Origin of the sequence: Mesorhizobium sp. M0140 (assembly GCF_040322475.1) — a bacterium.
GTDB lineage: Bacteria > Pseudomonadota > Alphaproteobacteria > Rhizobiales > Rhizobiaceae > Mesorhizobium.
In genome coordinates, this window is record NZ_JAMYTM010000020.1 from 54,716 (window position 1) to 110,905 (window position 56,190).

52 protein-coding genes and 1 tRNA gene (1 of these 53 running past the window's edge) are annotated in these 56,190 nt (G+C 63.2%); 22 read left to right on the forward strand and 31 right to left on the reverse strand.

Going from position 1 to position 56,190, the window contains the following annotated elements:
* Positions 1 to 146 precede the first annotated feature (146 nt).
* Positions 147 to 1,028: a LysR family transcriptional regulator gene (locus NKJ37_RS20245; RefSeq protein ID WP_023811107.1), complete on the forward strand. Its 882-nt coding sequence runs from the start codon at positions 147 to 149 to the stop codon at positions 1,026 to 1,028.
* On the opposite strand, the gene NKJ37_RS20250 is transcribed toward NKJ37_RS20245, so the two are convergent.
* The 6 genes from NKJ37_RS20250 to argH all read right to left on the reverse strand — a co-directional run bounded on the left by NKJ37_RS20250 (position 1,007) and on the right by argH (position 8,351).
* A complete protein-coding gene (locus NKJ37_RS20250; protein WP_352441730.1) occupies positions 1,007 to 1,378 on the reverse strand; it encodes a glyoxalase superfamily protein in 372 nt (123 codons plus the stop codon). The two genes, NKJ37_RS20245 and NKJ37_RS20250, sit on opposite strands and share 22 nt — an antisense overlap.
* 109 nt (positions 1,379 to 1,487) lie before the next feature.
* On the reverse strand, positions 1,488 to 4,076 hold the full coding sequence (locus NKJ37_RS20255) for a TIGR02302 family protein (RefSeq protein ID WP_128304652.1): 2,589 nt from the start codon (positions 4,074 to 4,076) through the stop codon (positions 1,488 to 1,490).
* A 235-nt stretch (positions 4,077 to 4,311) separates the two neighbouring features.
* The gene (locus tag NKJ37_RS20260; protein WP_352774804.1) at positions 4,312 to 5,253 is read right to left on the reverse strand and encodes a threonine/serine dehydratase; all 942 of its coding nucleotides are present in this window, start codon (positions 5,251 to 5,253) and stop codon (positions 4,312 to 4,314) included.
* Between the two features lie 39 nt (positions 5,254 to 5,292).
* Positions 5,293 to 6,561 carry a diaminopimelate decarboxylase gene (gene lysA / locus NKJ37_RS20265; RefSeq protein WP_128304650.1) on the reverse strand — a complete coding sequence of 423 codons (1,269 nt, stop codon included), beginning with the start codon at positions 6,559 to 6,561 and terminating at the stop codon, positions 5,293 to 5,295.
* Between the two features lie 64 nt (positions 6,562 to 6,625).
* A complete protein-coding gene (gene lptM / locus NKJ37_RS20270) occupies positions 6,626 to 6,832 on the reverse strand; it encodes an LPS translocon maturation chaperone LptM (RefSeq protein WP_023811112.1) in 207 nt (68 codons plus the stop codon).
* A gap of 118 nt (positions 6,833 to 6,950) precedes the next feature.
* Positions 6,951 to 8,351, reverse strand: coding sequence for an argininosuccinate lyase (argH, locus tag NKJ37_RS20275; protein ID WP_352675522.1), 1,401 nt, complete (start codon positions 8,349 to 8,351; stop codon positions 6,951 to 6,953).
* A 35-nt stretch (positions 8,352 to 8,386) separates the two neighbouring features.
* On the opposite strand from argH, the gene tlpA reads away from it, so the two are divergent.
* A complete protein-coding gene (tlpA, locus tag NKJ37_RS20280) occupies positions 8,387 to 9,076 on the forward strand; it encodes a thiol:disulfide interchange protein TlpA (protein ID WP_352774806.1) in 690 nt (229 codons plus the stop codon).
* Here tlpA and NKJ37_RS20285 read toward each other — a convergent pair.
* Positions 9,073 to 11,505, reverse strand: a complete 2,433-nt coding sequence (locus NKJ37_RS20285) for a sensor domain-containing diguanylate cyclase (RefSeq protein WP_023811115.1) — start codon at positions 11,503 to 11,505, stop codon at positions 9,073 to 9,075. The genes tlpA and NKJ37_RS20285 overlap by 4 nt on opposite strands.
* Before the next feature lie 360 nt (positions 11,506 to 11,865).
* Here NKJ37_RS20285 and ugpB point away from each other — a divergent pair, with 360 nt between their 5' ends.
* From ugpB to NKJ37_RS20305, 4 genes are all read left to right on the forward strand, one after another.
* A complete protein-coding gene (gene ugpB / locus NKJ37_RS20290) occupies positions 11,866 to 13,176 on the forward strand; it encodes a sn-glycerol-3-phosphate ABC transporter substrate-binding protein UgpB (protein ID WP_023811116.1) in 1,311 nt (436 codons plus the stop codon).
* A gap of 195 nt (positions 13,177 to 13,371) precedes the next feature.
* On the forward strand, positions 13,372 to 14,256 hold the full coding sequence (gene ugpA / locus NKJ37_RS20295; protein ID WP_023811118.1) for a sn-glycerol-3-phosphate ABC transporter permease UgpA: 885 nt from the start codon (positions 13,372 to 13,374) through the stop codon (positions 14,254 to 14,256).
* Positions 14,257 to 14,265: 9 nt separating this feature from the next.
* Positions 14,266 to 15,114: a sn-glycerol-3-phosphate ABC transporter permease UgpE gene (gene ugpE, locus NKJ37_RS20300; RefSeq protein ID WP_023811119.1), complete on the forward strand. Its 849-nt coding sequence runs from the start codon at positions 14,266 to 14,268 to the stop codon at positions 15,112 to 15,114.
* A 7-nt stretch (positions 15,115 to 15,121) separates the two neighbouring features.
* Positions 15,122 to 16,189: a sn-glycerol-3-phosphate import ATP-binding protein UgpC gene (locus NKJ37_RS20305; protein WP_352612768.1), complete on the forward strand. Its 1,068-nt coding sequence runs from the start codon at positions 15,122 to 15,124 to the stop codon at positions 16,187 to 16,189.
* A 13-nt stretch (positions 16,190 to 16,202) separates the two neighbouring features.
* Here the strand turns inward: NKJ37_RS20305 and NKJ37_RS20310 are convergent, their stop codons facing one another.
* From NKJ37_RS20310 to NKJ37_RS20330, 5 genes are all read right to left on the reverse strand, one after another.
* Positions 16,203 to 17,285 carry an ABC transporter ATP-binding protein gene (locus NKJ37_RS20310; protein ID WP_023811121.1) on the reverse strand — a complete coding sequence of 361 codons (1,083 nt, stop codon included), beginning with the start codon at positions 17,283 to 17,285 and terminating at the stop codon, positions 16,203 to 16,205.
* Positions 17,282 to 18,862 carry an ABC transporter permease gene (locus tag NKJ37_RS20315; protein WP_352723327.1) on the reverse strand — a complete coding sequence of 527 codons (1,581 nt, stop codon included), beginning with the start codon at positions 18,860 to 18,862 and terminating at the stop codon, positions 17,282 to 17,284. Before NKJ37_RS20315 ends, NKJ37_RS20310 begins: the two co-directional genes overlap by 4 nt.
* Before the next feature lie 174 nt (positions 18,863 to 19,036).
* Positions 19,037 to 20,044 (reverse strand): iron ABC transporter substrate-binding protein, encoded by a 1,008-nt coding sequence (locus NKJ37_RS20320; protein WP_023811123.1) that lies wholly within the window; start codon positions 20,042 to 20,044, stop codon positions 19,037 to 19,039.
* 158 nt (positions 20,045 to 20,202) lie between these two features.
* Complete coding sequence (locus tag NKJ37_RS20325; protein ID WP_352774809.1) at positions 20,203 to 21,429, reverse strand: cytochrome P450; 1,227 nt, start codon at positions 21,427 to 21,429, stop codon at positions 20,203 to 20,205.
* Complete coding sequence (locus NKJ37_RS20330; RefSeq protein WP_210164044.1) at positions 21,426 to 22,190, reverse strand: GNAT family N-acetyltransferase; 765 nt, start codon at positions 22,188 to 22,190, stop codon at positions 21,426 to 21,428. Before NKJ37_RS20330 ends, NKJ37_RS20325 begins: the two co-directional genes overlap by 4 nt.
* Between NKJ37_RS20330 and NKJ37_RS20335 the strand changes: the two genes are divergently transcribed.
* The 4 genes from NKJ37_RS20335 (at position 22,170) to NKJ37_RS20350 (ending at position 26,709) form a co-directional block, all read left to right on the forward strand.
* Positions 22,170 to 23,189, forward strand: a complete 1,020-nt coding sequence (locus NKJ37_RS20335; protein ID WP_352774811.1) for a hypothetical protein — start codon at positions 22,170 to 22,172, stop codon at positions 23,187 to 23,189. The genes NKJ37_RS20330 and NKJ37_RS20335 overlap by 21 nt on opposite strands.
* Positions 23,190 to 23,345: 156 nt before the next feature.
* Entirely contained in the window at positions 23,346 to 23,876 is a 531-nt protein-coding gene (locus NKJ37_RS20340; protein ID WP_128304640.1) for a sigma-70 family RNA polymerase sigma factor, read from the forward strand.
* Positions 23,877 to 23,898: 22 nt separating this feature from the next.
* The gene (locus tag NKJ37_RS20345) at positions 23,899 to 24,537 is read left to right on the forward strand and encodes an NrsF family protein (RefSeq protein WP_023811127.1); all 639 of its coding nucleotides are present in this window, start codon (positions 23,899 to 23,901) and stop codon (positions 24,535 to 24,537) included.
* A gap of 210 nt (positions 24,538 to 24,747) precedes the next feature.
* Positions 24,748 to 26,709, forward strand: coding sequence for a PAS domain S-box protein (locus tag NKJ37_RS20350; RefSeq protein WP_352774814.1), 1,962 nt, complete (start codon positions 24,748 to 24,750; stop codon positions 26,707 to 26,709).
* Between the two features lie 52 nt (positions 26,710 to 26,761).
* Here NKJ37_RS20350 and NKJ37_RS20355 read toward each other — a convergent pair whose 3' ends face one another.
* The 7 genes from NKJ37_RS20355 to NKJ37_RS20385 all read right to left on the reverse strand — a co-directional run bounded on the left by NKJ37_RS20355 (position 26,762) and on the right by NKJ37_RS20385 (position 32,306).
* Positions 26,762 to 27,640 (reverse strand): 3-hydroxybutyryl-CoA dehydrogenase, encoded by an 879-nt coding sequence (locus tag NKJ37_RS20355; RefSeq protein WP_013529423.1) that lies wholly within the window; start codon positions 27,638 to 27,640, stop codon positions 26,762 to 26,764.
* 232 nt (positions 27,641 to 27,872) lie between these two features.
* Positions 27,873 to 28,802 (reverse strand): electron transfer flavoprotein subunit alpha/FixB family protein, encoded by a 930-nt coding sequence (locus tag NKJ37_RS20360; protein WP_352774816.1) that lies wholly within the window; start codon positions 28,800 to 28,802, stop codon positions 27,873 to 27,875.
* Between the two features lie 24 nt (positions 28,803 to 28,826).
* Positions 28,827 to 29,576: an electron transfer flavoprotein subunit beta/FixA family protein gene (locus tag NKJ37_RS20365; protein WP_352774818.1), complete on the reverse strand. Its 750-nt coding sequence runs from the start codon at positions 29,574 to 29,576 to the stop codon at positions 28,827 to 28,829.
* Positions 29,577 to 29,789: 213 nt separating this feature from the next.
* Positions 29,790 to 30,590 (reverse strand): rhomboid family intramembrane serine protease, encoded by an 801-nt coding sequence (locus tag NKJ37_RS20370; protein ID WP_352774820.1) that lies wholly within the window; start codon positions 30,588 to 30,590, stop codon positions 29,790 to 29,792.
* 28 nt (positions 30,591 to 30,618) lie between these two features.
* A complete protein-coding gene (locus NKJ37_RS20375; RefSeq protein WP_127270629.1) occupies positions 30,619 to 31,200 on the reverse strand; it encodes a cob(I)yrinic acid a,c-diamide adenosyltransferase in 582 nt (193 codons plus the stop codon).
* 22 nt (positions 31,201 to 31,222) lie between these two features.
* Positions 31,223 to 31,414, reverse strand: coding sequence for a twin transmembrane helix small protein (locus tag NKJ37_RS20380; RefSeq protein ID WP_013529428.1), 192 nt, complete (start codon positions 31,412 to 31,414; stop codon positions 31,223 to 31,225).
* A gap of 25 nt (positions 31,415 to 31,439) precedes the next feature.
* Positions 31,440 to 32,306 carry an SDR family oxidoreductase gene (locus NKJ37_RS20385; protein ID WP_352774822.1) on the reverse strand — a complete coding sequence of 289 codons (867 nt, stop codon included), beginning with the start codon at positions 32,304 to 32,306 and terminating at the stop codon, positions 31,440 to 31,442.
* A gap of 55 nt (positions 32,307 to 32,361) precedes the next feature.
* Here NKJ37_RS20385 and NKJ37_RS20390 point away from each other — a divergent pair, with 55 nt between their 5' ends.
* Positions 32,362 to 33,213 (forward strand): YihY/virulence factor BrkB family protein, encoded by an 852-nt coding sequence (locus NKJ37_RS20390; RefSeq protein WP_127270626.1) that lies wholly within the window; start codon positions 32,362 to 32,364, stop codon positions 33,211 to 33,213.
* Between the two features lie 110 nt (positions 33,214 to 33,323).
* Here NKJ37_RS20390 and NKJ37_RS20395 read toward each other — a convergent pair whose 3' ends face one another.
* Positions 33,324 to 34,220, reverse strand: coding sequence for a DMT family transporter (locus tag NKJ37_RS20395; protein ID WP_128290172.1), 897 nt, complete (start codon positions 34,218 to 34,220; stop codon positions 33,324 to 33,326).
* 140 nt (positions 34,221 to 34,360) lie between these two features.
* On the reverse strand, positions 34,361 to 35,236 hold the full coding sequence (gluQRS, locus tag NKJ37_RS20400; protein WP_352774861.1) for a tRNA glutamyl-Q(34) synthetase GluQRS: 876 nt from the start codon (positions 35,234 to 35,236) through the stop codon (positions 34,361 to 34,363).
* 73 nt (positions 35,237 to 35,309) lie between these two features.
* Between gluQRS and NKJ37_RS20405 the strand changes: the two genes are divergently transcribed.
* The gene (locus NKJ37_RS20405; RefSeq protein ID WP_352774824.1) at positions 35,310 to 35,951 is read left to right on the forward strand and encodes a DNA-3-methyladenine glycosylase family protein; all 642 of its coding nucleotides are present in this window, start codon (positions 35,310 to 35,312) and stop codon (positions 35,949 to 35,951) included.
* Positions 35,952 to 36,078: 127 nt separating this feature from the next.
* Positions 36,079 to 36,636: an HNH endonuclease gene (locus NKJ37_RS20410; RefSeq protein ID WP_006328497.1), complete on the forward strand. Its 558-nt coding sequence runs from the start codon at positions 36,079 to 36,081 to the stop codon at positions 36,634 to 36,636.
* A gap of 390 nt (positions 36,637 to 37,026) precedes the next feature.
* Here the strand turns inward: NKJ37_RS20410 and NKJ37_RS20415 are convergent, their stop codons facing one another.
* Positions 37,027 to 37,545 (reverse strand): disulfide bond formation protein B, encoded by a 519-nt coding sequence (locus NKJ37_RS20415; protein ID WP_352774826.1) that lies wholly within the window; start codon positions 37,543 to 37,545, stop codon positions 37,027 to 37,029.
* 34 nt (positions 37,546 to 37,579) lie between these two features.
* Positions 37,580 to 38,167, reverse strand: a complete 588-nt coding sequence (locus tag NKJ37_RS20420) for a YqaA family protein (RefSeq protein ID WP_023811139.1) — start codon at positions 38,165 to 38,167, stop codon at positions 37,580 to 37,582.
* A 276-nt stretch (positions 38,168 to 38,443) separates the two neighbouring features.
* Between NKJ37_RS20420 and NKJ37_RS20425 the strand changes: the two genes are divergently transcribed.
* Positions 38,444 to 38,528: transfer RNA gene (locus NKJ37_RS20425), tRNA-Leu, on the forward strand.
* Between the two features lie 172 nt (positions 38,529 to 38,700).
* Here NKJ37_RS20425 and NKJ37_RS20430 read toward each other — a convergent pair.
* From NKJ37_RS20430 to secA, 5 genes are all read right to left on the reverse strand, one after another.
* A complete protein-coding gene (locus NKJ37_RS20430) occupies positions 38,701 to 39,981 on the reverse strand; it encodes a glycosyltransferase family 9 protein (RefSeq protein WP_352774828.1) in 1,281 nt (426 codons plus the stop codon).
* A 195-nt stretch (positions 39,982 to 40,176) separates the two neighbouring features.
* Positions 40,177 to 41,481, reverse strand: coding sequence for a coiled-coil domain-containing protein (locus NKJ37_RS20435; protein ID WP_352774829.1), 1,305 nt, complete (start codon positions 41,479 to 41,481; stop codon positions 40,177 to 40,179).
* Positions 41,482 to 41,709: 228 nt separating this feature from the next.
* Positions 41,710 to 42,990, reverse strand: a complete 1,281-nt coding sequence (locus NKJ37_RS20440; RefSeq protein WP_352774831.1) for a GNAT family N-acetyltransferase — start codon at positions 42,988 to 42,990, stop codon at positions 41,710 to 41,712.
* Positions 42,990 to 44,390: a lipopolysaccharide biosynthesis protein gene (locus tag NKJ37_RS20445; RefSeq protein WP_352774833.1), complete on the reverse strand. Its 1,401-nt coding sequence runs from the start codon at positions 44,388 to 44,390 to the stop codon at positions 42,990 to 42,992. The genes NKJ37_RS20440 and NKJ37_RS20445 overlap by 1 nt, the downstream gene beginning before the upstream one ends.
* Positions 44,391 to 44,742: 352 nt before the next feature.
* Positions 44,743 to 47,475, reverse strand: coding sequence for a preprotein translocase subunit SecA (gene secA, locus NKJ37_RS20450; RefSeq protein WP_352774835.1), 2,733 nt, complete (start codon positions 47,473 to 47,475; stop codon positions 44,743 to 44,745).
* A 268-nt stretch (positions 47,476 to 47,743) separates the two neighbouring features.
* Here secA and NKJ37_RS20455 point away from each other — a divergent pair, with 268 nt between their 5' ends.
* The gene (locus NKJ37_RS20455; protein WP_352554403.1) at positions 47,744 to 48,661 is read left to right on the forward strand and encodes a peptidylprolyl isomerase; all 918 of its coding nucleotides are present in this window, start codon (positions 47,744 to 47,746) and stop codon (positions 48,659 to 48,661) included.
* Between the two features lie 66 nt (positions 48,662 to 48,727).
* Here NKJ37_RS20455 and NKJ37_RS20460 read toward each other — a convergent pair whose 3' ends face one another.
* Together NKJ37_RS20460 and NKJ37_RS20465 are read right to left on the reverse strand one after the other, a co-directional pair.
* Complete coding sequence (locus NKJ37_RS20460; protein ID WP_352774837.1) at positions 48,728 to 49,327, reverse strand: TetR/AcrR family transcriptional regulator; 600 nt, start codon at positions 49,325 to 49,327, stop codon at positions 48,728 to 48,730.
* Between the two features lie 303 nt (positions 49,328 to 49,630).
* Complete coding sequence (locus NKJ37_RS20465; RefSeq protein ID WP_352774839.1) at positions 49,631 to 50,860, reverse strand: caspase family protein; 1,230 nt, start codon at positions 50,858 to 50,860, stop codon at positions 49,631 to 49,633.
* Between the two features lie 175 nt (positions 50,861 to 51,035).
* Here NKJ37_RS20465 and argJ point away from each other — a divergent pair, with 175 nt between their 5' ends.
* From argJ to NKJ37_RS20490, 5 genes are all read left to right on the forward strand, one after another.
* Positions 51,036 to 52,277: a bifunctional glutamate N-acetyltransferase/amino-acid acetyltransferase ArgJ gene (argJ, locus tag NKJ37_RS20470; protein WP_352774841.1), complete on the forward strand. Its 1,242-nt coding sequence runs from the start codon at positions 51,036 to 51,038 to the stop codon at positions 52,275 to 52,277.
* Positions 52,278 to 52,306: 29 nt separating this feature from the next.
* The gene (locus tag NKJ37_RS20475) at positions 52,307 to 53,059 is read left to right on the forward strand and encodes a GNAT family N-acetyltransferase (protein ID WP_352585068.1); all 753 of its coding nucleotides are present in this window, start codon (positions 52,307 to 52,309) and stop codon (positions 53,057 to 53,059) included.
* Complete coding sequence (locus NKJ37_RS20480) at positions 53,052 to 53,474, forward strand: (deoxy)nucleoside triphosphate pyrophosphohydrolase (protein ID WP_352774843.1); 423 nt, start codon at positions 53,052 to 53,054, stop codon at positions 53,472 to 53,474. Before NKJ37_RS20475 ends, NKJ37_RS20480 begins: the two co-directional genes overlap by 8 nt.
* A gap of 128 nt (positions 53,475 to 53,602) precedes the next feature.
* Positions 53,603 to 53,917 (forward strand): hypothetical protein, encoded by a 315-nt coding sequence (locus NKJ37_RS20485; RefSeq protein ID WP_352585067.1) that lies wholly within the window; start codon positions 53,603 to 53,605, stop codon positions 53,915 to 53,917.
* 109 nt (positions 53,918 to 54,026) lie between these two features.
* Complete coding sequence (locus NKJ37_RS20490) at positions 54,027 to 54,212, forward strand: Flp family type IVb pilin (RefSeq protein ID WP_352441702.1); 186 nt, start codon at positions 54,027 to 54,029, stop codon at positions 54,210 to 54,212.
* 28 nt (positions 54,213 to 54,240) lie between these two features.
* Here the strand turns inward: NKJ37_RS20490 and NKJ37_RS20495 are convergent, their stop codons facing one another.
* Complete coding sequence (locus tag NKJ37_RS20495) at positions 54,241 to 55,116, reverse strand: class I SAM-dependent methyltransferase (protein ID WP_352585065.1); 876 nt, start codon at positions 55,114 to 55,116, stop codon at positions 54,241 to 54,243.
* A gap of 65 nt (positions 55,117 to 55,181) precedes the next feature.
* Here NKJ37_RS20495 and NKJ37_RS20500 point away from each other — a divergent pair, with 65 nt between their 5' ends.
* Complete coding sequence (locus NKJ37_RS20500) at positions 55,182 to 55,982, forward strand: ComF family protein (protein WP_023811155.1); 801 nt, start codon at positions 55,182 to 55,184, stop codon at positions 55,980 to 55,982.
* Between the two features lie 27 nt (positions 55,983 to 56,009).
* Positions 56,010 to 56,190: the 5' portion of a glutaredoxin 3 gene (grxC, locus tag NKJ37_RS20505; protein WP_023811156.1), read on the forward strand. The gene runs 89 nt beyond the window's last position; only the first 181 of its 270 coding nucleotides appear in the window; the start codon lies at positions 56,010 to 56,012; its stop codon lies off the right edge, out of view.

The window sequence follows — 56,190 nt, forward strand, 5'->3', positions numbered from 1 at the left end:
GCGGGCACGAGTGAGGACTCTTGATTGGTCCGCGGCTGATTTCGCAGCCGCATATCCAATGGGTGAGGCGACTATCGTCCGCCATTTGACATGTTGCAAACGAATTGGAATGATGCCAGCAATCAAATTCCCTTATGGCGGATTTCATGCGGCCGACCCTCGACAGCGATCTCCTGCGCACCTTCGTGGCGATTGCCGAGACCGGCAATTTCACCAAGGCGGCGGAGCAGGCCGGCCGCACCCAGTCCGCGGTGTCGATGCAGATGAAGAAGCTCGAAGAGCTGATCGGCGCCAGCCTGTTCGAGCGCGGTTCGCGCGGCGTCGCGTTGACGCGGCGCGGCGGCGAACTCATCGTCAACGCCCGCCGCATTGTCTCGCTGCTCGACGAGACGTCGGCATCGATGGCGGCAGCGCCGCTTGGCGGGCCGGTCCGCATCGGCATTCCGGAGGAATATGGCCACGCCATCCTGTCGCGCGCGCTCGGCGCTTTTTCGAAGCGTCATACGCAGGTCGAGGTCACCGTGCGCTATGCCCATTCCGGGGCGCAGATGGCGGCGCTCGCTGCCGGCGAGCTCGATCTGTGCGTGGTGTTCGAATGGCAGGATCCTGCCGGCGGCGAAGTGCTGATGCAGGACCCGACCGTGTGGGTGACGTCGACCCTGCACCATATGCATGAGGAACAGCCGGTGCCGATCGCGCTCTACAACCGGGCCGGCTGGTGCAAGGACTTTGCCATCAAATCACTGGAGCAGCGCGATCTTGCCTATCGTGTCGCCTATACCAGCGACACCACCGGCGGCCTCAAGCTCGCCGTCACCTCCGGACTGGCGATCGCGCCGATTTCGCGCAGCAACATTCCGGACGGCTGTCGTGAACTGACCACGGCAGACGGATTCGGCGCCATCGATTCCTCGAACGTGGTGATGCACCGCAACCCGAATGCGTCAGGCGAGGCGATCGACGGCATGCAGGATGCTATCCGCGAAGCCTTCGTCAACAGGCTCAGTCAGCCGGCGGCATCCTCGTAGAAATGCAGCCTGTTGCCGAACGGATCGGCGACCGATATCTCGCGGGTCTTCCAAGGCGTCTCTTCCACGCCCGGCCTGGCGAAGCGGTAGTTTTTGCCAATCAGTTCGCCATGAAGAGCCGTGATGTCCTCGACCTCGATGCGCACGGCGATGCCGGGTGCACCGTCGCCGTGATGTTCGCTGAGATGCAGAACACAGCCGTCGCGGCCTACCGCCATGTAAAGCGGCGCGTCGTCGGCGAAGCGATGTTCCCACTGCACCTCGAAGCCGAGGAAGCCGACGTAGAATTCACGTGCCTTGGCAATGTCGAAGATGCGCAGGATGGGTGTGACGGCGCCAAGTCTGGGCATGGTGGTGCAACCGTGCGAGAGGGTTTTCAGGTGGGATGGCGGACGGCAATCCCTTTGTTTTATAGCAATTCCGGACGGAAAACCGCTTCATAATTTTCGTGGAATTGCTCTATTTCAGCTCGAGCAGCCGTTCCAGATAGCTGCGTTCAATGTCAGGGCTGAGCGCATTGCCGAGCCGCTTGCGGATCGCTTCCAGTATCTGGCGGGCACGCTGCACGTCGATCTCGTCGGGCACCTTCACCGAATCGCCGAAGTCGGGACCCGTGCTGGCGCGTGGCCGGCCGAGCGGATCACGATCGGCGTTCTGCTGGCGGCCGCCTTCCTCGCCGCCGCCCTGGTCGCCTTGCATGGCCTGCATCTGCTTCATCATGTCCTTGGCGCCCTTGCGCAGCGCTTCCAGCGCCCGGCCCTGATGACCGACGGCCGCATCGCCTTCGCCCTCGCCGAGTGCCTGTTCGGCATTGCCCATGGACTTGCCGGCCTCGCCAAATCCTTCATTGGGCTCCATACCCATGCCTTCGAGGCCTTTCTTCAGCTGCTCGAGGTCGCTTTGCAGTTGGCCCTGGCCCTGCTGCAGCTGTTTCAGCGCATCGGCGAATTCCTGGGGTGTCATCGGCTTTTGCCGGGCGAGCGGATCGCGGTCTTCGCCGACGCCGGGTCTGTCCTCATCCTGGCCGCCTTCGCCGAGCTGCTCGTCACGGTTCTGCCCGCGCTGGCGCTCGCCACGCTGCATCTGATCCATGCGGAAGGTTTCGTTCATCATCTCCTGCTGACGTCGCAGGATCTCGCCCAGCTTGTCCATCTGCTGGCGCATCTCGCTGTCCTGCTGGCCGCCTTGCTGCTGACGGCCGGCTTGCAGATTGTTCATCATGTCCTGCAGTTGCGACAGCAGTTGCTGGGCCTTGTCGCGATCTCCGGACTTCGCCAGGTTTTCGATCTGGTCCATCATGCGATCGATGTCGCTCTGGCGTAGTTCCTGGCCGTTCTGCTGCATCTGCGGGGCGTTGGGATTCTGCTTGGCGCGCTCCGCGAATTCCTGCAGGAACTGGTTCATCGCCTCGCGCAGTTCCTTCATCGCCTTTTCGATTTCAGCGTCGCTGGCGCCATTCTTGATGGCGTCCTGCAGCGCCTGTTGCGCTTGGCGCAGCCGCTTTTCGGCGGCCGAAAGATTGCCTTCCTCGATGCCGAGCGCGATTTCCCAGAGATAGGAGACCTCGCTGCGCAATTGATCGTCGCTCTCGGCCATCTTCAGCCGGGTGCGGGCACTCATAATGGCGAGGTAGTGGGACATATTGTCGAACGTGTCTTCCGGCCGCAGCGTGATGGCGTCCATCAGGTCGAGCACGCGCGGCTTGGCGTTGGCGTCGAGCGCCAGCAGGCGGCGCTGTTCGATCACGGCGCGTGCCAGCGGATTGGCGAAAGGCCGCTCCGGCATCAGCAGCGTCTTGGTTTGGCTCGATGCGGTGTGCCCGGCATCGTCGGTGGCGACCAGCGTCAGCTTAATGCTGCTGCCGGCCCAGACATGCTCGGTCAGGTCCTTGGAGGTCCTGGCGGCGTTCGACTTGCCGCCGCGGCGCGGCAGCGTCAGCGGCATTTCAGGTGCACCGTACAGCGGACGCGCATTCGGCGCCTGCGGATCGGCGAGCGCGAACACCGCCTTGGCGGTGGCGGCGCCATAGTCGTCGTCGATTTGGTAGTTTAGCTCGAAGGCGCCATTGGCGGCGCGCTTGGGCTCGCCGACGAAGCGGATCTGCGGCGGCTTGTCCGATATGACCGCGAAGGCCCAGCGGCCGAGCTGTTCCTCGCCCGACGTCAGCGTCAGCGTGCCGTCGCCGGTCAGCTTGCTGGTGAACTGGCGCACCTTGGACGGCGTCGCCGGGCTTGCAGCCGGCTTGGCGGCGGTCTGCGGCGCAGCGGGGTCGATGACGCGGGCGTTGCCATTCTTGTCGGCATAGCCGAGCGTTTCCTCGCCCGAGCCGCCCGTCACGCGCAGCGAAACGTCGCTGCCTTCGGGAACCGTAAAGGTCGGGATCGCCTGGTTTGCGTCGGCGGTCAAGAAGATCGGCGGCTTGCCGGTATAGGCCGGTGGCGTCACCCATGCATCGATGCGCGGAGGCACGATATCGCGCGTCCCATGGGCATTGAAGCCGTCGCTGATCCTGCCGCCCGTCGGTCCGAAGGAGAAGGCGAAGGCGGTAACGAGCAAAAGGGCCGCCACCGCGCGCAGCCCCCAGGGGTCGCGCTCCGGCACGCGCGTGCGCGGCAGGTCGGCGCCAAGGTTGTCGAGCTTTCCGGCCATGCGCTTCTGGTGTTCACGCCACAACGCCTGCGAGAAGCTGCTTTCCCTGCCGCTGGGCCGGTCGGTCTGCACCAGCACCGGGCTGTGCAACAATTGATTGGCGGCCTCGATGCGGCGGTCGATTTCGCCGGCGCCCGGCAGGCGGAAGAAGCGCAGCGGATAGAGCGCGGCCAGTGCCGCTATGGCAAAAGCAGCGACGAGGCCGATGCGCGCCATATCCGGCAGCCGGGAGAACAGCCCGAGCCAGGAGATGCTGAGGAACAGGCTGGCGACGATGACGAGCGGAAGCAGCAACGGCCAGCCGCGCTCGACCATCATCGAGACCCGCGTCGCCAGCCGGCTCACGGCCAGCCGCCCGGCGAGGCCGCGATTGCTGCTGAAGGTGGGTCGTTGCGTCATCGGCCCTTCCTTGAGCCTATCCCGGAAACCGGGATGCGGCCCTATCCCTATGAGCATGATCTGTTCCGAAAGGGATTTCACTTTTCGGGATCATGCTGTGGAGCGGGCAGGATAGCCCGACGCCTCACGACTCAAAGAATACCAGCAAACACGGCAAAGGCGAGGCAGTTCGGAAAAACGTGAAGTGGCCGTTATCGTTCCATCCTGCATACCCTTCAGAAGTTGGTGGGCCCCTTTAGAAGGTAGCGGGGTCCGCATTCGCCCCGCAGACCAGCACGGCGACCCGTTCGCCCGCCGCCGGCGTATAGCGGCCCGACAGGACCGCGGCAAAGGCGGCCGCACCTCCCGGCTCGGAGATGATGCGGGCCCGGTTCCACAGCGCCTTCTGCGCGGCGATGATGTCGTCGTCGCTGACCAAGATCGAGCGTTCGACAAAGGCTTCGGCGATCGGGAACATCATTTCGCCGACGCGCTTTGGCGCCAGCGAATCGGCGGCGATGCCCTCGGCCGGTGCGTCGACGGGGTGTCCGGCCTCGAAGGCGCGATGAAGCGTCGGCGCCCCTTCCGGCTCGACGGCGATGATAAGAATGCGGCCGGCGAACCAGGCAGCGATGCCGCCGATCAGGCCGCCGCCGCCGACAGCGACCAGCAGCGTGTCGATCTTAGGCAAATCGCTCTCGATTTCGAGCCCGAGCGTGCCCTGGCCGACAAGCGTTTCCTCCTGGTTGAAGGCATGGATCTGCAAGGCGCCGGTCTCCTCGGCGAACCGTTCGCTGGCCGCCAGCGCCTCGGCGTAGCGGGCGCCGCCGACGATCAGTTCGGCGCCGTAGGAGCGGATTCGCTCCAGTTTGGCTGGCGGGCTCACTTCGGGAACGAAGATGGTCGCCTTGTGGCCGAGCCGCATGGCGGCATAGGCGACGGCCGCGCCATGGTTGCCGCCCGATGCCGCGACGACACCGGCGTCGGGAACCGGCCGCTCCAGGAGATTGGTGAAAGCGCCGCGCGCCTTGAACGAGCCGGAATGCTGCAGGCATTCGAGCTTCAGGTCGACGGCCAGCGGCGGCCGGTCGAAGTCGGCCATGTCGACGCGCAGCACTGGCGTGAGCCTGATATAGGGGCGGATGCGCGGTTCCATTGCGGCAATGCGCTCGCGTGTGACGGTGATGCCGTTCGTCATGATTGCTCCCTGCGACGGGTAGGTGTGTTTCCGGCGCTTCTATGCAAGCCAGTCGGGCATGGAATCCAGCCCGATCAGGTCGTCATAGGTCAGGCGTGGGCGCACGACGTGGAACCGGTCGCCGTCGACCAGCACTTCCGGAACCAGCAGACGCGTGTTGTAGGTGCCGGCCTGTACCGCGCCATAGGCGCCGGCGGTGGAGACGGCAATCAGGTCGCCGGCCTTCAGCCTGGGCAGATCGCGGTCCAGGCCGATATAGTCGCCGGTCTCGCAGACCGGGCCGACCACGTCGACCATCATGCGCGGCGTGTCGGCCGGCGGCTGCACGACCGGACGGATGTCGTGGAAGGCGTCGTAGAGCGTCGGCCGGATGAGATCGTTCATTGCGGCGTCGACGACGAGGAAGTTCTTGGCGTCGCCTTCCTTCACGAAGATCACTTCCGAGACGAGGATGCCGGCATTGCCTGATATCAGCCGGCCAGGCTCGAACATCACCTTTAGCCCGAGCTTGGTGACATGCTTCCTGACGATCTGGGCATAGGCGTCGGGCAGCGGCGGCGGGTTGTTGTCGATGCGGTAGGGAATGCCGAGCCCGCCGCCGACATCGATATGCTCGATGGCATGGCCGTCCGCCCGTAGCGCGCCGACGAGATCGACAAGCAGGGCGAAGGCATCGTCGAAGGGCTGCAGCTCGGTGATCTGGCTGCCGATATGGGTATCGATGCCGGTGATCCTGATGCCGGGAAGCTTTGCCGCGCGGGCATAAACCTGCCGCGCCCGCTGCCACGGGATGCCGAACTTGTTCTCGGCCTTGCCGGTGGAGATCTTCTTGTGGGTCTTGGCGTCGACGTCGGGATTGATGCGCAGCGAGATCGGCGCCACCTTGCCAAGGGCAGTGGCCCGCGCCGACAACAGCTCGAGTTCAGGCTCGGACTCGACGTTGAAGCAAAGGATGCCGGCGGCAAGGGCAAAGTCCATTTCGCGCGCGGTCTTGCCGACGCCCGAAAACAGAATCTTGCCGGCCGGAATGCCGGCGGCCAGCGCCCGGCGCAATTCACCTTCCGAAACCACGTCGGCGCCGGCGCCGAGCTTGGCCAGCGTCCGCAGGACGGCCTGGTTGGAATTGGCCTTCATGGCGTAGCAGACCAGCGCGTCGAGCCCGGCAAAGGACTGGGCAAACACCCGGTAGTGCCTGGTCAGGGTGGCCGTCGAATAGCAGTAGAATGGCGTGCCGATCTGTGCGGCGATATCTGGTATCGCCACGTCCTCCGCATGGAGCACGCCGTCGCGGTAGTCGAAATGGTTCACGAGAGTGGTTCCGGAAAGTTGGGGCTCGATCAGATCGGGTTGGAAGGCCCCGCTCTCGTCGGCTCTAGATCAGCGGGTCGAGGATGAATTTCTTGTCCTTGACCGGTTTTTCCGGCTCCGGCGGCACGGGCTGGTGGGCCTTCGAGGCATCCTTGCGCGCCTGCACGGCCGCCTCATAGGGCGTGTCGAGAGCGCCCCTCCTGCCGCAGGCCGAAACGGCCGCGATCGCAACCAGCAGCGTCAGCGTCACCAAAATCCTGCTTCCGGTCATCGATCCATCCGTCCGAAACGTTTGTCAGCCGCCGCTTTTAGCCGAGTTCTCGGCGCATTGCACCCCGAGATATTGCTCGTCGAAATATCCGGGATATTACTGCTCGCAATATCCGGCATTACGCCTTCGCCAGCCGCTTTTTCCAGGCGCGGATCTGCTTCCTCACTTCCGACGGCGCGGTGCCGCCGAAACTGATGCGGCTCTTGACCGAGTTCTGCACCGCCAGCACCGAAAATATGTCGGCCGTGATGCCGGAATTGATCGACTGCAAATCCTCCAGTGAAAGCCTCTCCAGCCCCACCTTCTTGTCTTCGGCCAGCGCCACCGCCCGGCCGGTGACATGATGCGCCTCGCGGAACGGCAGGCCGAGCGTGCGTACCAGCCAGTCGGCAAGGTCGGTTGCTGTGGCGTGGCCGGAGCCGGCGGCCTTCTTCATCGCAACAGCGTTGACCGTCATGTCCGAGACCATGCCGGTCATCGCCGCCAGCATCAGGTCGAGCGTCTCGGCGGCGTCGAACACCGATTCCTTGTCTTCCTGCATATCCTTGCCATAGGTCAAAGGCATGCCCTTCATCACCGTTAGCAGGCCGACCAGATGACCGGTGACGCGGCCGGTCTTGCCGCGCACCAGTTCGGCGGCATCGGGGTTCTTCTTCTGCGGCATGATCGAGGAGCCGGTGGAAAACGAGTCCGACAGCCTGACGAAGCCGAACTGCGGCGTCGACCAGATGATGATCTCTTCGGCCAGCCGTGACAGATGCGTGGCGCAGATCGCGGCAAGAGCGAGGAACTCAAGCGCGAAATCGCGATCCGAGACGCTGTCGAGCGAATTGCGCATCGGCTCCCGGAAGCCGAGCGCCTTGGCGGTCCGGTGACGGTCGATCGGGAAGCTGGTGCCGGCGAGGGCCGCGGCACCGAGCGGGCTTTCGTCCATCCGCTCGATCGCATCGCGCACACGCGACAGGTCGCGCGAAAACATCTCGACATAGGCCATGCAGTGATGGCCGAAGGTCACCGGTTGTGCCGCCTGCATATGGGTAAAGCCCGGCATCACGGTCGCGGCATGCTCCTCGGCCCGCTCCAGCAGCGCCTCGATCAGCCCTTTCAACGCCTCGGCGACGCGAAAGCACTCATCCTTGACCCACAGCCTCAAATCGACTGCGACTTGATCATTGCGCGAGCGGGCGGTGTGCAGCCGGCCGGCCGCCGGGCCGATCAGATCGGCGAGGCGCGCCTCGATGTTCATGTGGATGTCTTCGAGCCGTGTCGAAAACTCGAAGCTGCCGGCCTCGATCTCTTTCAGGATCGTGTTCAGCCCGTCAGCAATTTTTTCTTGGTCGGCCGCCGAAATAATGCCCGTTTGCGCCAGCATCTCGCTGTGGGCGATCGAGCCTTTGATGTCCTGCGCATAGAGTTTGCGGTCGAAGGAGATAGACGCGTTGATCGCTTCCATGATCGCGGCCGGACCCGAGGCAAAACGTCCGCCCCACATCTGGTTGCTGGTTTTCTTGTCGCTCATGGCTATAACCCGTGCTTCGGAGCAGTTTTGAAAAAATGGCAGACGGTAGTAGATTCTTCCCGACCCCGCGCCTGATCCTCGCCGCCTTGGTGGCGGGCGCGCTGGCGGGCGCGGTCGCGGTATATGTCAGCGAGAGCCGGTCTGGCAACAATGCACCGGCACAAGCTGCCGTGGGTGAGAGCAAGGACGATGTCGCCTGCGCGGCCAAGAGCGACCGCGCCAAGAAAGTCGCGGCGTCGGCCACCGGTGAGGTTGCGGCACTTTTGCCGGCCGATCCGCCACAATCCCTGAAGAGCCTTGCCTTCAATGGCCCGGACGGCAAGCCGATGACGCTTGCCGATCATGCCGGCAAGACGGTGCTGCTCAATCTGTGGGCGACATGGTGCGCGCCGTGCCGTGCCGAAATGCCGGCGCTCGATGCGCTGCAGAAGGAAAAAGGCAGCGACGCCTTTGAAGTGGTCGCCGTCAATGTCGATGCCGGCGACGATGTGAAGCCGAAGAAGTTCCTCAGCGATACCGGCGTCACGACGCTCGATTATTACCGGGATTCGACGATGGCGCTGTTCAACGACCTCAAGAAGCGCGGCCTGGCGCTAGGCCTTCCCGTTACCATGCTGATCGACGGCGAAGGCTGCCTGATCGCCCATATGAACGGCCCGGCCGAATGGTCGGGGCCGGACGCCAGGCGGCTGATCGAGACGGCACTCAAGCCCGAGAGTTTTTAAGCCCTATTGAGGACAGGCGCGGGTGCGAAGGCCAGAACGCTTCTGTCGCGCAAGGTGGCGGGTTTGCTGCCGACAGCGGGTGCGACGACACCGGTCAGCTCGCCGAATTCCTCGATGAGAGCTGGCCTGCCGATGTAATAGCCCTGGCCGATCTCGCAGGCTTCGGCGTCCAGGAATTTCAGTTCGCCGAGCGTCTCGACACCTTCCGCCAGAACCGGCAGGCCGAGACCGCGTCCAAGTCCCAGGACGGCGCGCACGATCGCCGCGACCTGGCCGTTCTTGTCGACGGACTTGATGAAGGAGCCATCGATCTTGATCTTGTCGAAGGGGAAGGCGCGAAGGTTGGAGAGCGAGGAATAGCCTGTACCAAAATCGTCCATGGCGACGCGCACGCCCAGCGCCTTGACCTGCCGCAAGGTGGCCAGTGCCCGCGGCATGTCCTTAACAAGCGCCGTCTCGGTGATCTCAAGCTCGAGCCTGCCGGGCGCCAGGCCGGAATTCAGCAAGGTTTCGTGGACCTTGCGGCTGAAATTCGTGTTGTGGAGCTGCACCGCCGAAACGTTGACGGCCACCGTCAGCGGATTTTCCCAGCGGGCGGCTTCCTCGCAGGCAGCCGTCAGCACCCATTCGCCAATCTGGCCAATGGCTCCGCTGTCTTCGGCCACCGGGATGAATATGCTCGGCGACACGTCGCCGCGCGTCGGATGCCGCCACCGGACCAGCGCTTCGAAACCGACCATCTTTCCGCTGCTGATCTCCTTCTGCGGCTGATAGACGAGGTAGAACTCCTGGCGCGCAACCGCCTGGCGCAGTTCGTGCTCCATCACGCGCTTGTCGCGGGCCTCGGCCCCCATCGAAGCTTCGAAATAGCGATAGGTGTCCTTGCCTTCGGTCTTGGCCCGGTAGAGTGCCGTATCGGCGTGGCTTATCAAGCTGGCCTGGTTCTCGGCATCCGATGGATAAAGCGCAATGCCGATGCTGGCCGACACCAGGCCGCCGCCGACAGAAAGCCGGTTTTCCTCGCGCATGGCGGTCAGCACCGCGTCGGCGATACGGCCGGCCTCCAACGGGTCGGTCAGGTTCGGCGCGATGATGGCGAATTCGTCGCCGCCCAGCCGCGCCACCATCTGTCCCTGGCGAAGGATGCCGGTAATGCAATGCGCAACCTTCTGCAGCATGGCGTCCCCGGCGCCATGCCCATACAGGTCGTTGACCTCCTTGAACCGGTCGAGATCGAGCAGCAGAAGCGCAAGCTGGCCGCCTTTTCTGGTGCGGCCCATCGCAGCAATTTCCGTCTCCAGCCGGCCGGAAAAGCTGCGGCGATTGGCCAGTCCGGTCAATGGATCGAAATGGGCAAGCCGCAGGATCTCCTGTTCCGCCTTCTTGCGCTCGCGAATGTCGCGGACCGCGACCACGTTGTGCGGCTTGCCACAGTAGTCGATGCTCCTGGCGATCAACTCGACAGGAATGCTCGTGCCATCGCGGCCGCTCAATTCGGCCTCCTGCGGCTGTTCGCCGAAGCCTGACATGTCGGATCCGAAGAGATCGCCAAGCTGCATTCCGTTCAGCGTCGCTGTTGCGATGCCCGTCAATGTCGCCATGCTGTCATTGGCACTGATGATGCGGTTGCCGTCGCAGACGATCAGCCCCTCCACGGCGGCATTGGCCAGGCCGTGCATGCGGTCGACCTCGAGCTTCTGGCGACGGAAGCGCAAATCGATCCACAGCGCCGATGCCGACAGGACCAGGATCACCAATGTGGCGGCGGCGGCGGCGAAAGCCTGCGAGGTCGGCTCGATCGTGTATTCGGATATGACGATCGAGGGATCGGGGAAGATCGAGACGGCACCCATGCCGATGAAATGCAGGGTGCAGATTGCCAGCGTCAGCAGCACCGCGCCGCCGGATGTCGCCTTCATGGAGGGGCGGCGCTGCACGACACGCAGCGCCAGCGCCGCGAGCGTTACGCCGGCCAGAAGGGAAACGGCGACAAGCAACAGGTTCCACTCGATGCGGCCCTGAACCTCGAACGCCGCCATACCAATGTAGTGCATGGCCGCGATACCGCCGCCCAGCACGGCGCCGCCGACGAGATGATAATCGAACTCATTCCGCAAGGTGGCGATCCACATGCCGGCTGCCGTCAGAGTGACCGAAGCAGCGAGCGAAAGCACGGAGAGTGCGGGATCGTAAGCACTGGGTATGCCCGGTGTGAATGCGAGCATGGCGATGAAGTGCGTTGCCCAGATGCCGAAGCCGGTCGAAGTGGCCGCGATCATCAGCCAGGCAAGCCGGTTCCGATCGGTGGAGCGGCTTATGTGATGAAGCAGGTTGACGGCAGAGAAACAGGAAATTCCGCAGATCAGCGCGGCAAGTGCGACCAGTCTCAGATCGTGTTCGTTGACGATACAATTGTAGACCGTCAGCATTTTATTTCACCTGATCTTTGGAAATAAACAGGGCAGCAGGATTGAGTAGCGCGTTGCCGTTGAGGGATCGATAAAGTCGCCTGCAACCTTGGCGTGTCTCTTCGGGTTGCGGCGGCTGCAATCAGGGCTGACACGCCGAAGCCAGCTTGGCAGTTCCGATGGTAGTTCCTGGCGCGCTTGTCGTCGCGCTAAGCCGGCTAACCGTGTGGCTTTCCATGTCTCCAAGCGGAGGCGAGGGTGGCGTGAGGTAAAGGGTGAAGTTCGTCGATCTGCAACAAAACCGTTGTCTGATGGTCACGAGCGACACATATTGCCTTTGCGGGAGTGCCCCTTTCGCCAATGACAAACGGGAGATGAAACATGAAGTCCTTCGGCTTCGCGGCCGGTGTTGCCGCCACCTTTATGCTGCTTTCCTCAACCTCCGCTTTTGCTGTCACGCAGATCAGTTGGTGGCACGCCATGACTGGCGCCAATGCCGAAGTTGTCGACAAGATCTCCAAAGATTTCAATGCCAGCCAGAGCGACTATGAACTCGTTCCGGTGTTCAAAGGCACGTATCCCGAGACGCTGAATGCCGGCATCGCCGCCTACCGCGCGGGCCAGGCGCCCGATATCATGCAGGTGTTCGATGTCGGCACCGGCGTGATGATGGCAGCCGAAGGCGCAATCAAGCCGGCAGCCGATGTGTTGACCAGCGCTGGAATGACCTTCGACAAGAGCCAGTATCTGCCAGGCATAGTCGGCTATTATTCGAAGCCGGACGGCACCATGCTCTCCTTCCCCTACAACTCCTCCTCGCCGATCCTTTATTACAACAAGGATATCTTCAAGAAGGCTGGTCTCGACGTCGACAGCCCACCCAAGACCTGGAATGAGGTGTGGGAAGATGCCAAGAAGATCAAGGCGAGCGGCGCAGCCGCCTGCGGCTACACCTCGACCTGGCTGACCTGGATCCATCTGGAGAATTTCGCGGCCTGGAATGACGTGTCATGGGCCACCCAGCAGAACGGTCTGGCCGGCGGCGATGTCGAGCTCAAGATCAATGCGCCGATTTTCGTCAACCATTTCCAAGCGCTCGCAGACCTCGCCAAGGACGGCACCTTCAAATATGGCGGCCGCACCTCCGAAGCCAAGCAGATCTTCCTCGCTGGCGAATGCGGGATCATGACCGAATCCTCCGGCGGCCTTGGCGATATCGTCAAGTCCGGCATGAATTACGGCATCGGCCAATTGCCCTATGACAGCGACGCCAAGGGCGCGCCGCAGAACACGACGCCGGGTGGCGCCAGCCTGTGGGTTTTCGCTGATAAATCCGACGAGGAATACAAGGGCGTCGCGGCCTTCTTCGCCTACCTGTCGAAGACCGAGGTGCAAGAATACCTGCACCAGAAGTCGGGTTATCTGCCGGTGACGCTGGCGGCTTATGAAGCGACCAAGAAGTCCGGTTTCTATGACAAGAACGTCGGTCGCGAGACCCCGATCCTGCAGATGACGGGTAAGGCACCGACCGACAATTCCAAGGGCGTACGTCTGCCGAACCTGCCGCAGGTGCGCGATATCCAGAACGAGGAGTTCGAGAAGATGCTCGCCGGCCAGCAAACCGCCCAGCAGGCGCTCGACAATGCGGTTACGCGTGGCAACGCCGCGATCAAGGAAGCGCTGGGGAATTAGAGCGAGCGCAGGTCCTTTGCTCTACGGCGCGCCCATCTGTCCTGCCAGGCATCTCCCCTCGGCGAGGGGAGTTTTGCCGTCCCTTGCGATTTCGCCAATGGTCGATGATGCCAACGCCGAAACGCTCTTCAAAGCCATCTTGGCGAAGAGGGGTGCCGCATCGTGCCGCCCGCCTCATCACCTCGGAGTGGCTCCATGACCCCTCGCGTCGTGTTTCCCAACAAGATCCTTCCCTACCTGCTGGTGGCGCCGCAACTGGCCATCACGCTCGTTTTTTTCTACTGGCCGGCCGGTCAGGCGTTCTACCAATCCATGCTCAGGCAGGACCCGTTCGGACTGAGGACCAAGTTCGTCTGGTTCGCCAATTTCAGGAAAGTGCTTGCCGATCCGGCCTACCTGAACTCGATCAAGGTCACGGTGGTGTTTTCCCTTGCGACCGCTATCGTCGCCATGTGCGTGGCGCTCCTGCTCGCGGTCATGGCAGAGAAGGTGGTGCGCGGCAAAGGTCTCTACCGCACGCTCTTGATCTGGCCCTACGCGGTGGCGCCGGCGATCGCCGGTATGTTGTGGCTGTTCCTCTTCAACCCGTCGATCGGGTCGCTGGCCTACATGCTGAGGAGTTTCGGCATCGCCTGGGATCCACTGCTCAACGGCACCCACGCCATGATCCTGCTGGTGTCCGCCGCTGCCTGGAAGCAGATCAGCTACAATTTCCTGTTCTTCGTCGCCGGCCTGCAGGCGGTGCCGAAAGCCTTGATCGAGGCGGCGGCCATGGACGGCGCCGGCGAGACCAAGCGATTCTGGACCATCGTCTTCCCGCTGCTTGCGCCGACGACCTTCTTCCTGCTGGTCGTCAACACCGTCTATGCCCTGTTCGACACGTTCGGCATCGTCCATGCCGTCACCGGAGGCGGTCCGGGCAAGACGACTGAGACGCTGGTCTACAAGGTATACAATGACGGCTTCGTCAATCTGATCCTCGGTGACTCGGCGGCGCAGTCGGTCATCCTGATGGTCATCGTCATCTCGCTCACGGCCATCCAGTTCCGCTATGTGGAACGCAAAGTCCATTACGGCTGAGGGCGAGCGATGATCGGCCAGTCACCGCTCCGCACCGTCATCGCCCACGCCGTGCTGATCCTCGGCATATTGATCGTTGCCTTCCCGATCTACTACACGTTCGTTGCCTCGACGCAGACGCTGCAAACGATCCTCAGGCCGCCGTTGCCGCTCCTGCCCGGCGATCAGTTCTGGAACAATTACACCGAGGCGCTGTTCGGCGGTGTCGGTCGCATCGGCGGCGTCAGCGTCGGTCGATTGCTGCTCAACACCACGGTCATGGCGCTCGGCATCGCGGTGGGGAAGATTTTCATCTCGATCCTGTCGGCCTATGCGATCGTGTTCTTCCGTTTTCCGCTGCGGATGGTCTTCTTCTGGCTGATCTTCATCACCCTGATGCTTCCCGTTGAGGTGCGCATCCTGCCGACCTACAAGGTGATGGTCGATCTCGGCATGATCGACACCTATGCCGGCTTGATCATCCCGCTGATCGCCTCGGCCACCGCCACATTGCTGTTTCGACAGTTTTTCATGACCATTCCAGGTGAGCTGGTGGAGGCGGCGCGTGTCGACGGTGCGGGGCCGTGGCGCTTCTTCTTCGATATCCTGTTGCCGTTGTCGCGGACAAATATCGCGGCGCTGTTCGTCATCCTCTTCATTTATGGCTGGACGCAGTATCTATGGCCGTTGCTCGTCACCAACAGCAGCAACATGAACACGATCGTCATCGCGCTCAGAAAGATGGTCTCCTTCGCCGATGCCGATACGCAATGGAACCTGGTCATGGTCACAGCGATGCTGGCCATCGTGCCGCCGATCCTGGTCGTGGTGCTGATGCAACGCTGGTTCGTTCGCGGCCTGGTCGATTCCGAAAAGTGAGAAGCTGATGGCGACCGTCGATCTGAAGGATGTGAAGAAGGTCTACCCCAGCGGTTTCGAGGCCGTGAAGGGCGTTTCAATCGCAGTTCCCGACAAGGAGCTTTGCGTGCTGGTCGGCCCATCGGGCTGCGGCAAGTCCACGCTGCTCAGAATGATCGCCGGGCTCGAAACCATCTCCTCGGGAACAGTTGCGATCGATGGCAAGATCGTAAACTCAATTGGTCCAACCGAGCGTGACATCGCCATGGTGTTCCAGAACTACGCGCTCTATCCGCATATGAAAGTCTACGACAACATGGCCTATGGGCTGCGCAACCGCGGCACGCCGAAGGACGAGATCGACAGCCGGGTTCGCGCGACGGCGAAAATACTGGAACTTTCGGCGCTGCTCGACCGCCGCCCGCGGGAGCTTTCCGGCGGCCAGCGCCAGCGTGTCGCCATGGGTCGTGCCATTGTGCGCAACCCGAGGGTTTTCCTGTTCGACGAGCCGCTCTCCAATCTCGATGCCAAATTGCGTGGCCAGATGCGGGTCGAGATAAAGAACCTGCAACGCTCGCTTGGCGTCACGTCGGTCTATGTCACGCATGACCAGCTCGAGGCGATGACGTTGGCCGACATTCTCGTCGTCATGAATGCCGGACTGGTCGAGCAAATGGGGGCGCCGCTCGACGTCTACGAAAGACCGGCCTCGACCTTCGTCGCTTCCTTCATCGGCGCGCCGCCGATGAATCTCCTGGCACTGACCGAAGGCGCCTCGGGCGCGGTGCTCGCAGACGGCACGGCGATCGCTTTCGCGCCTCGGGAGGCAAGAGCTGCGACCCTCGGTTTTCGGCCCGAGGATGCCGACGTCACCTTCAATGCGGAGGCGCCGTCCGGCGCGCTCGTCCTGCCGGCGCTGGTCGAGGCAGTCGAACCGGTAGGCGCCGAAAGTTTCCTTCACTGTGCGGCAGGCGGCAACCGCATCGTCGTGCGTGTCGCGGGTCGCGCCACCGCCACGGTTGGCAACCAATTGCGCGTGGTTGCCAAGGCAGAAAAGCTGCACTGGTTCGATCAGGCAGGAAAGCGCGTCGGTTAACCGCATACGGCGTTCAGGCGAAGACATGCGCCTTTCCCGATACGGTCAGTCGGACGATCTCGCCGACCGCCGGCGCGTCCATGCCCGGTTTGCGCAGGACCAGCGGCGTGTTGCCGATCGCTGCCGCATCGGGCGGATCGGCATTGTTCAAGAGCCGCACCGCGACCGTGCACATCGAGCCGGCGAATTCAGATTCCGTCACTTCGCCGAACAGCATGTCCGAGGTGCCGGACATGCCCTCGCGCGACGTTCTCTTCAGCGCGATCTGCTCCGGGCGAAGCATGATGCGGGCGATGTCGCGGCTGTCATTGGTGTCGACCGCGATGCGGCCGAGCGGCGAGTTGGCGAAGCCATTCGATATCTTGGCCGGCAGGATGATGGCGTCGCCCAGGAATTCGGCGATCATCCTGTCCTTCGGCTTGAGATAGAGCTCGCGCGGCGTGCCGATTTGCGAGAACTTGCCGTCGCGCATCACCGCGACCTGGCTGGCGAAGGACAGCGCCTCGGCCTGGTCGTGCGTCACCAGGATGGTGGTGATGCCGGCGGCTTCCAGCAGCTCGGCTACCGCCTTGCGCATCGAGGCGCGCAGGCCGGTATCGAGCGCCGAGAACGGCTCGTCCAGAAGCATCAGCCTGGGCTTCATCGCCATGGCGCGGGCCAATGCCACACGCTGCTGCTGGCCGCCGGAGAGTTCGTGCGGGCGGCGTTTGAGGATCGCCTTGTCGAGCCCGACGATATAGGCGAGCTCGACGATGCGCTCAGCGCGCTTGTCCTCGCCGCGGCCCATGCCGAAACCGATATTGTCGCCAATGGTCAGATGCGGAAACAGGGCACCATCCTGCGCCACCACGCCGATGCCTCGCCGATATGCCGGCACCGCAGCGCCGCCATTGGCCAATATCGTACCGTCGAGCGTGATGTGCCCCTGGTCCGGCGCCTCGAAGCCGGCAATCAGCCGCAGCAGGGTCGTCTTGCCGCAGCCGGAAGGACCGACAATCGCCGTGCGGCTGCCGCTGGCGACGTTCATGTCGACGCCGGCAAGGGCCGACACCGGGCCGTACTGCTTGTGCAGGCCGCTGATTTCGAGAAAGCTCATCGTCCGGCCATCCGTTTCGACTGGACATAGAGCAGCCAGGTCAAGGGCAGCGACATCGCCACCATGATGAAGGCGTAAGGTGCCGCGGAGGCATAATCAATCTCACCGCTGTAGGACCAGAACGCCATCGCCAGCGTGCGGGTACCGTTGGGCGCCAGCATTTGGGTGGCGGTCAGTTCGTTCATGATGCCGAGCGCCACCAGCGCCATGCCGGCCGCGGCACCAGGCGCCGATAGGCGGATCGTCGTCGACCACAACGCCTGCAGCGGCGGCCGGCCGAGGCTGGAAGCGGCGCGTTCGAGTTCCACCGGCGCCTGCGCGATCGACGCCCGCAGGCTGACCAGCGCGCGCGGCAGGAACATCAGCGCATAGGCCACCAGGATGGTGAACAGGGTCTGGTAGAGCGGCAGCGCGATGCGCACCGTGATGGTGACCAGCGCCAGTGCAATGACAACCCCCGGCAACGAGCCGACAATGTAGTTGCAGCCCTCCAGCAGGCGCTGCAACGGCCCCGGCGCGCGGATCGAGATCCAGGCCATCGGCATGGCGGCGACCGTGGCCAGCAAGGCGCCGGCGAGCGCCAGGAACAGCGTCTGCCCAAGCGCCAGGCCGATCTCGTTCAGGCGCCAGACAGCGGCGCCGCCGGCGGCAAGCCAGCCACCGATGGTGACGAACGGCACGCCGAGCGCCAAAAGCGTGGTGACGACAAGCAAGAGCAGGCTAGGGATGGTGGCGCGTCCGAGGCTCGTGCGTTGCTGATGGCGCGCCGCACCTGAGCCGACGCGGGCATAGCGCTCCTCACCGCGCACCAGCACTTCGAGGCCGAGCAGCACGAAGCAGCAACTGACCAGCACGCCGGCCAGCATGTTGGCGGCCGGTCCGTTGAAGGTCGACTGGAACTGGTCGACGATCGCCGTGGTGAAGGTGTCGAAGCGGATGAAGACATAGAGGCCGTACTCGGCCAGCAGATGCAGGCCGACCAGCAGCGAGCCGCCGCAGATGGCGAGCCGCAATTGCGGCAGCACGACCCGCCAGAACACGCGCCGGGGCCCAAGGCCGAGTGCGGCGGCGGCGTCCTCGAGGGCGGGATCGAGACGGCGCAATGCCGCCGACACCGGCAGATACAGGAACGGGAAATAGGCGATCACGGAAACCAGCACGCCGGCCCACAGGCCGTGCAGTCCCGGCACCATGGTGATCCAGGCATAGCTGTGCACGAAAGCCGGGATGGCGAGCGGCGCCACGCATAGCCAGGCCCAGAGCCGGGCGCCCGGCAGGTCGCTGCGTTCGGTCAGCCAGGCCAGCGCAACCGACAGCACGATGGTGATCGGCACGGAGAGCGCGACCAGCAGGACAGTGTTGACCAGAAGCTCGCCGACACGCGGCCGGAAGACCAGCGCCGAGACGGTTTCCCAGCCGGTCTGCACCGCGATCCAGATGATGAAGGCGAGCGGCACCAGCGCCAGCAGCGCAACGAAGATGGCGGCGAGGACCAGCCAAAGCGGTGCGCGTCGCCGGGCCCTTCGGCCTGTGCCCGAAGGCAGGCCCGAACGCGCGAGATCAACCGCGGACTGCATCAGGTCAGACGCCGTGCCGCTGCCGTCCAGCGGCAGCAATTGAAGGACCGCGATCACGGTCGGGAACACAGCGTGTCGTCATCGACGAATGCCATCTCGAAAAACAAAATCACTCCCGCGGAAGGCGAATTCCCGCGGGAGCGTGGTCGGGTGTCCTTTTAGGACGAATGGCAACTAAAGCAAGCCGGCTGCCGTCATCAGGTCGGTGACCTTCTTGGAGTTCAGCGTCGTGGCGTCGACCTTTGGTGCCTGCAGATCGACGAGCGGCACCAGCTTCGGGTTGGACTCCGCACCCTTGCCGACCGCGTATTCGAAGGAATCGCCGGTCTTCAGCACGTCCTGGCCGCCCTTGCCTGTCAGCCATTTCAGGAAGGCCTGGGCTTCCTTCGGATGCTTGCTCGAGGCCAGCACACCGCCGCCGGAGATCGAGACGAACGCGCCCGGATCCTGGTTCTTGAAATAGTGCAGCTCGACATTCTTGCTGTTTTCGCCGGTCTTGGCCTGATCGCCGAAGTAGTAATAGTGATAGATGACGCCGCCTTCGATCTCGCCGGCATTGACCGCCTTCATCACCGTGCTGTTGCCCTTATAGGCGGTGAAGTTGGTTTTCATCGCCTTCAGCCAGTCGGCGGTAGCGGCTTCGCCCTTGAGCTGGAGCAGGGCACTGACGATGGCCTGGAAATCGGCGCCTGACGGGGAGGCGGCCCAACGGCCCTTCCAGCTCGGATCGGCGAGGTCGAGCATCGACTTGGGCAACTGGTCGGCGGTCAGCTTGGTCTTGTTATAGGCAAAGACCGTGCTGCGCGCTGCGACGCCGACCCATTTGCCGCTGGCCGGCTGATAGTCCTGGGGAACCTGTGCCAACGTGTCGGCGTCGACCGGCGCGAACAGGCCGGCCGTCTCGACCAGCACCATGGCCGGCGAGTTTTCCGTCAGGAACACGTCGGCCGGCGAAGCAGTGCCCTCAGCGACGATCTGGTTGGAGAAGTCGCTGTCGCCGCCATTGCGCACGGTGACCTTGATGCCGGTCTCCTTGGTGAAGCCTTCGGCCCACGCCTTGGTCAGGCTTTCGTGCTGGGCGTTGTAGACAATGATGCCATCATCTTCCGCCATCGACGGGCTGGCGATCAGCATGATTGCCAGCGCGGTGGCGCCGGCGAGGGTGGAAAGAGCGTATTTCATGTCATTGTCCTAAAGTTCGGTTGGCACCGGCTCACCTACCGATACCTGACAGCCTTAGTCAACATTGGTGATCTGCTTCAATCGGCCGCTGAAGCACAAACGCTTGATATCGGGCTCACAATTCCAAGTGATGAAGTGACGCGAATGGCGTGCCGAATTCAACCCGATGGTTGATAGGCCGACCGGATGAATGGGGCGGCTTGCAGACCGTGGAAAAGCACCGAATGCCGCCTGACGACCCTGGGAAGATCCAAGCACCAGCCTTTGGCCTGCGTGAACAAGGCCTCCAGCAGTACAGCCATTTCTAACCGGGCGACGTGTTGACCCAGACAGGCATGCAGTCCGGTGCCAAAGGCAAGGGCCGACGAAATGCCGGAACCCAAATCCAACCGGTCGCCCGCCGGAAAAACAGAAATGTCTCGATTGGCGCTCGCCAGCACGGGTACGACGGCCTGCCCGGCTTTTATGGTTGCGCCACCAAACTGCAAATCTTCCGCGGCGATACGCGCTCCGGCATAGTGAACCGGAGCGCAAAAACGGAGCAGCTCTTCGGCTGCTGAAAACCAACTGACTTTCCCATCTTCAAGCAGCGAAAGCTGTTCTGGGAAGCGTGCAAGCGCGACCAGCGCATTGCCGAAGGTATCGACGACTGTCGCCTGCCCGGCAAAGAGCAGGAATACGATGTTTGCAATGACATCGTCTCTCAGCCAGCGGCCAGCCTCGACTTCGGCAAGCATCTGAGCTGAAATACCGTTTGGGCGCACAGCACCGTGTTCTATCACGCTGGATACCCATGCCTCCAACCGGCGGCAGGCATCGTTTGCGTCTTCGTCTACGCCTCCGGCCCTTATTTCCAGGGCGTTGGCCATAAGCTGTGCGTCGGCGCCAATCCGCCAGGGATCGTCCATGTCGATACCAAGGATCTGTTCCAGGCCTGAAAACGATAGCGGCAGGCCTATATCACGAACCGCGTCGAACTCCGGTTTTTGTACAGCTGCCTGCGTAAGTTCCGACGCTTTGGCCGCAAGCCGGTCGAACAGCCCATTGCTGGAGGAAAAGCTTAGCGAACCAGCCAATGGGCGGCGCAGGCGCATGTGCCGCGGCGGGTCGGACAGCAGCATGGAACGGGTCAACAGGTCCAGGGCCGGATTGGCGCTGATCTTTTGCCTGACCTCCTGATAGGCGCCCGGCGGTGCCTGCAGCAACAGCGGGTGTTTCAAGGCCTGGGAAACAAGCGCATGGCTGAACACGTAGAAGGCTTCACCGACCTCGGGATAAGGAGGTTTGCCCCAACTGGCGCCTCCTGAACTCCGACGACGGGCGAATTCGGGAAACGCATCGCTGCCATGGGCAATGGGGTCAAATAGATCAGCTTGATCTGTCATCGGGCAAGATCGACAGCAAAGATAACGCGAAATCCGCCGGAACTCATGTCTTCAGGTAGAAAATCGGACGCGAGATGTAGAAATTCGCACCGGAGAACACGGTTATAGAACCGCAGTAGCGGATCCCTCGTTATTGATTCCACCGAAGGCATGACACCGGTCCGGTGCCAATCGTCGATGGTCCGACGAAATTCCGGATCCGGCCGAACCTTGTCGGGCAACTCGTCCTGTGCTCCCGCGTAGGACGGGCAACGTCCGTCGCCGACCAACCAACGCGCACCGACCTGCCGGCCATAGTCAGACATTTGCGACAACAGGCGGCGTGCCATGTCGGTGCCGCGGAATTCGGGTCGCACACCAAGATTGTAAACGTAGAGTGACCGTGCAGGTTGGCTCCTGACAAGCGAAGAGTAGGCGGAGAAGGTCTTGGGGAACCTTCCCGTATCGTGCGGATCTTGGCTGGTTTCCACGAAGCAGATCGCGCCTGCAACAAGGTTCTCAACCATGGCCAGGATCATTGTATGCCCGAGCGAAAGCCGGTGGTGAATTGTTTTTTCGCTGGCACCGAGTCGTCCCCAGGCTGCGGCCTCCATCGCGGCCATGCCCGGAACGTCGTCTGCCACAAGTTGTTGAAATACGATCATCTTCATCGTCGAAAGGCCGCTCGTAATTGCGATATCGAATCGATAATTTTCTGATACCAGCTGTTGATGGGTGCATGAGTAGGGGCGGGTTGTCTCATGATCTTCTATGTTTGCCATCGCTTGCATGCCTATACCCTGGCAAGCCTGCTACTCTATTTTCGAACTGATTTGCAGGATTCTGTGCGCTTTGTCCCCTATGACGAACGGGCGCATCTGCTTGAGATTTCCAGAGGCACCGTTCTTTGGACGGATTTGGACCGACTGAGCGAAGCAGAGATTGAAGCATGCTCCAATCTCAGCCAGCGAATGAAGTCGCAGCAGCCTGATCTGTTTCAACTCAACCATCCGCGAAAAAGCCTTCAGCGTTTCGATCTATTGCGTATGCTGTTCGCGCACGGCATCAATGATTTCAATGTATACAGACCCGAAATTCTGCCGGCGGGAATGCGTTTTCCTGTCTTTCTGCGTGACGAGACGGGCGCCGCTTATAAAGTGCCGCCGCTGTTGCAATCGCCGGCGGAACTCGGCGAGGCGCTCTCGAACCTGGGTACGATGAATTTTGTTCGCCCCATGGTGGTGGAGTTTGGAGCAAAGGCTGGTGCCGATGGCAGCTACCGAAAATACTCGGCATATCGGATCGGCGAGCGCAGTTATGCGCAACACTGCTTCGCCAGCAAGGAGTGGTTCATAAAGGTACAGGGAGGCGGTATGTCGGGGCAACATCGGGTCGAGCATACCGCCTTTGTGCGCGACAATCCGCATGCGGTAGAGCTGATGCCGATTTTCGAGAAGGCGGGGATCTCATATGGCAGGATCGACTACACCATTGTCGATGGTCGCATCCAGGTTTTCGAGATCAACACCAATCCCACTGTATTGAACGACCCTCCCACACCCTTCGACAGATATGATTCGTTGCCTTACGCCAACATGCATGCAGATGCCTTGGCACAGCTGCCATATGCTAACGATCCCCTATCCACTCCGGATATCGATGAGACACATCTCCAGATCTTGGGCCGCCTGAGAAACAAGTACCGTCGCAGACGAATGAAGCTGACCGTTCGAAAGGGCTTCAGGTCTTTCCGGGATGCCATGTTCGGCGCCAAGCCTTGAGTTCAAGAACAAGAGCGCGGGGCAATATCGCACTGGCGATCGGCGCGCAGTGTGCAGCAAACTTTCGTGATTTGCCGGCAGTTTGGCTTGGACATTATTTCGCCGGCCACGTAACAAATCAGCGCCGAGACGCGAAATTCGGGGGAGTGAACTCTTGTGAGCGGCAAGGACGAGGCCGAACTTTCCCGGCTGATGCGGGCCGCCATCGCGGGAGATGAAAGGGCTTACGCCGACTTTCTGCACCGGATTGCCGCGCTGGTTCGCGGTTTTGCCAGGCGCAAGATCGTGCTGGGCGGGGTCGATCCCGAGGATGTCGTGCAGGAAACCTTGCTGGCCATTCATGTGAAACGACATACCTGGCGCCAGGATGCGCCGGTGTTGCCGTGGATCTACGCGATCGCCCGCTTCAAGCTGATCGATGCGTTCCGGCGGCGCGGACGGCGCATCGAGATCGACATCGACGATATCGCCGAGACGTTCGCCGAGCCGGAAACCGAGACCGTCAGCGAGCGAGACATCAACCGGGCATTGCACAGCCTGTCGCCGGCACAGCGCGCCGTGGTCTCGGCCGTGTCGGTGGAAGGGCGGTCCATCGGTGAGACGGCGGCGAAGTTCGGCATCAGCGAGACGGCGGTGCGTGTGTCGCTGCATCGCGGACTTGCCGCGATAGCCAAGCGATTCGGGTAGGGGCGGTTCGGGCGGGAATGACATGAGGACGGACGATCTCATCAAGGCGCTGGACGCCGATGCAAGCAGCAAGGCGATGCCGCTGCAATCTGCCTGGTGGCTGGCCGCCGGTGCGGGGGCGGTGATCGCGGCCATCGTTTTCCTGCTGACCATTGGCCCGCGCCCAGACTTCATGGCGGCCGCGCACACGATGCGCTTCCTCTCCAAATTCGTCTTCACCATCGTGCTGGCCGTCAGCGCCTTCGCCCTGATCCGTGCCTTGTCGACGCCGGGCGCCTCGACGGGCCGGGCAATGGCCTGGATGGCCGCGGCGCCAGTGCTGGTAGCCGTGGCGGTGCTTCTGGAGCTTTTTATGGTGCCGGAGGCGCTGTGGGGTACACGGATGGTCGGCAACAACATGATGCTCTGCATGGGCTTCATCCCGCTGATCGGTATTGGCCCGCTTGCCGTCTTCCTGTGGATGCTGCGCTATGGCGCGCCGACACGGCCGGTGCTTGCCGGTGCGGTGGCGGGCCTGCTCGCCGGCGGGCTGGCGGCAACCTTCTATGCCGCGCACTGCTTCGACGACTCGCCGCTTTTCGTCGCCCCCTGGTACACGATAGCGATCGCAGCGCTCGCATTGCTCGGTGCGCTCGGCGGACGGTTTTTCATACGCTGGTAGCGTTTCGTAACGATCGCGGACCCGTGCACCGATCCTTAATCATGCCGGCAATTGTTTGCCGGTTGGCGACCACGCCGGCATGCCGGACGCAACCTTTCCTTAAAAACGATCCGCCAAGGTTGATGCGAGAACATGCGTTTGCGCACGGGGGTGGCACGTATCGTGATGTGGCGAGGATTGACCAGCCGAGAATCTCTTGGGCATGCAGGGTTGGCGTTGCTCGTCGCCGGCTTGGGCGTGCTGGCGACCTCGATCCTGCTTTCGCGCCTGGACCTCGGCACCGAAGCGTTGAAGCTCTGCCTGCAGATCGCGGTGGCGATGGCGGTGGGCGCGCTGTTCCTCGCTGCCCTGTCCGTCCGCAGGATCAGCAGGGATCGCCAACAGATTGCCGAGAGCGAACTGCGCTTCCGCCGCGCCATGGAGGATTCGGCGATCGGCATCGTGGTTGTCGGTCTCGACGGTCGCATCCGCCAGACCAATCCGGCCTTCGCCGCCATGCTTGGCTACACAAGCGAAGAGATCGAGGCGCTGACTTTCTTCCAGATCACGCATCCCGACGATCTGCAGATCGGGCGGGAGACGATGGACGATCTGAAGGCGGGCACGGTCAATTCCTTCCACTTCGAGAAGCGCTATCTCAGGAAGGACGGAACGCCCGTCTGGGCCCATCTTGCCGGCTCGGTCATTCGCGATGAGACCAGCGGCCGTCCGCTCTATCTCGTCTCCCAAATCGAGAACATCGACGCGCGCAAGCAGGCCGAGGCGCGCATTGCCGAAGCGGAAACGCGTTGGAATTTTGCTCTGGCTGGTGCCGGCCAAGGCGTCTGGGACCTCGACATGCGCAAGGGCGGCACGACCTATTCCTCGACCTGGGTCAAGATGCTGGGCTATGCGGATGGCGAGCTCGATGGCGACACCGACAGCTGGCTGACGATGATTCATCCCGACGATCGCGAGACTGTCGCCGAAGCGGATCGCGCTCATCTCGAGGGCAAGACACCGTTCTTTGAGGCCGAATTCAGGATGCGCCACAAGGATGGCCACTGGATGTGGATACTCGACCGCGGCAAGGCTATCGAACGCGACGAGGATGGACGGCTGATCAGGGCCATTGGCAGCCTGACCGACATCACCCGTCGCAAGGAGGCCGAAGAGCGCCTCACTGTGTCGGCGGCAATGCTTGCCGATGAAAAGGAGCGGCTGAGGGTGACGCTGCAATCGATCGGCGATGCCGTCATCTGCACCGATGCCGCAAACCGCGTCACCTTCATGAACCCGGTCGCCGAAAAGCTGACCGGGATTGCCGGCGGCGAGGCTCTCGGCAAGATGCTTGGCCATGTCTACTGGGCGGTCGACGAGGAGACGGGGCACAGGATCGGCGTCACCCGGCCCGCGATTGGCGTTCATGCGCCCGCCGACCAGAACAGCCGCGCCGTCCTGATCCGGCGCGACGACACGCGCTGCAGCATCCGCCAGGTCGTGTCGCCGATCATCAACGAACGGAACGAATTCTGCGGGCTGGTCATCGTCTTCCAGGACTTTACCGATGCGCGCGCGCTGCAGCGCCAACTGGCGCACGCCGCGGCACACGACGCGCTGACCGGCCTTGCCAATCGCTCGAGCTTCATCCGCGCCATGGAGGGCCTGGTCGGTCAGGCCCGCAAGGACGGCACCGCCGACACGAGGAAGTCGACCGGCGACACGACAGAGTCGGTCGGAGCCAGCGGACATCAGTTCATGTTCATCGATCTCGACCACTTCAAACTGGTCAACGACACGGGCGGCCACGCGGCGGGAGACGCGCTGCTGAAGCGGGTTGCCGTGGCGATTCGTGGCGTGCTTGGTCCAGACGATATCGTCGCTCGCCTCGGCGGCGACGAATTCGCGGTCATTCTGAAATCGGGTTCAGCAGCCGGTGCCAAGATCGCGGCGCGCTCCATCATCGATGCGATCGGCGGCCTGGACTTCACCTGGGACGGCCGTCCTCACGTGATCGGCGCCAGCATCGGACTGGCTGCGATCAATGCCAATTGCGGCGAGGTCGACGAGATCATCGCGAGAGCCGATGCGGCCTGCTATGCGGCCAAGGCGGCCGGCCGTGGCTGTGTCTCCGTGGCGCCCGACGCACGGATCGTGGATGGCCGGACAGAGCCGCTGGCCGCGGCCTCCTGATCGAGCCTGTCACCGCCGGAAGGCTTGTCCCTGATTTGCGTCGACGATGCGCTCAGCGCGTCGGAACGGGATGCTCGCCGCGATAATCGTAAAAACCGCGCCCGGTTTTGCGGCCGAGCCAGCCGGCCTCGACATATTTCACCAGCAGCGGGCAAGGACGGTACTTCGAGTCCGACAGGCCGTCATGCAGCACCTGCATGATCGACAAGCAGGTATCGAGCCCGATGAAATCGGCCAACTGCAGCGGCCCCATCGGATGGTTGGCGCCGAGCCGCATGGCGGTGTCGATGGCGTCGACCGAGCCGACACCCTCATAGAGGGTGTAGATCGCCTCGTTGATCATCGGCAGCAGGATGCGGTTGACGATGAAGGCCGGAAAATCCTCCGAGACCGTAATCGTCTTGTCGAGCTGCTTCACGTAGGTCTTGGCCGCCTCGAAGGTCTGGTCCTCGGTGGCGATGCCGCGCACCAGCTCGACCAGCTTCATCAGCGGCACCGGATTCATGAAATGTATGCCGATGAACCGCTCCGGCCGGTCGGTCTGCGCGGCAAGCCGCGTGATCGAGATCGACGAGGTGTTGGTCGCCAGGATGGCTTCGGGATTGAGCTGCGGACAGAGCTGGGCGTAGATCTTGCGCTTGACCGTCTCGTCCTCGGTCGCCGCTTCGATCACCAGATCCGCGCCGGCAAGATCGGCCATCGCGGGCGCGGCCGAAATGCGGCCCATCGCGTCGTTGCGCACCTTCTCGTCGAGCTTGCCGGACCCCACCTGGCGGGCCATGTTGCCGCTGATTGTGGCGATGCCTTTCTCGATGCGGTCGGGCGAAATGTCGTAGATCAGCACCTTGTAACCCGAAAGCGCGGAGACATGGGCGATGCCGCCGCCCATCTGGCCCGCGCCGATGATGCCGATCGTCTCGATCTTGCTCATTACACCGATCCCGTCCTGAGCCCTTCCGCTTGAACTGCGAAAGCGCTCCACCTTTTTATTTTACCGCAATTCCCTAGGGAAAGCGCTACGCGCTTTTCCAGGGAAAACCGCTGCGCACTTTGCTGGAATTGCTTTTAGCCTTTGCGGCCTCTTTTTGTGCGGTGCAAACTAAAAGGGCGGGGCGACTTCGTCTACCCCACCCTCACCATTTAATACGCTTTGGCAGAAAGCGTCAAAGCGCCTTTTGCAGCTCCGGCAGGATGACGAAGAGATCGCCGACGAGACCGTAGTCGGCAACCTGGAAGATCGGTGCCTCCTCGTCCTTGTTGATGGCGACGATGACCTTCGAATCCTTCATGCCGGCAAGGTGCTGGATGGCGCCGGAGATGCCGACCGCGATGTAAAGATCGGGGGCAACCACCTTGCCGGTCTGGCCGACCTGCCAGTCGTTCGGCGCATAGCCGGCATCGACCGCGGCGCGGGAAGCCCCCACGGCTGCACCGAGCTTGTCGGCGACCGGCAGGATGACCTCCTGGAACTTCTCCGCCGAACCCAGCGCACGACCACCCGAGATGATGATCTTGGCCGAGGTCAGCTCCGGACGGTCGGTCTCGGAAAGCTTGTTCTCGACGAAGGTGGACAGGCCGGGATTGGCCGCGGCCTTGACGGTCTCGACCGCCGCCGAGCCGCCTTCGGGGGCTGCCTGGAAGGAGGCGGTGCGCACGGTGATGACCTTCGTGGCGTCGCTCGACTGCACCGTCTGGATGGCGTTGCCGGCATAGATCGGCCGCTTGAAGGTGTCGGGAGATACGACTTCGATGATCTCGGAAACCTGCGCGACATCGAGGAGCGCAGCCACGCGCGGCGCGACATTCTTGCCCGACGAGGTCGCCGGCGCGATGATGGTGTCGTAGGCGCCCGCCAGCGACACAATGAGCGCTGCCGTCGGTTCGGCGAGGCGCTCGGCAAGCTCGTCGGCTTCGGCCAGCAGCACCTTGCTCACGCCCTTCAGCTTGGCGGCAGCGTCGGCTGCCGGCTTGGCGCCCTTGCCGGCAACCAGCACATGCACGTCCGAGCCGATCTGCAGCGCCGCCGACAGCGCCTTGGCGGTCTGGTCGGAAAGCGTTGCGTTGTCGTGTTCTGCGATGAGGAGAATAGCCATTTTTCTTGTTCCTTTCCCGATCGCTTACAGCACGCCGGCTTCGTTCTTGAGCTTGTCGATCAGTTCGGCGACGCTCTTGACCTTGACGCCTGCCTTGCGGCCACTCGGCTCCTCGGTCTTGATGACCTTCAGCCGCGGCTTGACGTCGGCGCCGTAGTCGGCCGGGGTCTTCTCGTCGAGCTGCTTCTTCTTGGCCTTCATGATGTTGGGCAACGAGGCATAGCGCGGCTGGTTGAGGCGAAGGTCGGCGGTGACGATCACCGGCATCTTCAGTTCCACGGTCTGCAGGCCGCCGTCGACTTCGCGCGTCACCTTGGCCTTGTCGCCGTCGAGCACGATCTTGGAAGCGAAGGTGCCTTGCGCCCAGCCAAGCAGTGCCGCCAGCATCTGGCCGGTCTGGTTGGAGTCGTCGTCGATCGCCTGCTTGCCGAGAATGACGAGGCCGGGCTGCTCGGCGTCGACGACGCCTTTCAGCACCTTGGCGACGCCGAGCGGCTCGGTCTGTTCGTCGGTCTTGACCAGGATGGCGCGGTCGGCGCCCATGGCGAGCGCGGTGCGCAGTGTTTCCTGCGCCTGCTGCGGGCCGATCGAGACGACGATGATTTCTTCAGCCTTGCCGGCTTCCTTCAGCCGGATTGCTTCTTCCACCGCGATTTCGTCAAACGGGTTCATCGCCATCTTGACGTTGGCGAGCTCCACCGCCGAACCATCAGCCTTCACGCGAACCTTGACGTTCGCATCCACAACCCGCTTCACGGGCACAAGGATCTTCATTTGCCTGTCACCTCTTCACGCTAGTTGGGCGCGCTATAACAGCCTGCGCCCGTTCTGAGTTGTCGAAAGCCGACATTCCTGACTGAATTTTGGCCGGATGGAATTCCGGCCGGATGGAAATTCTGGTGTTTGCCCGCCTTAGGTTGCGGCGGTGACGTTTCCGTAGTTGCGGCAACCCTGCACGTCAATACGCTGCAAGCGGCTCAAATCGGTTCAGTCCGAACTGGAAGTGTTTCCTCGCCCCCAGCGCGGCGTCGCGGCGGGCGGGTCGGGGATCAGCGGTTCCGTGGCAACCGGCGGTTGGTCGGGAGCGGTGGGCGCGACGTCCTCGTCGGCGCCGGCAAACAGCGGCACGCCGCGGCTGCGCAGGACGAGCACAAGAACGGCTCCGGCAATGATGCCGCCGATATGGCAGGCCCACGAAATCTGGTCCTCGCCGCCGGCGGCAAACATCACCACCTGGAACAGCACCCACAAGATGAGCGGGATGAAGGCCGGGATGCGCAGCGGAATGCGGGCAAAGGCCAGCACCCAGACCTTCACCCTGGGATAGAGGATCAGATAGGCGACGACCACGCCGGCGATGGCGCCGGAGGCACCGATCAGCGGCGCCTGTGAATCCCAGGCGACGAGGCCCTGGAAGGCGGCGCCGGCGATCGCGCACAACAGGTAGAAGATGAGGTAGCGGATGTGGCCCAGCGCATCCTCGACATTGTCGCCGAACACCCACAGGAACAGCATGTTGCCGCCGAGGTGGAAGATGTCTGCATGGAGGAACGAATAGGTGAGGTAGCTCAGGCTTTCGGGGATGACGACAAAACGGGGATCGAGCTCGGCGGTGTCATGGACGACCGACGGGATGAAGCCCAGGCCAAGGACGGCGGCATTGGAGAAACTCTCGCCGCCGAGCGCGGTGGCGAGGTAGACCAGGGCGTTGACCACGATCAGCCCGATGGTCACATATTGCAGGCGGATGTGGCGCAGCCTGTTGGTGTCGTAAAGCGGGATGAACATGCCCCAGGCCCTCTTCCGCTTTCGACAATCAGCGGTTCTTGCCGGGAACCCATAGCACGTCGGCGTTTCCGTTGTCATTGACCGCCCGGGCGGCGACAAACAGGAAATCCGAGACCCGGTTGATGTATTTCAGACCGTCGCGGTTGACGTGCTCGTCCGGATCCTGGGCAAGGGCCACGATCAGCCTTTCGGCCCGCCGCGCCACGGTGCGGGCAAGGTGAAGTGCCGCCGCTGCCGGCGTGCCGCCATTGAGCACGAAGGATTTGAGCGGCTGAAGCTCCTTGTTGAGAAGGTCGATGTCCTTTTCGACCCGGTCGGTCTGCACGGCGACGATGCGAAGCGGCTCATAGCCGAGCGGCTTGCCGTCGTCGGGCACGGCGAGATCGGCGCCGAGGTCGAAGAGATCGTTCTGGATGCGGGAAAGCATGGCGTCGATCGCGGGATGGATCGCGGCCGTGTGGACCCGGGCGATGCCGATGCAGGCATTGGCTTCGTCGACCGTGCCGTAGGCGTCTACCCGCAGGTCGGATTTCAGCCGCCTCTCGCCGGTGCCGAGACCCGTGGTGCCATCATCGCCGGTGCGGGTGTAGATCTTGTTGAGCTTGACCATTTCGCCTCCCCGCCGACATCCCTCACTTGCGGGTGAAATACACCGCAAGCAGGATCAGCACCAGCGCCACGGCCTGCAGCATGACGCGCGCCTGCATCAGCTTGTTCGATGTGACGCCGGAGCCGCCGCGCATCATATTGATGAGGCCACGAACAAGCACGACCGCAACGGCGACCATGACCAGAATGGCGAGAATGTTGAAGACGGTTGCCATTGTTTCGTTCCAGTTGTTTTGGCGTTCAGGCGCGTTTGGCCATCAGGCGGTAAAGCATCGATGCCGGCAGGATGCGTTTGAGCACCGCACCGATTCTGGCCGGCAATGTTACCACATAGTGCGGTCGCGGGCGCCGCGACAGAAGTGCATGGCGCAGCGCCGCATGAACGACTTCCGGCCCTGGCTTCAAGGCCGATTGGCTGCCGCCGGCCCGCAGCCGTTCGAGTTGCGCCGCATAGTCCACGCGGTGCACGGAATTTTCGTGGTCGATGTTGCTGAGAAACCAAATGAGGCCATTGCTGGCGATCTTCGACTTCACCGGCCCCGGCTCGATCAGCGAAACGTGGACGCCGCTGCCGGCCAGTTCCTGGCGCTGGCAGAGCATCAAGGCCTCCAGTGCATGCTTCGACGCGGAATAGGCGCCGCGAAAGCGCACCGGGACGAGGCCAAGGATCGACGAGCAATGGACGATGCGGCCCTGACCCTGGCGACGCATCACCGGCACCAGTCGGCGGGTCAAATCATGCCAGCCGAAGAAATTCGCCTCGAACTGCTGCTTGAGCGCCGCAACGGGCAGATCCTCGACGGCGCCCGGCTGGGCATAGGCGCCGTTGTTGAACAGGGCATCGAGCCGGCCGCCGGTGCGGTCGAGCACCGCCGTCACCAGCGCGGCGATGGACTCCGGCTCGCAATAATCGAGATAGAAGGCCTCGATGCCATCGGCTTCGAGCGCGGCGATGTCCTGCGGCTTGCGCGCCGTTGCGAACACCCGCCAGCCTTCCGCCTTCAACGCGCGGGCGCAGTACGCTCCTATTCCCGAAGACGCACCGGTGATGATAATCGAGCGCAACTTCTGCGCCGGACTGTTCGTGGTTTCGCCAAGGGTTGCCATTTGCCGCAATCCCTTCCCATATTCCCGGCGTGGAGACAATTGGAGGGCGCGGTTCTTGTTGCGGAAGATCGTAGCCCTCAAGCGGGTCCTCTACGACGCGCTTGGCCATTTCAACACCGATGACGGCTGGGCGATGGCCAGTCATCTGGCGATCACATCGCTGATGGCACTGTTCCCGTTCCTGATCTTCGCGACGACCCTGGCGAGCTTCCTCGGCGCGCAGGCGTTCTCCGACACCGCCGTGCATCTGGTCTTCGACACCTGGCCCGAACAGATCGCCAAGCCGATCGCGCGCGAAGTGCTCAACGTGCTGACCGTCCGGCGCACCGACCTTTTGACCTATGGCGTGGTGCTTGCTGCCTATTTTGCGTCGAACGGCATCGAGGCGCTGCGCACGTCGCTCAACCGCGCCTATCGCGTTTCGGAAACGCGCGGCATCATCTACCGCCGGGTGCAGAGCATCATCTTCGTTCTCATCGCCACGGCCGGTTTCCTGGCGATCAGCGTGCTCCTGGTGTTCGCGCCGCTGCTGGCGCGGATCGCCGAAGCCCATATCGACTGGATCAAGCCCTATATGGGCACCATCACGCTGTGGCGTTACGTCATCGCTTCGGCGGTCATTGTCGGCGGATTGTTTGCCGTGCATTTCTGGCTGCCGGCGGGCAAGCGCCGCTTCGTCTCGCTGGTGCCGGGCATCGTCTTCACGCTGGCGGCATGGCTTATCGGTTCGACCATCTTCGCCACCTATCTCGACCACTTCTCGTCCTATGTGACGACCTATGCCGGCCTGGCCTCGATCATGATCGCCGTGGTCTTCCTCTACATGGTCTCGGCAATCTTCATCCTTGGCGGCGAGCTCAATGCCGCGATCAGCCGCTATCTGGAGGCACGTGCGCGGGTGGGATGACAGGTAGAATTGGGGAATTGAAGAACTGAAGAATTGGAGAAAAAGCGGGCCATATCCGGCACTGTCTGTGCTTCTTCCTCAATTCCTCAATTCCTCAATTCCTCAATTCCTCAATTCCTCAATTCCACAGTTCTTCCCTTCGTCTGCCGCGCCGTTGCCAGGCCAACGCCGAATGTGGTGATCGCCATGCCGACGATCTGCAGGGCGTTGAGCTGCTCGTCGAACAGGGCCCATGCGATGACCGCCGTCACCGCCGGCACCAGGTAGAACAGCGACGCCACCTTCGACATCTCCCCGTCGCGGATCATCACCATCAGCAGGAAAATGGCGCCGAGCGACAGCACCAGCACCAGCCAGGCCATGGCGAAGATCAGTTCGCCATTGATGATGACCGTGTGGGTTTCGAAGGCGAGCGAGGCGAGGAGCATCAGCGAACCACCGCCGACATATTGCCACATGGTCGCCGCGACGAGGTCGCCGCCGGAGGCGAAGCGCTTCTGCCAGATGGTGCCGGCGCTCATGCCGAGCACCGAGACCAGCGAGGCGGTCAATGTCGCCGCGGTCACGCCGCCGCCCAGCGCGCCGAGCTTCGGCCACAGCACGATGACGATACCGATGAGGCCGATGCCAAGGCCAAGCCAGTGGCGCGGCAGGATCGCCTCGCCGAGAAACTTACCGGCAAGCACCGCCGTGATCAGTGGCTGCAGGCCGACGATGAGGGCTGAAAAGCCGGCCGGCATGCCCCTGTGGATGGCCCAGAAGACGGCGCCGAGATAGACGCCATGCATCAGGATGCCGGCGCCGGTGGCATGCAGCGCCTCCTGGCGGGTGGCTCTTTTCGAGCCAAGCACAAGCATCAGGACGGCCAGCAGGATAGCAGCGAGGACGAAACGCGCGGCGAGGAAGGTGAACGGTTCCGCCCACGGCATGGCGTAGCGCGCACCGATGAAGCCGGTGGCCCACAAGACGACGAAGGTGGCGGGGATGAACCGCTTGATGCTGTGCATGTTCCGGAGGCCGCCGTACTGGGGAGAGTTGACCGTGGCGCTGCTCTAATGCGCTTCAACCCGACGCGCAAAGCGAAACCATTGATCCATACATCACTGAAATTCAACGGCCGGCGCATTTGGCAGGTGATCTCGCCTGGTCAAAGCCCGACCGTCCGTCTGATGTCATCAGGTGATGCGCCGGCATGACGCAGCGCGGCAAGACCGGTGTCACGGAGGCTCTTCGACAGCTTTCGGCCGTCGGGTCCGAGGATGAGGCGATGATGGAAATAGGCCGGTTGCGGCAGCCCCAGGAGTTGCTGCAGCAGGCGCTGCACGCCGGTGGCGGAAAACAGGTCCTGGCCGCGCACGACGTGGCTGACGCCTTGCAGCGCATCGTCCATGACGACGGCGAGGTGGTAGCTGGTCGGGATGTCACGGCGCGCCAAGATCACGTCGCCCCAGTCCTGCGGGCGGGCTTCGACGGAGCGCGTCGTGGAAAGCGTCTCGTCGGAATACTCTGTCCAAGACAGGTCCTTGCCGACACGCGCCATGGCGGCCTCGACATCCAGCCGCCAGGCGAAGGGCGCATTCTCGGTTATCCGCCGCTGGCGTTCCTTCAGCGGCAGCGCCTTGTCCACGGCGGGGTAGAGCGGCACGCCATCGGGATCGCGCGGCCAGTCGCGCCCACGCTTTTCGCTGTCGGTGATGAAGGCGCGGATCTCGCCACGGCTCATGAAGGCGGGGTAGACGAGTTCCTCCGCGATCAACCGCTCGAGCACCGCCTGGTATTCGGCGAAATGCTCGGACTGGCGGTGCACCGGCTCTTCCCAGCCAAGCCCCAGCCATTTCAGGTCGGCCAGCACGCCGGCCTCGAATTGCGGCGTGCAGCGCGTCGTGTCGATATCCTCGATGCGCAGCAGCAGGCGTCCGTCCGCCCGTGCCGCCAGCTTCTGGTTGAGCAGCGCCGAATAGGCGTGGCCGAGATGCAGGTCGCCGTTGGGGCTGGGCGCGAAGCGGAATGTCAGGAGTGTCATCTCTCCGGCGGCAATCATGTTTTGCGGCGCTTCGCCAATTGCTACCCTGTCGACGGTCGAGGAACAAGAAAGCATGCGCCGTATCGTGACATCAGACGACATTGCCCGGGGGCTCGATGCGCTTTGCGTGATCGACCCGCGCCTGGAAAAGGTGCGCGGCATGGCCGGCGAGGTGCCACTGCGGCTGTCCGAGCCGGGGTTTCGAAGCCTGGCGTCGATCGTCGTTTCGCAGCAGGTGTCCCGCGCCAGTGCCGACGCGATCTTCGGCCGGCTGACCAAGCTTGTCGATCCGCTGACGCCGCAGGCGATCCTGGCCGCCGGCGAGGACATGTTTCGCGAAGCCGGCCTGTCGCGGCCCAAACAGCGCGGCCTGATCGCTGTTGCCCAGGCCGTGGTCGACGGCCTCGACCTTCATCACCTCTGTTTGCTCGATGCCGAGGAGGCGATCACGACGATGACGGCGGTGTCCGGCATCGGCCCGTGGACGGCGGAAGTGTATCTCTTATTCGCCGCCGGGCATCCCGACATTTTCCCCGCGCGCGACGTCGCGCTGCAGAGCGCGGTCGGCCACGCGCTCGGCATCGAGCCGCGTCCGCCGGAGAAAACCCTGATCGCATTGGCCGAATCATGGAGCCCGTGGCGAGGTGTCGCATCGCGGCTTTTCTGGTCCTATTATCGCGAAACCAGAGGGCGGGACGCCGCGCCGCCGGCTTGATCCACGAAAAATCATAAAAATCATGCATTTTTGGCGCTTCAGCGACGCGACAATCCGCTTCACATCCCTGTCATGTCGGGCTTACAGTATCTGCGCCGTTCGGGTCTAGAACCAAGGAGGTGAACACGTGACGGTTGCCGTATCTCCGGATGGGCTTCCAGCACTGGTGCTGAATGCGGATTACCGTCCGCTCAGCTATTACCCCTTGTCGCTCTGGTCGTGGCAGGATGCCATCAAGGCGGTGTTCCTCGACCGGGTGAACATCGTCGCCGAATACGAGCACGCCGTCTCCTCGCCGACCTTCTCGATGAAGCTGCCGAGCGTGGTCAGCCTGAAGGCCTATGTGAAGCCGTCCAGGCACCCGGCCTTCACCCGCTTCAATGTCTTCCTGCGCGATCGCTTCCAGTGCCAGTATTGCGGCACGCCGGAGGATCTGACCTTCGATCACGTCATCCCCCGCCATCGCGGCGGCGCGACGACATGGGAGAATGTCGTTGCCGCCTGCTCGCCCTGCAATCTGAGGAAGGGCGGCATGATGCCGGCGCATGCCAAGATGTGGCCGCTGCAGAAGCCTTTCCAGCCGACGGTGCACGATCTGCACAACAATGGCCGCCTGTTCCCGCCCAACCATCTGCATGAGAGCTGGATGGATTATCTGTACTGGGATGTCGAACTCGAACCCTGAGATCGTTCGAGAATTCGGGAGGCTGGCCGTCTGGAGCAATTGTCTGCGCTTCCGATGCTCACATGCCTACCAGACCTGACACTTTCCGATATCGGGCCAGCTCGGTCGCGCTCACTTATCAGCGTTTTCGCGTTTAAGGACCGGCTTCCCCCACTCCGTCTCGGCTTCGCCGAGCCACCTCTCCCCCCTCCGGAGGGAGAGGAAGGGAGCCTCTCTCGGAGGAGCGCTGGCTACAACAGGTTCGCGCCCTTCCTCTACCCCGTCGATCGGGGGAGAGGTGGCTCGGCGAAGCCGAGACGGAGTGGGGGTCGACCTGGCTCGGACGTCGAAGCCGCGCCACCCGAGTCAGCCCGACGAATTTTTGCGCGAACCCTGCGTCGCGCTGCTCAATCAGTCGCGGGTGAGGGCGCCGCGGAAGGCTATGGCGGCGAGGATCAGGCTGGCGATGGCGTTCCAGCCGGCCAGCGACAGGCCAAGGATGCGCAAGGCGGCTTTGTCGCAGGACGGCGGCACGAATTTGTCGAGCGCGTCGAGCACGCCCTTGCCGCCGGTGTCGACCGGCCCGGCGCCTGCGGTACAATCGGTCGGGCCGGCCCACCACTGCCATTCGACGCCGGAGTGGTAGACGCCGAGATAGAGGCCGTAGAGCATCAGGATGCCGCCGACGGCCAGCAGGCCGCGCGTCAGCCAGCTGGGTGCGTGCAGCATCGATGCAATCACCGCCAGCACCATCAGCGGCACGCCGATATAATAGGGCGTGCGCTGTTCGAGGCAGAGGTGGCAGGGGATGTAGCCGCCGAGATACTGGAAGGCGAGCGCCGAGCCGACGGTGGCGGCCATGGCGACGGCGAGGAACAAGGCGGTTAGCGTCCGCTGGCGTCCGGTGTCGGCATTCATGGTCGCTGTCATTTCAATCGGTCCGTCCGGCTCGCAATGGTTCTGTTCAGAACGCGTATTTGACCAGGATATAGAGCAAAATCAGGGCAGCCGCGCCGGCGCCGGCGATGAGGCCGAGGCGCTTTTCGATGAATTCGCGGATCGGTTCGCCATAATGGCGCAGCAGCCAGGCGAGCAGCAGGAAACGGCCACCGCGGGCCACGATCGCCAGCACCACGAACAACAGCAAATTGACGCCGATGACGCCGGACAGGATCGTCACCACCTTGATCGGCGGCAGGTGGGCAGCGCCCGACGTGATCAGCATCAGGACGATGAAGCCGACGCCTGCCCCCGCGCGCAGCGCTTCGAACTCGTCGTACTTGCCGTAGAATTCGAGGATCGGCCTCGCCACGGCGTCATAGGCGTAGTGGCCGATGAACCAGCCGGCGATGCCGCCCAGCACCGAGGCGACGGTGGCGATCAGCGCATAGCGGTAGGCGCGATCCGGCCGCGACAGCGCCATCGGCAGATAGAGCACGTCGGCCGGCACCAGGAACACCGAGCTCTCGACGAAAGCGATGAAGGCCAGCCACCATTCGGCGGATTTGCGGGCCGCCAGCGACAAGGTCCAGTCGTAAAGTCCGCGAAGCATCGGCACTCCTAATGCGTGTCGTTCCATTGCGCAGGCAGGTTGGGGTGTAACGGCATGCACACAACAAAGACCCAGAGCACGCCATCCGTCCCCGCAGACGTGCCGCGCTTTGATGCGCCGCCTGTCTAGAAAGATTTTCCGCGCTGCACAATGGCAGCCCCGTCACGAAATCGAAAGGCGCAGTTTGGTCGCATCTTGAGAGCGCCGGAGAATTGGCCAGTTGACGAACAGGCCTCCAACCGTATAGTCCCGCGCCATCCAGGCCGCCCGGCCTGAGCCCCTATGGCGGAATTGGTAGACGCGCTCGACTCAAAATCGAGTTCCGCAAGGAGTGCTGGTTCGATTCCGGCTAGGGGCACCACCCTTCACTCTTCGGGCTTCGGGTGGGACAATTTAGCCTGTGTTTGTTTTGGGATCCGCTTGTGCGCGGCAGCGCCGGCGTTGCGTTTCCGGTTGGCCTTTTTCGTGTAGCGTGGTCTGCTGTTTCCCCATTGCTAACGCGTGCCGGCACTGGTTCGTCTGCAGGTGCCGCTTCAGCCTGATCGGCGCTTTTCGCTCAACAGAACTCGCAGATGCGGTAACGCTGCATGCGCCACCGCCTTGGGTGGTTGTGTGAACATGCAAGGCGGTTCCGCAGCGCCTAGAAGGCAGGTCTTTTGCCAATCCAATGTAAGGGACCAACAACCGCCGCAGACACGGGGGGCAATATTGATATTGTTCGGGTAGGCGTAATAGCCGATCGGCGTTGGACCGAAAACGACACAACACGGCGTCCCTACACAGCTTGCGATATGAACAAGCCCCCCCTCCATGTCGAAATGCATGGACGAGTTCGCAAGAACGGAGGTGATTTGCGGCTGTGTTGTCTTGGAAGAAAGGTTGTAGTCGGCCGAACTGAGGGTGCCTCCTACCACGCCGACTTGGACAACCGGAAGATCCGGCAACTGCGCCTTCACCTCCTTCACAACATCATCCAAGAACGGATAATCTCGCGTAGCTCGAGGGCGACCTGACTCCTCGTTGAAGGAATTATGGACGGTAATGTAGGGTTTATGGTCCAGACCCAAGCTTTGAACCAAGGACGCATCCTCAGGTAGCGGATATTGATGGCCGCCAAAGGGCACACCGCTGACATGGTTCAGAAAGGTGTCTCGCCTCACGTTCTGAAATTGGGCTACAAGTGCTGGATGAAAGTCCAAATGAGGATGCGCATCGATCGCATGCGAAAACATCTTCCGATACGGTGCGATGCTTTGCAGCATTGCTAAAAGCTCCGGCCACCGTTCGGCAGCGGCAGAACTCATGTGCACAAGATCTACGGTATGTGTGATCTGCAGGACAAGAATATATCGACGCGTGACCCACGTAAATACGCGTCTCGGAGCTTCAATGAAAGTTACATCCGGTAGAGGCTCGTAGAGCCAGCCCATTCCGCCCGTTACGGAATAGACGTCGATTTTTGCGTGGCCAAAATGGCTCAGCAGATCGCGAATAAACCGGACGGCCACGATATGGTCGCCCATGCCGCCTGTTACACGAATAGCAATGCTGTCTCGTCGTTCTACATTGATCGCTAGATGAAGTGCTAACGCCGCATTCTTGAAGCCGTTGCGCGTCCTGCGTGACAAGCGCGTAAGGCCTCGATCTTGCCTACTCATGGCGATTCCTAAGCTTTGACGTTGAACATTCTTCCAAGCGGTATCTACGCCGCCGCCGCTCCAGATGCTATCCAAGGGCATGGAGCGCTCGGCGACGCAATGGGTCGAGACGGGACTGATGGCGAGGAGACCTGCGGCAGCCATTTCATTTTTCATGGCTCGGAATCCTCGCTCTGGCAGGGATCAAGACGCTTGCTGAGGGCATCCACAGACAGGACACCGTTGGAATGCACTCGACGTTTCGACGGCCTCGAGTTCGGTGTGCCAGAAGGGCGGCGGCGTCATGCCGATCACCAACACGTCCGTCGGCTCGACGTGGTCACCTGCGTACCGATATGCCTCAGCAGGCGGTCAAGACGCTTTGCGCGTCGCGGTGGGATCGCCGTCATTGGCCGCGCCAAGCGCGCCAGATGCCAGCAATTCGTCGAATGTCCGTTCGAGATCGGCATTGTCACCCGCTGCCGGTCCGCTGGGCCGATCCTGGCGTGTCAGCGTTTCCAGCCTGTGGTGAAGCTGGCGGTTCTCATCGCGGCAACGGGCATGCGCGAGTTCGTCGGTCATGCCGCGCAAGCGGAGATCGGCGAGTTGAACCTTCACCGCGCCATAGTCTCGGCGCGCCGCGTCGCGCTCCTGGCGCAACGTCGCAATCTCGGCTTCCGAGGTTTGGCGCCGATGCTCGGCCACGTCCTCGGCGCGCTTTCCGACACTCGGCGTCGCGCGGACCACGCTTTGATCGGCGGCGCTGCGCTGGAGCGAGCGCAACCTCTTTTCAAGTTCGACGGCCCGTAACTGCGCGGCGGCGGCGCAATCGCCGAGAACGCCGCGCTGATGCTCGACCGTGGACAGCCGCACCTGCAGGTCCTGCTGCACCAGCATCTGCGCAGACAGTTTGCCGGTCAGTCTTTCGTTGTGGAGCTGGTAATCCGCGACCTTGGAACGAAGCAGCATGGCGGCCTGTTGCAAGCTGGCGAGCCGCGATGCGACGTCTTCACGCGCCTGCTCGGCGGCTTGCCTAGCGATGGTCTCGTCGCGGAGTTGCCCCGACATGCGCGCCAGGTTCCGTCCCAGGCGCTCGACCTCGACATTCGCCTCGAGGAACCGTGTTGCGCGCTGGCCGGCATGCCTGTCCGCCTGCGCAATGGTCTGCCGTGCCCTGTTGAGTTGGACCTCCAGGTCGGCGATGGTCTTGCTCGCGATCGATAGCTCGCGCGATTTTCGCCCAAGCTCTTTCGAGGTGCGATCCTGCAAGCGCTGCAGCTTCGCCACCTCTTCCTGCAATTCCCATTTGTCGGTATCGGGAGCGTCGGCATCGTGCGTTTGCGCATCAAGCCTGCCCACATCGTGGTCAACCAACGACCACGCCAAGTCGTCAACGGCACGTGGATCCAGCCTATCGTTGGACAAGGGCGAGGAGCCGCGCATGGCGCGGGCCTGGCTCGAGCCCGTCCGGGTCGAAGTCGAGCCGAGGGAGGCGGCCAGCGTGTCTGACTGGGCCAATCCGGTCACAGGCTCCTCTTCGAAGAGAGGCAAAGCTTGATGCGTTGCGGCTCGAATGCTTCGAATCAGTTCTTCGAAGTCTTCGTCGGCCCTTCGGACAACGGCGCTGTCCTCCGCACTGATGTGCCGGGCGCCGTTGGCCTCATGATTCAGCGACATTTCTCTCTCATCGCTACCGAATCACTAGATTATCGTGAATTAAGAACAAGAATGCGAGTAGGTCTTATCGGTTTTCACTGGAAATTTCTGCGAGAAATCTCGTTTTTTTATAAGCAGAGATCAATATTCGCGTTTGCCTGCTGGCAACCGAAGTAAATTCCCGGTCACCCACCCGTCAAATATTGCAGCGAAGATGTGCCATTCTCCAGAATCGCACCCTGCCTTTTCTCAGCGCCGCCCCAGCAAGCTCTTCATCCGGTTGCGCAGCAGGCGGGCCATGTTGCGGGTCTCGCGGTAGAGGTGCAGTTGCGAGGCGGCCTGGCGGGTGAGGCGGTCGGCGTCCGGCGCCAGGCCGATCACCAGCGTGCCCATCGGCTTGCGCTCGGCCCACAGCCGGCTCATCACCGGATGGTCGGGCACCGCGCAGGAATCGGTCATCATGATGTTGGGATCGTCGAGATGCTGCCTGGTCACCTCGATCATCAGCAGCGTGCCGGGCGAATAGCTGGCCAGCGTCTCGTCATAGGCCGTCTTCCAGGTATAGGCGACGCCGGCTTCGACGAAGACGATCAGGCAGGCGATGGTGCGGCCGTCGAGCGTCAGCGAATGGATGCGGCACATGTCCTGTTCGGCCAGCCGGTGCACGGCTTCGCGGGCGAAGGCGGCGCGGAAGCGGTCGATCGCCATGGCGGTGCGTTCGCGGCCTTTCCAGCCGGCCGCTTCCAGCGACAGGAAGCCTTCGATTGCATGGCGGATGTCTTCGGGGCCGCGCGCCACGACATGCTCAAGTTTGCCAAGGTCGCCAAGGCGCCGCTTCAGGCGGCGGAACTCGCGATAATGGTGCGAGCGCAGCGAGGCCTTCAGATAATCGTCTCCATCGAGCTTGCTCTCCAGCGCCGGGCGCTGGCTCTGGCCGGTGGTGACCAGCGTCAGGCCGCGCGCCTCGGCCACGGTGGCAAGCAGGCTCGCCACCGGGCCATCGAGCCGGACATCGGCCAGGACGAACACTTTCGGCAGTTTGAGGTGCGGGCGCGACAGCATCGAGAAGAAGTCCTCGACGACGCCGACCGGATCGTCGCGGTCGACCAGCGGCGTGCCGAGCGGACCGAACGGGCTCGACCATGTGCGCATGACCGGAACGCCGAGCGGCACCACCGGCCGTTCCACCGAGAACGGCACCAGAAGGCGCAGCCGGTTGCGGTATTCGTCGCCGTCGCGGATGACCGCCAGCCGTACCTCGCGATCCTCCAGCCGCGGCATGGCGGGTGCAAGGAAACGCGGGTTGAAGAACACGTTGGGCTCGACCGTGCGGGCGCAGAGATAATCCAGCTCCTCGACCAGGTCGAAACCTGCCGATGCCGGGTAGATGGCGAGCTTGCGCTCGGGCCGGTTGTTGGCGAGGATTTCGATATGGGCGGGGTCGGCGTCGCGGGTCAGCCCGGCAAGGCCCGACACCATGGCGCCGGCGGTGCCGCCGCTGGTTTCCTCAAGCAACGGGATGGCAGCCATCACGCGGCTCCTTTCGGGGCTAAGAAGATGAGCATGGCGATGCCGAGCTTGCGCCACACCGTGAAGGAGAGCGCGCCGGCTTCGAAGATCATGGCAAAGGCGGTGGCCATTGCCGCGCCCCACAGGCCGAACAGCGGGATCAGCACCACATTGAGGGCGATGTTGAAGGCCAGCGTCATGGCATAGACGGCAGCACAGATGTTCTGGTTGCCGCTCATCGTCAGCAGGCTTTCGCAGGGGCCGACGGCGGCCCGCGCCACGACGCCGAAGACAAGCAGGAACAGCAACGGATAGCCGCTGCTGAATTCAGGCCCGAACAGCACCAGCATCGGCTCGCCGAGCGCCAGCACCAGCAGCGCCATCAAGAGCGATGGCCAGAACGTCCACGACACCGTCTCGCGGGCAAAGGCGGCGAGCCTTTGTGGGTCGCCATGGGTGAACTGCGCATAGCGCTGGGCAACGCCGGCCTTGACGGCGAAATAGACGAAATGCACCAGCGCCAGCGTCTTCACCGTGGCGAAGTAGACGGCGACGTCGTTGGGATCCATATAGGCGCCGACCATCAGCACGTCGGCATTGGTCAGCAGGAAGAAGAAGCTCTCGACCAGGAAGATCGGCAGCGAGACGATGAACCACTGCGCGAAATGCACCTTCCTCGGCCCCGCCGGGATCTGCCGTTCCATGCGCTGGGTGACACCGACGAGTTGTCCCAGCGTTGTGGCATAGGTGGCAGCGATCGAGGCGAAGATCGCCGTTTTTGCGTCAGGGGCATAGCCCGCCAGCAGCATCAGCGCCATGAACAGCAGGATCAGCACGGGCCGCACCAGATAGGTCGGCGACAGTGCAAACAGCGCCCAGCTGTTGGCGCGTGCCAGGCCGGACAAAAGGTCGGACATGGCGATCATCGGCAGGCAGATGATGCCGAGGATGAACGGGACCACATAGTAACTTTCGATCCAGGGTGCTGCCAGCCAGACGCCGAGCGCGCCGAGCCCGGCAATCAGCGTGGAGGCGATCAGCACGAACAGACGGCTGGCCAGCACGATGCCGCGCAGCTCATCCATCAAGCCGCGCTCGCGATATTCGGGAATGTAGCGGATGACGGAGGTGTGGAAGCCCAGGCAGGCGAGGTTTCCGACGATGACCATCGTTACCCAGACGAGGACGAAGATGCCGTACTCGAACGAGCCCATCCAGCGCGCCATCAGCACCTGGCTGACGAAGGCGATGACGGCGCTGACGATGCGGATGGAGAAGGCGATGACCGACATGCGGCCGGCCTCGCCGCGCTCGTCGGCGGTGAACAGCACGGCATCGATGCGGCCAAGCAACGGCCCCATGCGCAGCGCCCAACGCTGCGGCAAGAACCGCCCGGCAGTCGTGGCCGCGGAAAAGCGCACCCCGATTTCTCTCCGTTTTCCGCTTCTTTTCAGGGTTCTGTGTAGCGGAGACACATTAAGAAAACGTGGGTGGGGAGCCCCCTTCGCCCCGTCACTATACGGGGAGAAGGTGCCGGCAGGCGGATGAGGGGCGGCGCTGGCGGTGGGAGATCGGGCTGTGCGCGACAAGACGCGCTATGCGCGACTTCGCGCGGGCAAATGGTGGGTCGAGCCGACAAGGGCGTGTTTGCGGTCGCCGGCGAAGCGGCCTTCGCCGGATTTTAGCGGCCCGCAAACGCCGGCGCCGCCCCTCATCCGGCCCTGCGGGCCACCTTCTCCCCGTGAACGGGGAGAAGGGAAGGAAGAAGCGCCCTTACGCGAACGCCCCGTGGCAGTGCTTGTACTTCTTCCCCGAACCGCAGGGGCAGGCTTCGTTGCGGCCGACTTTGCCCCAGGTGGCCTGGTTGTTGGGGTCGCGGTCTTCGGGGGCGACGATGGCGGTTGTCTCCGGGCGGACCAGGAGGGCGGTCTCGCCGCCTTCGAAGTCGTTCTCGCCGGTGGTGCCGTCGATATGGGTGCCGAACATATCGGGGGCTTCCGGAGGCGGCGCTTCGGCGGCCTGGCGGACCAGTTCGACGCGCATCAGCTGCGCGGTGACGGCCTGGCGCAGATTGCCCAGCATGGCCTGGAACAGCTCGAACGCTTCGCCCTTGTACTCCTGCAGCGGATCGCGCTGGGCGTAGCCGCGGAAGCCGACGACCGAACGCAGATGGTCGAGATTGACGATGTGCTCGCGCCACAGATGGTCGAGCGTCTGCAGCACAACCGAGCGCTCGACATAGTTCATCACCTCGGGGCCAAAACGCTCGGCGCGCTCCTTGGCGGCGGCTTCGGCGGCCTGCCCGATGCGCTCGCGGATGTCGTCCTCGGCGATGCCCTCTTCCTTGGCCCAGTCCTCGACCGGCAGGTCGAGGTTCAGGAACTCGGCGATCTCGGCCTTCAGCCCGGCAACGTTCCACTGCTCGGCATAGGCGTTTTCGGGAATGGCCTTGGCGACGATCTCGTCGATGACGCCTTCGCGCATTTCGGCGATCGTTTCGGAGAGGCCCTCGCCGTCCATCAGCTCGATGCGCTGCTCGAACACCACCTTGCGCTGGTCGTTGGAGACGTCGTCATATTTCAGAAGGTTCTTGCGGATGTCGAAGTTGCGCGCCTCGACCTTCTTCTGCGCTTTTTCCAGCGCCTTGTTGATCCACGGATGGATGATCGCCTCGTCTTCCTTGAGGCCGAGCTTCTGCAGCATGCCGTCCATGCGCTCGGAGCCGAAGATGCGCATCAGATCGTCCTGCAGCGACAGGAAGAATTTCGAGCGGCCGGGGTCGCCCTGACGGCCGGAACGGCCGCGCAACTGGTTGTCGATGCGGCGCGATTCGTGGCGTTCGGTGGCCAGCACGTAGAGGCCGCCGGCGGCCAGCGCCTTTTCCTTCAGCCGCTCGATGTCGGCAATAATTTCCTTTTCCCGCGCCTCGCGCTCGGGTCCGGTCGGCATGTCGCCGAGTTCATCCTCGATGCGCATCTCGGCATTGCCGCCGAGCTTGATGTCGGTGCCGCGGCCGGCCATGTTGGTGGCGATGGTGATGGCGCCGGGCTTGCCGGCCTGGGCGACGATCGCCGCCTCGCGCTCGTGATGGCGGGCGTTCAGCACTTCAAAATCGGTAAAACCTTCCTTGCGCAGGCGCTCGGCCAGCTGCTCGGACTTTTCGATGGAAGTGGTGCCGACCAGCGTCGGCTGGCCCTTGGCGCTGGCTTCGCGGATCTCCCTGACGATCGCCTTGTATTTCTCCTCGACCGTCCGGTAGACCTCGTCGTCCTCGTCGATGCGCACGACGGGCAGATTGGTCGGAATCTCGGTGACTTCGAGGCCGTAGATGTTGCCGAATTCCTCGGCCTCGGTCAGCGCCGTGCCGGTCATGCCGGACAGCTTCTTGTAGAGGCGGAAATAGTTCTGGAAGGTGACGGAGGCCAGCGTCTGGTTCTCCGGCTGGATCGCCACATGCTCCTTGGCTTCGAGCGCCTGGTGCAGGCCTTCCGAATAGCGGCGGCCCGGCATCATGCGGCCGGTGAACTCGTCGATGATGACGATCTCGCCATTGCGGACGATGTAGTCCTTGTCCTTCTGGAACAGCCGGTGCGCCTTCAGCGCATTGTTGACGTGGTGGACTATGGCGACGTTCTCGACGTCGTAGAGCGACTCGCCCTTGAGCAGGCCGGCGTCGCGCAAAAGGTTCTCGAGCTTCTCGGTGCCTTCCTCGGTGAAGATCGAGGTCTTCTGCTTCTCGTCGATCTCATAATCCTGCGGCTGCAGCTGGATGATGAAGGTGTCGATGGTGTTGTACATTTCCGAACGGTCCTCGAGCGGACCGGAAATGATCAGCGGCGTGCGCGCCTCGTCGACCAGGATGGAATCGACTTCGTCGACGATCGCGTAATTGTGACCGCGCTGCACCATCTGGGCGCGCTCGTATTTCATGTTGTCGCGCAGATAGTCGAAGCCGAGCTCGTTGTTGGTGGCGTAGGTGACATCGGCGGCGTAGGCGGCGCTGCGCTCCTCGTCGGAAAGGCCGTGGACGATGACGCCGACCGAGAGGCCGAGGAACTTGTAGACGCGGCCCATCCATTCGGAGTCGCGGGTGGCCAGATAGTCGTTGACGGTGACGACGTGGACGCCCTTGCCGGCGAGCGCGTTGAGGTAGACCGGCAGCGTCGCGACCAGGGTCTTGCCCTCGCCGGTGCGCATCTCGGCAATGCCGCCATTGTGCAGCACCATGCCGCCGATCAGCTGGACATCGAAGGGGCGCATGCCGAGCACGCGGCGCGCCGCCTCGCGGGCGGTGGCGAAGGCCGGCACCAACATGTCGTCGAGCGTGGCGCCATTGGCGATGTCCTGGCGGAATTTCGCGGTGCGGCCGACCAACTCCTCGTCGGAAAGCGCCCGCATCTCGTTTTCCATGGCGTTGATCGCCTCGACACGAGGCCGGGTCGATTTGACCCGACGGTCATTGGAGGAACCGAAAACCTTACGGGCGAGACCGCCGAGACTGACCATCCAATGGTCCTTTCGATAGAATTCTCAATCTTGAGATGAGCGCCGGCCGGCCCCATCAATTCCACGTGAACACTGGCAAACACATTAGTGAACACTGGCAAACACAAAAAGCGCCCGGAAAACGGTTCTGGACGCAAAGTCGTTGGACAGATAAGAGGGGGCTCAACTGATGTCAACGCCGCGCTGGCCCTGCTGGCTGCGCCAAATTCCGCCACAATCTGGCCGATCTGGAAGCCACCCCTCTTTCAATCCCCACCGGAGTTACCCCATGTCCTTGTTGTTCCGCCGCGCGTCGCTCGCCAGCCTTGGCTTGGCCGTCGGCCTGTCGGCCCTTTCGCTCTCGCCGCTGATGGCGCAGCAAACCGCTCCCGCTCCGGCGGATGCAGCAGCGCCAGCCGCGGCACCGGTCGATCCGAATAAGGTTATCGCCACGGTCAACGGCCAGCCCCTGACCGAAGCAGATCTGGTGCTTGCCGAAGGGGAATTGTCGCAGCAGTTCGCGCAATTGCCGCCCGAGCAGCGCCGTGCCGCCGCCCTTTCGGCTGCCATCGAGATCCGCGTCATGGCCGCCGAGGCGGTCACCACAGGGCTCGACAAGGATCCCGACTTCCAGCGCCGCATGGCTTTCCTGCAGCAGCGCGCGCTGCATGGCGAGATGGTCGAGAAGGGCGTCGTCGACAAGGTCACCGACGCCGAGGTCCGCGCCCGTTACGACCAGGAAATCGCCAACACGCCGCCCACCAATGAGCTGCATGCCCGTCACATCCTCGTGAAGACCAAGGAAGAGGCCGAGGCCATCATCAAGCAGCTCGATGGCGGCGCCGACTTCCAGAAGCTCGCCAACGAGCACACCAGCGATCCCTCGGGCAAGACCAGCGGCGGCGATCTCGGCTGGTTCGGACCTGGCCAGATGGTGCCGGAGTTCGACAAGGCGGCCTCCGCGCTCGAGGTCGGCAAATACACCGAGCAGCCGGTGCAAACGCAGTTCGGCTGGCATGTCATCAAGCTCGAGGACAAGCGCACCAAGCAGCCGCCGGCCTTCGACGACGTCAAGGACCAGGCCAAGCAGGCGGTCATCCGCGACAAGTATTTCGCACTGGTCAAGTCGCTGCGCGCCGGCGCCAAGATCGAGATCCCCGACGCGAACCTGAAGAAGACGGTCGATACGCTGGAAAGCGCCAAGTAAGACTGATAGCTCCTTGAAAAAGGGCGCGGCAGCCAGGGGTTGCCGCGCCCTTTTTCGCTGCCATCTTTACGGGGCGGGCGCCGCTATGCCTCGCATCAGGTAGTTGACCGCCTTGCCGATGGTCGCTTCATCCTCGTCGAGCCGGTTGGTCAACAGATGTCTCCAGGCGAAGGAGGCGATCAGGTCTGCGACAACAGCTGAATCGATGTCGGCCGGGATTTCGCCCTTTGCCTTGGCGCGTTCGATGATCTGGCCGGTATGGGACCGTCGGCCCAGCGAGTAGTCGGCAAGGGCTGCGGCAGCGGTCTCGTCGGACTGGGCCTCGGCGATCAGCGACCGGAACACGCTTCCCGACGATGTCTCGCGCCAGTGGGCGAACAGGTTTTTGAGGAAGCCGACGAGATCCTCCTCCAGCCGCCCGGTATCGGGAACATCGACGCGCTTCTGGCGCTGGTAGACCTCGAGCAGCAACGCCGCCTTGCTCGGCCACCAGCGATAGATGGTGGGTTTGCCGGCGCGGGCCCGCCGCGCCACGGCTTCGATGGAAAAACCGGCATAACCGGCTTCGACCAGCACGGCCTCGGCGGCTTGGAGAATGGCATCGGCGCTGTCGGGGTTGCGCCGCGCACCGATCGATCTGCGCGCCGGATCGGCGTCCTCGGCCATCTCTGTCTCCTCGCCAACACTATCGCCGGCAATATAGGCGACCCGACGCTCAAACGAAACGGCGCGTTTTCAAGCTTCAGGAACGGATGGTAGCGGCAGGGGTTAAGTTTATTCTCTGGAAGTCTACCGGCGTGTCGGTTGGCGAAGCTCCAAAGGCAAAAACCCGCCGGGCGGCGGGTCACTGGCGCAAATCAGCACCATAGGCAAAAATGTAGCATAGCTGCCCTCACCGAGTCAAGAAAAAATTCCTATCGCTATGAGACGCTGCCGGCTTAAATTGCCCGGCTGGCCGTGGGATCACGCCTACTGCATCGCCTGCGATGTCTCGGATTCGATACGCCAGCCGCCGCCGGCCTTGACCAGCCCAAGCGTGACGCGCGCCTTGCCGGTCAGGCGTGCCGCCGACGTGTCCTTTGGAAGATAGTCGTAGCGCATCGCAAAGACTGCCTCGGCGCGATCTTCGCCCTGCGGAGCGACTTCCAGGCTGCCGGCCTCCATGCTTAGCGACCAGGAGGCCCACTGCGCGAACCAGTCGGCCTTGACCTTGACGATGGCGTCGGCGTCGTAGCGGGTTCCGAAGATGATGGCGGATGGGCCGTAGAGCCGTTTGACGGTCTCGCTCATCGCCCTGGTGTCCGGCGTCAGATAGTCCTGGCGCAGGAATTTCTCGATCGATCCCTTGTCGTCGCCGACAGAGCGTTCAAGTGCGGCGACTTCCGTCGAAGGCGCCGGCGCCGCGGCCGGCCTTTGTGGCTCTGCGGGTTGTCCGTCCGAGACGAATTCGAAGCGTTCGAGCAGCGATCCCTGCTCCCAGGGGCGCTGGGTTTCGCGGGTTTGCGAAACCACGTCACGGCGCACCGCGATCATCATGTCGTTGATGCTCTGGCCGGGCTCGGCGATGTGGCGCAGCAGGGCGGCGGCGAAGGGCGAGTTGCGTCCGCTGCCGTCCATGGCGACAGCGCCAGGTGCCGTCGAGAAGGCGATGAACGAGCCGCGCGTCGAATCGAATTGCGCCAGCCCGGCCAGCGCCTTCGCCGAGCGCGTGGTGGCGGTGCGGCTGAGACTGCGGGCAAATGGATTGTTGCGGCAGGCATCGAGAAACACCAGGCTGACCTTGGTCTGCTGTTCCATGATGTCGAGGACTTCGTCGATCGGCACGGCCTCGAGCTGCAGCTTGACCGGTACGTCCAGCCTGGCGTCGACCGGCACGATGTAGTTGCGCCCGTCGACCTGCAGGCCGTGGCCGGCATAGTAGAAAAGCCCGACGCCGGCGCCTTCGAGCGCATCGGAGAACTCACCGATGCTGCGCTCGAGTTCGCGCTTGCCGAGATCATTGCCTTCGATGACATCGAAGCCGATGGAGCGCAGCTTGTCGGCGATGTCGAGGGCGTCGTTCACAGGATTGGCCAGCGTGCCGGCTTCGGCGTAAGTGCCGTTGCCGATGACAAGCGCTACCCGCCGTTGCGGCTGCGCATCCGCGCTCAGCAGCAAAAGTCCCAGAAATGCCCATACAAGGATCGCAAGCCTGCCCATGGGGCAGATCATAACGCCATCGGTCCCGGCGACGCCATCGGATTTGAAATGCAGGCCTAACCTAACCACGAGCGGGTTCGAGCTCCCGGGCAAGAGCGACGAAAACGCCCTTGCGCCCGCGCGGTCTATCGGGCAAACCGGCCTTCCCCTGCGATTTTTCCCGCCCGAGGCCTCCATGTCCACGACGATTTCGCCGCTCGCGCCGAAGAAATACCCCAAAATGCCGGAAATCGAAGGGGTGCGCATCGCCACCGCCGAGGCAGGGATAAAGTACAAGGGCCGCACCGATCTTTTGACCATGGTCTTCGATGAAGGCACCGCGATCGCCGGCGTGTTCACGAAATCGAAATGCCCTTCGGCGCCGGTCGATTTCTGCCGGCAGAATCTCGGCGCAGGCAAGGCCCGGGTGCTGGTCGTCAATTCCGGCAACGCCAACGCCTTCACCGGCAAGAGAGGCCGCGAGTCGACCGCGCTGACCGGCGAGGCAGCGGCGAAGGCGGCCGGCTGCACGGCAGCGGAGGTTTTCCTGGCCTCGACCGGCGTCATCGGCGAGCCGCTCGACACCAGCAAATTCAGCCATCTGCTGGCCGGGCTGGTCAGCAACGGCAAGCCCGGGCTGTGGACCGAGGCGGCAAAGGCGATCATGACCACGGATACCTATCCGAAACTGGCGACTGCGACCGTCAAGCTCGGCGACGCCGATGTCACCATCAACGGCATTTCCAAGGGCGCCGGCATGATCGCGCCCGACATGGCGACGATGCTCTCCTTCATCGCCACCGATGCGCCGATCGCCGCCCCTGTCCTGCAGGATCTGTTGTCGCGCGGCACGGCCAAGACCTTCAACGCGGTCACCGTCGACAGCGACACGTCGACCAGCGACACGCTGCTGATCTTCGCCACCGGCAAGGCCGCCAGCCGCGGCGCGCCGGAGATAACCGATCCCAGGGATGCCCGTCTCGGCGCGTTCCGCCGGGCGCTCGGCAAGGTGCTGAAATCGCTGGCGCTGCAAGTGGTGCGCGACGGCGAGGGCGCCCGCAAGCAGGTCGAAGTCACCGTCACCGGCGCCAAATCGGCGCGCTCGGCCAAGCGCATCGCGCTGTCGATCGCCAATTCGCCGCTGGTCAAGACGGCGGTCGCCGGCGAGGACGCCAATTGGGGCCGCGTCGTCATGGCCGTCGGCAAGGCCGGCGAACCCGCCGATCGCGACCGGCTGTCGATCTGGTTCGGCGACAACAGGCTGGCGCATGAAGGCGAGCGCGACCCCGGCTACTCCGAGGCCGCGACGTCGGCCTACATGAAGCGCGACGACATCCGCATCCGTGCCGATATCGGCATCGGTCGCGGCAAGGCGACGGTGTGGACCTGCGATCTCACCAAGGAATATGTCGCCATCAATGGCGATTATCGGAGCTGACGGTTTTGAGCTCCAGGCATCCGGCAAGCATGCTCGCGATCGTACGCCGCTACGAGGCGGCCGGCTTTCGCGCCTGGCCGGCAGCCGCCGTCCACTATGACGGCACCTGGGTGGTGCGGCTGACCGCCGGCCATCCGGCCAAGCGGCTGAACTCGGTCAATCCGCTCGATCCCGGCGATATCATGCACATGGCCGACCGTATCGGCCGGGCCAGCCGCCGTTTCGATGCCTATGGAAGGCCGCTGACGTTCCGCATGTCGCCGCTGTCGGGCCCAGATCTCGCCAGCCATCTCGACCGCGAGGGCTGGAGCCGGTTCGACGAGTCGCTGGTCATGCGGCTGCCGCTGGCCGGCGCGCAGCTCGACGCCGCCATGGACCAGATTCCGCTCAAGGACATCAGCCGCTTCATCGGCGCGTTGCTCAAGGTCAGCGGTTCGGATGTTTCGCTGCGGCCCGGCCTGTCGGAGATCCTCGGCGCCATCCAGCCCGAAGCCGGGCTGTTCGCGCTCGAAGATGGAGCCGAGGCGCTGGCGACGCTTATCTGCGTGCATGACGGCGATCTCGCCGGCCTGTTCGAGGTCGCCACCGACAAGTCGGCGCGCAACAGGGGCCATTGCCGCAACCTGATCCTGTCGGCGCTCAAATGGGCGCGGCTGCGGGGCGCGCGGGAAGCCTGGCTGCAGGTCGAGGCCAACAATGTGCCGGCGCTGGCGCTCTACCATTCGCTCGGCTTCGAGGAAGTCTATCGCTACCACTACCGCCGGCCGCCGGGTCATGAATGAGGTCGTGACCGCCGGCAAACGCCTGCTGCTGGTCGCCGCCTGCGCGCTGGTCGATGCCGACGGCCGGGTGCTTCTGGCGCAGCGGCCTCAGAGCAAGCAACTTGCCGGGTTGTGGGAATTTCCCGGCGGCAAGGTCGAGCCCGGCGAGACGCCCGAACAATGCATCATTCGCGAACTGCATGAGGAAATCGGCATCGAAACCGACATCCCGTGCCTGGCGCCGCTTACTTTCGCCAGTCATTCCTACGACGATTTCCACCTGCTGATGCCGCTGTTCGTCTGCCGCCGCTTTCGCGGCATAGCCCAGCCCAGGGAAGGGCAGACGCTGAAATGGGTGCGGCCGAAGCAGATGCGCGACTATCCGATGCCGCCGGCCGATGCGCCGCTGATCCCGTTCCTCATCGATCTTCTCTGAGGCTCGCGTTCGGTCGGTTCCTGGCCGAGGCGTGTATCAGCCAGCGTTAATGGAAGATTTATCTCGTCGTGAAAAATTGAGGCATGGCCGTTCGCGGCCGAGCCGTCGATTTGCCGGGGAGCGATAGCATGAGCCTAGACAGGGATTGGGATTCGATCCGGCCCGAGCGCGGCTTTCGCGCCGCCGATGCGGGCATGGGCATATTGCGCATCACGCTGCTGTTCGGTTCGGCCGCGGTGGCGCTGGCGCTGATTGTAACCCCTTTCCTCGACAGCCAGACACGCTCGCTGTCGGCCCGTGATGGTTTCGGCGGGCTTGACATGGCGGCGACAGGCTCGATCGGCCATCGCGAAACCTACACGCTGCGCCGCAGCGTGCTGCAGCCGCAGCCGAGCTCGGTCTGCATCATCAGGTCCAATGGCAGGAGCAGCGGCGACTGCTGACATGGTTAAGAGATTTCGGAAAGGCGGCGGTTTCATCGCCTGTTAAGCCTTTGCCGTTAACCTTTCTTAACAGGTCGGCTGTAGGGTCCCGGACAGAGGGGTTGAGGCCATGAAAGCAGTCCTGCTGGGTTTTTTGAACGACGAGACCGGCGCCACGGCCGTCGAATATGGCGTGATCATCGCCGTGCTGTCGCTGGCCATCATCGGCGGTATCGGTGAGGTCCGTGACGGGATCGTCTGGCTGTTCAGCGACAACAACAGCAAGCTTGCGAACGCTTTCGCACCCACTCCCTGATCCAACTTTTCCGCGCCTGCGGGCAGGATCATTGCCCGTCGGGCGCCTCCAGGATTGTTTTCAGCGAGACCTTGGCCGACCCTGGCTTCAGCGGTTTTTGCTGCGATGCGTCGGGCGCCCAGCCGGACATCCAGACAATCGAGAAACTTGCCCTGACACGGCCATCGGGGTCGGAAAACCGCTCGGCGTAGATTTCCGCCGCGCGGGCAAACAGCTTGCGCGAGCCCGGCCGCCGGCTGCGATCGGTGAGCGCATTGGTTTCGCCCATGGCCCGCAGATCCGCCATCAGGTTGAACAGGCTGGCATAGCGCACGGTCACCGTCTCGACGTCGGCGACCGGCAGAGCGAGACCGGCGCGCTGCAGCAGCGCACCGGCATCGCGCACGTCGGTGAACGGGGCGACACGCGGGCTGGCGCCGCCGTAAAGCTCGGTCTCGGCCGAAAGCAGGCTTTCGCGCAATTCGAAAAGCGTACCGGCGCCGGCAAAGGCGCCGAGGAAAAGCCCATCCGGCCGCAACGCACGGCGGATCTGGATCAGCATGCCGGGGATGTCGTTCATGGCCTGCAGCGACAGAAGCGACACCGCCAGATCGAGGCTTTCGGGTTCGAACGGCACGGTTTCGAGCGGTGCGATCAAGCCGGCGCCGCCACCGCTCAGGAAGGCCGTGTCCGCCTCGACGCGGACAATGTCGGCGACCTTGCTGCTTTCGGCGAGCGTTTCGGCCGCCGCCGGCGTCTGGCAAAACAGCACAGCCGCCTTGCCGAACCTGCGCTCGACGGCGCCCAGCCGGTCGGCAAGGTCCTCGGCCGTGCGGCGCATGAGAAAGTCCGCACCGTCGACCGGATGGGCAAGCGCGCGCCGCTTGTGCGCCAGCCACAGAGAGGTATCCATTATCGGCTGCAACGGGCAGATCCTTTGTTTGTCCACGCTCCGAGATCGTTGATATAGTGGCGTGCAGGAGCAACCACCTGGCCGATCCGATGCCCAAGATCAAGTCCATCGGAATAACGAACCTGGCCCGGTCGGTTGTCGGCTGGCCGGCGCGGATGCTGTTTCCGCCGGTCTGCGCCGGTTGCCGCCGGCATGTCTCGCAGCCAGGCGTGCTGTGCGGCGCCTGCTGGCCGAAGCTCAGGCTGCTGGAGCGGCCATGGTGCCCGGTCATGGGCACGCCGTTCACCCACCATATGGGCGAAGGCTTTCTGTCGGCCGAGGCGATTGCCGATCCGCCGCCTTTCGAGCGGGCGCGGGCGGCGGTCGCCTATTCCGGCGTTGCCCGACAGATGGTGCAGGGGCTGAAATACCAGGATCGCACCGATCTGGCACCATGGATGGCGCGCTGGATGGTTCGCGCCGGTGCCGATCTCATCGCCGACGCGGATGTGGTGGTGCCGGTGCCGCTGCACTGGCGGCGCTTTTTCAGGCGGCGCTTCAACCAATCTGCGGAACTGGCGAGGGCCGTCTCGACGCTCAGTGAATTGCCCTTCGCCCCCTCGGCGGTGCGGCGCGTGAAACTCACCCGCCAGCAGGTCGGGCTGGAGCGCGGGGAACGCGAGGAAAATGTGCGGGCCGCCTTTCGGGTACCCGCCGAGGCGGAAATCGAGATCGCCGGCCGCAGGGTGCTTTTGATCGACGATGTCTACACCACCGGCGCCACGGTGCGCTCCGCCACCAAGGCGCTGAAAAGGGGAGGTGCGGCCGCCGTCGACGTGCTGACCTTTGCCCGTGTGTTGCCGGGGGACTTCCGGGCGGACGAGTCCGCGACTATATAAGTCGGCAACGAACAGCGGAAATTCGTCATGGTCGATGTCACGATCTACACCCGCATGATGTGCGGCTATTGCACGGCAGCCAAGCGGCTGCTCGAGCGCAAGGGCATAGCCTTTACCGAGCACGATGCCTCCTTCTCGCCGGAACTGCGCCAGGAGATGATCTCCCGGGCGCATGGCCGCTCGACCTTTCCGCAGATTTTTATCGGCG

Coding starts and splice junctions, on each gene's coding strand:
- NKJ37_RS20325 (WP_352774809.1), bottom strand. CDS start 21,429: ATGACAGATCAAGCTGATCTATTTGACCCCATTGCCCATGGCAGCGAT.
- NKJ37_RS20385 (WP_352774822.1), bottom strand. CDS start 32,306: ATGGCAACCCTTGGCGAAACCACGAACAGTCCGGCGCAGAAGTTGCGC.
- tlpA (WP_352774806.1), top strand. CDS start 8,387: ATGGCAGACGGTAGTAGATTCTTCCCGACCCCGCGCCTGATCCTCGCC.
- NKJ37_RS20285 (WP_023811115.1), bottom strand. CDS start 11,505: ATGCTGACGGTCTACAATTGTATCGTCAACGAACACGATCTGAGACTG.
- gluQRS (WP_352774861.1), bottom strand. CDS start 35,236: ATGACACTCCTGACATTCCGCTTCGCGCCCAGCCCCAACGGCGACCTG.
- argH (WP_352675522.1), bottom strand. CDS start 8,351: ATGAGCGACAAGAAAACCAGCAACCAGATGTGGGGCGGACGTTTTGCC.
- NKJ37_RS20345 (WP_023811127.1), top strand. CDS start 23,899: ATGAGGACGGACGATCTCATCAAGGCGCTGGACGCCGATGCAAGCAGC.
- NKJ37_RS20320 (WP_023811123.1), bottom strand. CDS start 20,044: ATGAAATACGCTCTTTCCACCCTCGCCGGCGCCACCGCGCTGGCAATC.
- NKJ37_RS20370 (WP_352774820.1), bottom strand. CDS start 30,590: ATGTTCATCCCGCTTTACGACACCAACAGGCTGCGCCACATCCGCCTG.
- NKJ37_RS20375 (WP_127270629.1), bottom strand. CDS start 31,200: ATGGTCAAGCTCAACAAGATCTACACCCGCACCGGCGATGATGGCACC.
- NKJ37_RS20460 (WP_352774837.1), bottom strand. CDS start 49,327: ATGGCCGAGGACGCCGATCCGGCGCGCAGATCGATCGGTGCGCGGCGC.
- NKJ37_RS20485 (WP_352585067.1), top strand. CDS start 53,603: ATGAGCCTAGACAGGGATTGGGATTCGATCCGGCCCGAGCGCGGCTTT.
- NKJ37_RS20360 (WP_352774816.1), bottom strand. CDS start 28,802: ATGGCTATTCTCCTCATCGCAGAACACGACAACGCAACGCTTTCCGAC.
- NKJ37_RS20315 (WP_352723327.1), bottom strand. CDS start 18,862: ATGCAGTCCGCGGTTGATCTCGCGCGTTCGGGCCTGCCTTCGGGCACA.
- ugpE (WP_023811119.1), top strand. CDS start 14,266: ATGATCGGCCAGTCACCGCTCCGCACCGTCATCGCCCACGCCGTGCTG.
- NKJ37_RS20455 (WP_352554403.1), top strand. CDS start 47,744: ATGTCCTTGTTGTTCCGCCGCGCGTCGCTCGCCAGCCTTGGCTTGGCC.
- NKJ37_RS20250 (WP_352441730.1), bottom strand. CDS start 1,378: ATGCCCAGACTTGGCGCCGTCACACCCATCCTGCGCATCTTCGACATT.
- NKJ37_RS20405 (WP_352774824.1), top strand. CDS start 35,310: ATGCGCCGTATCGTGACATCAGACGACATTGCCCGGGGGCTCGATGCG.
- NKJ37_RS20395 (WP_128290172.1), bottom strand. CDS start 34,220: ATGCACAGCATCAAGCGGTTCATCCCCGCCACCTTCGTCGTCTTGTGG.
- NKJ37_RS20335 (WP_352774811.1), top strand. CDS start 22,170: ATGATCTTCTATGTTTGCCATCGCTTGCATGCCTATACCCTGGCAAGC.
- NKJ37_RS20440 (WP_352774831.1), bottom strand. CDS start 42,990: ATGGCTGCCATCCCGTTGCTTGAGGAAACCAGCGGCGGCACCGCCGGC.
- NKJ37_RS20475 (WP_352585068.1), top strand. CDS start 52,307: ATGCTCGCGATCGTACGCCGCTACGAGGCGGCCGGCTTTCGCGCCTGG.
- NKJ37_RS20310 (WP_023811121.1), bottom strand. CDS start 17,285: ATGAGCTTTCTCGAAATCAGCGGCCTGCACAAGCAGTACGGCCCGGTG.
- NKJ37_RS20480 (WP_352774843.1), top strand. CDS start 53,052: ATGAATGAGGTCGTGACCGCCGGCAAACGCCTGCTGCTGGTCGCCGCC.
- secA (WP_352774835.1), bottom strand. CDS start 47,475: ATGGTCAGTCTCGGCGGTCTCGCCCGTAAGGTTTTCGGTTCCTCCAAT.
- NKJ37_RS20465 (WP_352774839.1), bottom strand. CDS start 50,860: ATGGGCAGGCTTGCGATCCTTGTATGGGCATTTCTGGGACTTTTGCTG.
- NKJ37_RS20260 (WP_352774804.1), bottom strand. CDS start 5,253: ATGACGAACGGCATCACCGTCACACGCGAGCGCATTGCCGCAATGGAA.
- ugpA (WP_023811118.1), top strand. CDS start 13,372: ATGACCCCTCGCGTCGTGTTTCCCAACAAGATCCTTCCCTACCTGCTG.
- NKJ37_RS20415 (WP_352774826.1), bottom strand. CDS start 37,545: ATGACAGCGACCATGAATGCCGACACCGGACGCCAGCGGACGCTAACC.
- NKJ37_RS20420 (WP_023811139.1), bottom strand. CDS start 38,167: ATGCTTCGCGGACTTTACGACTGGACCTTGTCGCTGGCGGCCCGCAAA.
- NKJ37_RS20245 (WP_023811107.1), top strand. CDS start 147: ATGCGGCCGACCCTCGACAGCGATCTCCTGCGCACCTTCGTGGCGATT.
- NKJ37_RS20490 (WP_352441702.1), top strand. CDS start 54,027: ATGAAAGCAGTCCTGCTGGGTTTTTTGAACGACGAGACCGGCGCCACG.
- ugpB (WP_023811116.1), top strand. CDS start 11,866: ATGAAGTCCTTCGGCTTCGCGGCCGGTGTTGCCGCCACCTTTATGCTG.
- NKJ37_RS20435 (WP_352774829.1), bottom strand. CDS start 41,481: ATGTCGCTGAATCATGAGGCCAACGGCGCCCGGCACATCAGTGCGGAG.
- NKJ37_RS20380 (WP_013529428.1), bottom strand. CDS start 31,414: ATGGCAACCGTCTTCAACATTCTCGCCATTCTGGTCATGGTCGCCGTT.
- argJ (WP_352774841.1), top strand. CDS start 51,036: ATGTCCACGACGATTTCGCCGCTCGCGCCGAAGAAATACCCCAAAATG.
- NKJ37_RS20355 (WP_013529423.1), bottom strand. CDS start 27,640: ATGAGCAAGATCGAGACGATCGGCATCATCGGCGCGGGCCAGATGGGC.
- NKJ37_RS20305 (WP_352612768.1), top strand. CDS start 15,122: ATGGCGACCGTCGATCTGAAGGATGTGAAGAAGGTCTACCCCAGCGGT.
- NKJ37_RS20255 (WP_128304652.1), bottom strand. CDS start 4,076: ATGACGCAACGACCCACCTTCAGCAGCAATCGCGGCCTCGCCGGGCGG.
- NKJ37_RS20430 (WP_352774828.1), bottom strand. CDS start 39,981: ATGAAAAATGAAATGGCTGCCGCAGGTCTCCTCGCCATCAGTCCCGTC.
- NKJ37_RS20365 (WP_352774818.1), bottom strand. CDS start 29,576: ATGAAGATCCTTGTGCCCGTGAAGCGGGTTGTGGATGCGAACGTCAAG.
- lptM (WP_023811112.1), bottom strand. CDS start 6,832: ATGACCGGAAGCAGGATTTTGGTGACGCTGACGCTGCTGGTTGCGATC.
- NKJ37_RS20330 (WP_210164044.1), bottom strand. CDS start 22,190: ATGGCAAACATAGAAGATCATGAGACAACCCGCCCCTACTCATGCACC.